We start from the raw sequence: 46713 nt of genomic DNA, 5'->3' as shown, positions 1-46713 counted from the left end.
ATTAGGGATACGATGGGAATTCATGGTAATCAATAGTTTTTTAGGGGCTTGAGCACATTATCTAGATCAGAGACGCAGTCAAAACTACATCTTGTGGCCCCAAAAGCCAAAATTCGCACCAACTGTAGCGGGAGAGCGAAAATCAAATACTAAATATAGTAGCGCCTCGCGCCGCACCGCAGCGCCCATAAAATCCCAATTTTTTTCACAGATATCGCCAAAAGCCACAAAATAGCCTGCGCTCTATGAGGAAATCAGGCCTTAAGCCGCGAAAATAGCCACAAATTGCCCAAGTGATTCGCCCAAAAGAAAAGGGACGCCCATGAATTCCCATGGCGCGTCCCATACTTTCCCATCACGTCGCAGCTCAGAGCAGCTTTTGCGCCAACTCCGCATAAATCTGCGCCGCAGCGCTCTCCCCCGCCGCAATCGGCGTGCCAGCATCCCCGCCCAAGCGGGTCTCCAGATCAATCGGGATCTGCGCCAGAAGCGGTGCTCCAAGGCGCTCGGCCTCAAGCCCGACGCCGCCATGCCCGAAGAGATGCGCCTCATGCCCGCACTCAGGGCAGATATAGAGGCTCATATTCTCCACAAGCCCCATCACAGGCACCTTGAGCTTCTCAAACATATCAATCGCCTTGCGCGCATCAATCAGCGCCACATCCTGAGGCGTCGAGACAATCACTGCCCCATCCAGCACTTTTTGTTGCCCCAGCGTGAGCTGCACATCTCCCGTGCCGGGCGGCAGATCAATGATCAAGACATCAAGCTCGCCCCAGTCCACATCCGCCAGCATCTGCTGCACCGCGCCCATAAGCATCGGACCGCGCCAGACAACCGCTTGCTTCTCATCCACCATCAAACCAAGCGACATCATCTTAAGGCCATGCGCCTGCGGCGGCATGATCCGCCCGTCTGGCGACTGTCCGGGCCGGCCCGTCACGCCAAGCATTCTCGGCTGGCTCGGCCCGTAAAAATCCGCGTCCAATATCCCGACACGCTGCCCCGCCCGCGCCAGCGCCACGGCAAGATTCACACTTACAGTCGACTTGCCCACACCGCCCTTGCCCGACCCAACCGCAATCACCCGCGCCACATCTTTGGGGCGGATGTCTTTGCGCTTGGGGTCTGGGTGGCCGCCAATGCTCAGCTTGGGGGGCGCTTTCGCCGCCGCCTGCGCACCATGCGCCGTCAAGACAGCAGAAGCGCTGCTCACACCGCTCAGCGCCTGCACCATACCCACAGCCGCCGCGCGGATCGGCTCCATCTTCGCCGCCGCCTCTGGGCTTGGCGCCTCAATGACAAAGCGCACAGCTCCGTCCTCAACCGTCAGGGCGCGCACCATACCTGCGCCGACAAGGCTCTGCCCATCAGGCAGCTCCAGCCGCGCCAACTCCGCCAATACCTGTTCTTTCGTTGCCATGCGCGCGCTCCTTTATATCTCAGTCGCAGAGGTGCGTATTCTCGTCAGGAATTCAACCCCCAAAGCCGCGCCCGCCTTCCCTTACGTTAACGTCAGCTATGCACAGGCCGCAGGCAAAGTCATGCAAATGCTGCATAGCGGCATTGCCAAACTAGATCTTTTCGCATCTGCAGCATGGCCCTATATCCCCGTCAAGACAGACACACACCGACGCACACCGTCACGCACATGAATGAGTAAACACAATGAACTACGTCGTATCCACAACCTCAGGCGCCCTCAGTGACGCAATCGCAGAACTCGTCGGCAAAGCCGTGAGCCTCGCCTCAAACGCAGCTGAAACAATGACCCTCAAGCGCCAGTATCGCCAGACAGTCAGCGAGCTGTCCGGCCTCTCGGGACGCGAACTCGCCGATCTCGGCCTCAACCGCTCAAGCATCCACGCCGCAGCCTATGAGGCTGTCTACGGCTAAAAGAACATCCGGATTGTGCCGGTTCTCCTCCCTTTTCCGGCACAAGAATGCGCGGCGGACCCCCTCCTCCCTTAAGGGTCCGCCGCCTTCGTTTTCAAAAGCCCTTTTGGAAACTTAAAACGGAATATTATCCGCATCCGCCGCGCTCACAATAAAGCGCGCCACGACTTTCTTCAAACCTGCTTTGTCAAAGCTGATCTCAAGCTTGTCGCCCTCGACCCCAATGACATCGCCATAGCCAAACTTGCTGTGAAACACCCGATCCCCCTGCATAAACGAAGACACAGCCGTCGCCTCGACAATATAGCTGGCGTTGCCTTTCGCTGTTGCGGCGGGCCTCTGGCTCGCGCGCGCCTGCATCCGCTTCCAGCCGGGGGAGTTATAGACATCCGCCTCCGCCGCATCCTCCGCGAGGGTCGAGCGCAGAGCAGGCTGTGCCGCGCCATAGCCGCCGCCATAGAGCCCGGGCGGCGTCATCACATCGACATGAGCCTCAGGCAGCTCGTCAATAAAGCGGCTCGGCATCTGGCTTTGCCACTGCCCGTAGACACGGCGGTTGCCCGCAAAGGATATGGTGCAAAGCGCCTCGGCCCGTGTGATCCCGACATAGGCAAGCCGCCGCTCTTCTTCGAGGCCCTTCTGTCCGCTTTCGTCCATAGAGCGCTGCGACGGAAACAGCCCGTCTTCCCAGCCGGGCAAAAACACCACAGGAAATTCAAGCCCCTTGGCCGCATGGAGCGTCATTATGCTGATTTTCTCGTCCGCATCGGTCTTGTCATTGTCCATAATCAGGCCGACGTGCTCCAAAAACCCTTGCAGGTTTTCAAACTGCTCCAGCGCTTTGACAAGCTCCTTGAGGTTTTCCAGCCGCCCGGGCGCTTCGGGCGTCTTGTCGTTTTGCCACATCTCCGTATAGCCGCTCTCGTCCAGAATGATCTCGGCCAGCTCGACATGGCTCACCTCGGGACTGGCCTCCAAGGCCTGCCAACGCTGCAAATTGGTCAAAAAGCGCTGAAGCTCCACAGCCCCTTTGCCGCCGATCCCCTTGGCATCCAACAAAAGCTGCGCGCCGCCTGTGAGCGGCAGGAAATTGACTCGCGCTTCCATCTGGATTTTCTGCTGGGCTTTGTCGCCCAGCCCGCGCTTGGGCGTGTTTGACACCCGCTCAAACGCAAGGTCGTCCTCGGGGCTGATCACAAGGCGGAAATAGGCCATCGCATCGCGAATTTCCAACCGCTCATAAAACCGCGGCCCGCCGATCACCCGATAGGGCATCCCGATGGTTAGAAAACGGTCTTCAAACGCGCGCATCTGGTGGGAAGCACGCACAAGGATCGCCATAGCATCCAGCGATTTCGGCTCAATGCCCCGCGTGCCGCGCTGCAAGGCCTCGGCCTCCTCGCCGATCCAGCGCGCCTCCTCCTCGCCGTCCCAATGGCCAATAAGGCGGACTTTTTCGCCCTCCTCAACCTCGGTCCAAAGCTCCTTGCCAAGGCGGTTCTCATTGCCCGCAATCACACCTGCCGCCGCCGCGAGAATATGCGGTGTGCTGCGATAGTTTTGCTCAAGCCGCACAACCGCTGCGCCGGGAAAGTCTTTCTCAAAGCGCAGGATATTGCCCACTTCCGCGCCCCGCCAGCCATAGATCGACTGATCGTCATCCCCCACGCAGCAGATGTTCTTATGCCCACCCGCCAGCAGGCGCAGCCAGAGATACTGCGCCACGTTGGTGTCTTGGTATTCGTCCACCAAAACATATTTAAACCAGCGCTGATATTGCACCAGCACATCATCGTGCTTTTGGAAAATACTCACCACGTGCAACAGCAGATCGCCAAAATCGGCGGCATTTAGCTCCCGCAGGCGGGTCTGGTATTGCGCATAAAGCTGTGGCCCCATCCCGTCATAGGCACTGCCTTCCGCCGCAGGCAGGTTTTCAGGCAGCCAGGCTCGGTTCTTCCAGCCGTCAATAATCCCCGCCAGCATCCGCGCAGGCCAGCGCTTGTCATCAATGCCAGCGGCCTGCACCAGCTGCTTGAGCAAGCGCAGCTGATCGTCGGTGTCCAGAATGGTAAAATTGCTCTTAAGGCCGACAAGCTCGGCATGACGGCGCAGGATTTTCACGCAAATAGAGTGAAACGTCCCAAGCCAAGACATCCCCTCGACAGATTGTCCAAGCAAGCGCGCCACGCGCTCTTTCATTTCCCGCGCGGCCTTATTGGTAAAGGTCACAGCCAAGATTTCATTGGGCCGCGCGCGCCCCGTGTTGAGCAGATGCACAATCCGCGTGGTCAAAGCCTTGGTCTTGCCGGTGCCCGCCCCCGCAAGCATGAGAACTGGCCCGTCCAGCTGCTCCACAGCCGCCCGCTGGGCTGGGTTAAGGTCGTCCAGATACGGCGCGCCGCGCGCCATCAAGGCTTTTTCAGAAAGAGATACCACAGGTCTGTCACTTCTTTTATTGCTCGGCTCAGGCCCCACCCCTACCAAATCTGCCTCCCAAGTCAAAGCAATGTTCGCCCTCTGTTCCGACCAATCTTTAAAAAATGCGCCCCAAACCGCCATTTAAGCGCCCAAAGCCGCGCTCCATAAGTTTACCCTTGAAACACGAGGCCCAAGCGGTGACATAGAGACCACCCAACCCAGAGGAACCCATGGCCCTTCCCGTCCGCGACCAGCTCAAATATTGGGGTATTTTCACCCTCGTCTTCTGTTTGGCGCTCTGGTTTCTGGGCGACGTGATCCTGCCCTTCGTGCTCGGTGGGGCGATTGCCTATTTTCTCGACCCTGTTGCCGACAAGCTCGAAAAGATGGGGCTGTCACGCGCCATCGCCACCACAGTGATCACACTGGGCGCGGTGCTGATCTTTGTCATCCTCGCGCTGCTGGTGGTGCCTGTGATGGTCGAACAGGCCGTTTCACTCTTTAACACGGCCCCCAGCCTCTTTGCCGATTTGCAGCATTTCCTCACCGAGCGCTTCCCCTCGCTGATGGACAGCGACAGCACCCTGCGCACCTCGCTGATCGCTGTCGGCGAAACCGTGAAAGAACGCGGCGGCGAGCTTTTGCAAAGCGTGCTCTCCTCGGCCATGTCGATCATCAATCTGGTGATGCTGCTCGTGATCGTGCCTGTCGTGGCCTTTTATCTTCTGTTTGACTGGGACCGTATGGTCGCGGCGATTGATGATATCCTGCCGCGCGACCACGCCCCCGTGATCCGCGCGCTCGCCTCTGATGTCGATCGCACCATGGCAAGCTTTATTCGCGGGATGGGCACGGTCTGCCTGATCCTTGGCTCTTATTATGCGCTGGCGCTGATGCTTGTCGGGCTGCAATTCGGCCTGATCGTCGGCTTTGTTGCGGGGCTTTTGACGTTTATTCCCTACCTAGGTGCCATTCTGGGCGGCGTGCTGGCGATCGGGCTTGCGCTCTTCCAGTTCTGGGGCGACTGGCTCTCGCTCGGGCTGGTTGCGCTGGTCTTTGTGATCGGTCAGGTCATCGAGGGCAATGTGCTGACGCCAAAACTGGTCGGCAAATCCATCGGGCTGCACCCCGTCTGGCTGATCTTTGCCCTGTCGGTCTTTGGCACGCTGTTCGGCTTTGTCGGGATGCTTGTCGCGGTGCCTGTCGCCGCCGCTCTCGGTGTTCTGGCGCGCTTTGTGCTTGTCAGCTATAAAGAGAGCAAGCTCTACCAAGGCCTTGAGGGCAAAGATAGCGCGCGCTCCCAAGCCGCCCTGCGCGCCGCCGAGCAGGCCACCACACGAGATGAAGACAAGATCTGATGGCACGCCAACTCACCTTTGATCTCCCGGCGCGGCAAGCTCTGGGGCGGGACGACTTTTTTGTCTCCCCGAGCAATGCCAGCGCTGTGGCCATGGTTGAAAGCTGGCAGAGCTGGCCTGCGCGCAAACTCTTGCTGATCGGTCCCGAAGGGGCTGGCAAGACCCACCTCGCCCATGTCTGGGCGGCCCTCTCGGGGGCAACACTGGTAAACGCGCGCGATCTGCGCGAGGCCGACATTCCCAAGCTGGCGCGCGGCGCTGTGGCGGTCGAGAACATCCCCGAAATCGCAGACCAGCCCGCAGCCCAAAACGCGCTCTTTCATCTGCACAATCTGGCACTGGCCGAAGGCCAGAGCCTGTTGTTCACAGGCACAGGCGAGGCCCGCACATGGGGGCTGACCCTGCCCGACCTGATGAGCCGTATGCAAGGCACCTCCGCCGTGGCGCTCGGCGCGCCTGACGATGATCTGCTCGCGGCTGTTTTGATGAAGCTCTTTGCCGACCGACAGCTCAGCCCGCGCCCTGACGTTCTCGCTTACCTGACCAAACATATGGAACGCAGTTTTGCCGCCGCCCGCGTTCTTGTAGAAGAGATTGACGCGCTTGCGCTGCGCGAAGGCCGTGATGTGAGCCGCAAGCTGGCCGCCGAAGTGCTGGACCGGCAGGCAGAGCTTTTTTAAAGTCGAACTGTGCTGCGCACAGTCCGACCCCGCGAGGGGGCGCTGCCCCCTCGCACTCCCCCGGGATATTTCAAGCAAAAAGAAAGGGCAGTGGACATTGCTTGATGCTGCGCGCATTATCCTGAAAGCATCGTAAAATCTTTACAATTGAAGCTTATAGCGCCCTCATGACACACGCCGATTTTCTTTCTGCCCCGTTTCCCCTGCCGCAAGAGCTGGAGGGCGACCTCACCGGCCCCGCGCGTTTTATGAACCGCGAGTTGAGCTGGCTTGGGTTTAACTGGCGGGTTCTGGAGGAGGCCGAGAACCCGCGCGTGCCGCTTTTGGAGCGGCTCAGGTTTGTGTCGATTTCGGCCACCAACCTAGATGAATTCTATACCGTGCGCGTGGCCGGCCTGCGCGAAATGGTCAATGAGGGCGTCTCAACCCCTGCCATTGACGGGCTGACCTCTGCCGAGCAGCTCGTTCTGATCAATGACAACGCCCGCGAGCTTCTGGCCCGCCAGCAAGAGATCTTTGCCACGCTCACCGAAGAGATGGCCAAAGAAGGGATATTTATCTGCACCCGCGCCGAACTGACGGCGGCGGATAAGGCCCTCTTACATGAGGTGTTTCTGGAGCAGGTCTTCCCCGTGCTCTCGCCTCTGGCGATTGATCCGGCCCACCCGTTCCCGTTCATTCCAAACACTGGCCACGCGCTGGCGCTGGAGCTTGAGAGCACCCGTGAGAAGCGCAAGCTGCAAGCGCTGCTGCCTATTCCGGCCCAGATTGCCCGCTTTGTGGCTCTGCCTGCCGCCGAGGGGCAGGTCCGGTTTTTGCCGCTCGAAGAGCTGCTGCTTGAGCATCTGCCAAGCCTTTTTCCCGGCTTTCACCTGAAGGGCGCCTGCGGGTTCAGGGTTTTGCGCGACAGCGATCTTGAGGTCGAGGACGAAGCCGAAGACCTCGTGCGCGAATTTGAAACCGCGCTCAAGCGCCGCCGTAGGGGCGAAGTTGTCCGCCTCACCGTCTCGGCGGACGCGCCCGCGCGCCTGCTCAAGATGATCCAGCGCGAGCTGCACGTCTGCGAGACCGAAACGGTCGAAATCAGTGGCACGCTCGGCCTCTCCGATCTCTCCGAGCTGGTGCTCGAGGAACGGCCTGATCTCTTGTGGCCGAGCTTTTCCCCCCGCATCCCCGAACGGGTCACCGACCACGAGGGCGATATCTTCGCAGCGATCCGTCAGAAGGATATGCTGCTGCACCACCCCTATGAAACCTTCGACATGGTCGTGCGCTTTTTGCAGCAGGCCGCGCGCGACCCCGATGTTGTCGCGATCAAACAAACGCTCTATCGCACCTCGCGCGACAGCCCCATTGTCGAGGCGCTCTGCGAAGCCGCCGAAGAGGGCAAATCCGTGACTGCCCTTGTCGAGCTGAAGGCGCGCTTTGACGAGGCCGCCAACATCCGTCAGTCCCGCCGCCTTGAGCGGGCGGGCGCCCATGTGGTCTACGGGTTTCTCAACCTCAAAACCCATGCCAAAATCTCCACCGTGGTGCGCCGCGAAGGCGCAAAGCTTGTGACCTATACCCACTACGGCACAGGCAATTACCACCCGATCACCGCGCGGATCTATACAGACCTGTCGCTCTTTACCTGCGACGCTGCCTTGGGGCGTGACGCCACCAAAGTCTTCAACTACCTCTCGGGATATGTGGAGCCCGACAAGCTCGAAAACCTCGCCATTTCGCCGCTCTCGCTCAAGCAACGCCTGCTTGACATGATCCAAGCCGAGGCCGAGCACGCCCGCGCAGGCCGCCCTGCCCAGATCTGGGCCAAAATGAACTCGCTGATCGAGCCAGAAGTCATCGACGCGCTCTATGCCGCCTCCCAAGCGGGTGTTGAAATCAGCCTCGTCATCCGCGGCATCTGCGGCCTCCGCCCGGGCGTCAAAGGCCTCTCCGAAACCATCCGCGTCAAGTCGATTGTCGGGCGCTTCCTTGAGCATTCGCGCATTGTCTGCTTTGGCAACGGGAGCGGATTGCCTCACAAAAAGGCGCGGGTCTTTATCTCCTCTGCCGACTGGATGGGCCGCAACCTCTCGCGCCGTGTGGAAACACTGGTGGAGATCAACAACCCCACGGTCAAGGCCCAGATCACCAGCCAGATCATGGCCGCCAATATGGCCGACACAGCCCAAAGCTGGGTTATGGACGCCTCGGGCCGCTTTGTGCGCAAGGAGCTGCCCGAAGGGACATTTTCCTTCAATTGCCACCGCTTCTTTATGGAGAACCCCTCCCTCTCGGGGCGCGGCTCTGCTGGGGCCTCAGATGTGCCCAAGCTCACCCACACAGAAGACTGAGCACGCCAGCCTCCCCTAGGCTGCGCATTTACGGCGCCGCTGCCAAAGCAGACAGCCCGCCTGACAACAAAGACCCCGCCACACTGTCAGGGAAGCCTTGCGCTCTAAAGCCGCCTGTCGGGATAGCCGATGTTTTTCTTGCTGTGCTCAGCCATCATCCCCCCTTGCGCCCTGATCAAAGCTTAACACGTGGTAAACCCTGCGTTTCAGGTGATTTACCAATTTTCGCTGGTTTTGCCGGTGCACGCATGGTGCACGGGGTGTGCACGCTTATCACCCCCCTGTTTTGGCCCCTGCCAAAAAGGGTAAATGTCTTCAACGCCTGCTTTACCTTATGTTAATGCCTTTCGCCCTGTTGACGCATTCGCCTCTGCGCGCCATAACAGGCCCAACCCGCTTCAGGAGCGCTGAGAATGAGCGAAAATCAAGCAAATTCAAGCGATTGGGGGCTTTTTGGCCGCCCGCTCTTTCAAGACCCGAAAGCAAGGGCTTTGTCACGTGTCGGCGTGGTCGATGTCGGGTCAAACTCGGTGCGCCTTGTGGTCTTTGACGGCGCAGCGCGCAGCCCCGCCTATTTCTTCAACGAAAAGGTCATGTGCGGCCTCGGCGAAGGCATAGGCGAAACAGGCCGCCTCAACCCCTCAGGGCGCACCCGTGCCCTCAGCGCCATCCGCCGCTTTCAACGCCTCGCCATTGGCATGAACACAGGCCCCCTCACAGCCGTCGCAACAGCCGCTGTGCGCGAGGCCGAAGACGGCCAAGAGTTCCGCGATCTGGTCGAAAGCGAAACAGGGTTACAGCTGCACGTGATCGACGGGAAAGAAGAGGCGCGCCTGTCTGCACAGGGTGTTCTGCTCGGCTGGCCCGGATCTTACGGGCTGGTCTGCGATATTGGCGGCTCGTCTATGGAGCTGGCCGAAGTGGCCGACGGCGTCGTTGGCAAGCGGGTCAGTTCCTCGCTTGGCCCCCAGCGTCTGATGAGCGTGAAAGGCGGCAAGAAGGCCCGCAAAGAGATTATCCGCAGCACGATCCAGAGCCTGCACGCAGAGCTTGGTCCGCAACACAACCGCCTGTTTCTCGTCGGCGGCTCGTGGCGGGCGATTGCCCGCATTGATATGGAGCGCCGCGGCTACCCCTTACACGTGCTTCATGAATACCGCATGAGCCGCAAAGCCGTCAGCGCGACCGCCGATTATATTGCCCAAAATGATGAAGAAACGATTCGCGCCAAAACGGGTATCTCTTCTAGCCGCATGAAGCTCGTCCCGATCGCTTCAGAAGTTCTTAAGGAAATCGTCCGAGACTTCAGACCTCACGATATTGCCATCAGCTCCTACGGCATACGCGAAGGAATGCTTTATGAACAAATGCCGCAAAAATTGCGCGACCGCGACCCGCTCATCGAGGCCTGCCGCTTTGCCGAGGCCAAAGACGCCCGTCTGCCGGGATTCGGCCGCACACTCTACGAGTTTATCCAGCCTGTGTTCAAATCCGCACCCCCCGAGCACCTCAAGCTCATCAAGGCCGCCTGCCTTTTGCATGACGTGAGCTGGCGGGCGCACCCTGATTACCGCGCCGAAACCTGCTTCAATCTCGCCACACAGGCCAATCTCGGCGGCATCCGCCACAACGAGCGCATTTTTCTCGGCCTTGCCCTGCTCTATCGCTACTCAAACTCCGCCCTCACAGCCGCCCGCGCAGAATCTATCGCAGGGCTGATCTCTCCAGAAGAGCAAAGAGTCGCAGAAACAGTTGGCAAAGCCATGCGCTTCGGGGCCATGCTCTGGCTTCAAAAAGATGCCCAGATCGGCCAGATGCGGCTCTACCCGAAAAAGCGTGTGCTTGAGTTGTCCCTCAGCCAAGACGCTGTGCCGCTCTTTGGCGAAGTCGCCGAAGCTCGGTTCAACTCTCTGGCTGCCGCCCTGCCCGCGACACCAAATATTATTTTAAATCAATAACTTAACGATCAATTTTGCGCCAATATTCAGCCGCAAAACAGGCGTGTCACCCCGCCCTGAGACAGGTTTTTAGAGCGTGCCTGCCATCTGCGCAGACCGCCAGCCCAACACCTGCGGCCAATGACTCAATTTTGTCTTATTTTTTTCCTATAGGATGAACGGTCACCCTCTCCCCACACCACTTTAGGGAGTCCCTCATATCGGACACTCAAGCCGACCTTTAGGAAAACAGTGTTATGTATCGTGTTTTTATTTTTCTCAGTTTCGTTTTTCTGGCCGCACCGCTGCACGCTGGCCCAGACAGGGTTTCGGTCCTGCTCGGCTCAAAACACATCGGCGCCACGGGCTTTAACGAGGTCAACCCGGGCCTTTTCCTCACATGGGAGCGCGAGCACAGCGCCTTCAGTCTGGGCGCGTTTTACAACAGCTACAAACGCGTTTCGCTCGCCGCAACAAGCTATCGGCCCCTCAAAACATGGGAAAACGGCGACGCAGGCCTGTTTGCGGGCCTCGCCCTCTACCCCGTCAACGGCCAGAACTTCAAAACCCATCTCGCAGGGAACGTGGTGTTTATCGGCGGCCTCCAAGCCCGCCACCGCAACCTTTTCATACAGCTGGTCCCCATGAATGCAGGCAGCGCAGACGGCCTGCTCTCCTTCGGAGTCACATTTGAAGCGCCCTAAAACTCGATATCCAAAGTGACAGGGAAGTGATCTGACGCCAGCAGCAAAGCCTCCCGCAGCTCAGGACTGCGCCAGCACTCAGGGTCGTCAAACGGATGCCAGATCCGCCAGACAGGCGCTTTGTCGACAAGGTCGGGCGAGATCATGATATAATCCAGCAAGGCTTGCAGATAGCGCTTGTGCTCATGGATATAAAACCGCGCCGTGGTCGGTGTGGCGCCCAAGCGGCGCTGCAAGCCAAGCCGCGCGTGCGGATCATAAAGACAGCGCTCCCCGTCCTCCCCCATAACGATCTCAACCGAGGAGCGCCCGAAGAGATCTTCATACTGATCCAGCCCGGGACCATCATTGAGATCGCCGAGCAGCATCACAGTTTCCCCTGCGCTCAAATACTCCTCAAGCCGTTTGCGCAGCCAGATTGCCTGCGCCAGCTGCTTGCGACGGTTCGCAATCGAAAGCGTCATCGCCTCGGCGTCACTGCGCGCCCCATGTGGCGCTTTTGATTTCAGATGCGCGCCAATCAGGCGCAAAACCTGCCCGCTCTTAAGCACAGCCTCAACCTCCAAGGGCGGCTTGGAAAACCTCACCAAGTCTTCCTTGGCATCGACATCCAGATCAATCCGGAATGTGCTGTCAAACCGTGGCGACAGCTCAGAGCCTCTATGGTCCGCCCCTTCGCCCAGAGGCGCATGGCGGGCGCGCATCACATCAGGGTCATACATCAAGGCAATCTCTTGCTGCGTCTCGTTGCCAAAGCCAAGGAGCGTAGCTCTGGCCCGCAGCTCAAACTTCTGCGCAAACTTCTCCAACGCTTTGGCTGTGCTGCGGCGGCGGTTCTCGTCCGGCGCTTCGATAACCATGATTGCATCCGCATCCAGCGCCGCAAAAACGACGCCAAGAGCGTCAATCTGCTCAGCGCGGGTCACATCATGACGCCCCGACCAGCCTTCATCTCTCAACAGCGTCCCGTCATCTTCAAACAGCTCGTTGAACCATTCGACGTTATAGGTCGCAATCCGCATCAGCCCCGCGCATCCCTGACCTCGGCCCAAGCGCGGTTGATCGCAACCATACGCTTTTCGGCCATTTTTACGGCCTCTTCCGGCAGCCCCCGCGCGACAAGCCGGTCTGGGTGGCTCTCCTGCACAAGCCGCTTCCAAGCCGCGCGCAGCTCGTCCATGCTGGCCTCAGCCGTCAGCCCCAAAACCGAATACGGGTCCGCCTCCGCGTCGGGCACAAAACGGCTTCTGATCTGGCGAAACTCGCCCTCACCAAGGCCGAAAATATCTGCCACATCTTTGAGAAACTCGTCTTCATTGGGGTGATACATCCCATCCGCAACCGCGATATGAAACAGGCCTTCCAACAAATCACCAAGCGCCTCATGCCCTGCGCCAAACATCTCGCGCACCCGCACGGCATAGTCTTCAAATCCTGCCACATCCTGACGCGCCAGATTAAACACTTTGGCCGCCCCCGCCTCATCTTCCTGCGCAATCTGAAAGACCTCGCGAAACGCCATCACCTCGTCCCGCGTCACAAGCCCGTCGGCCTTGGCCATCTTTGCACCAAGCGCAATCACAGCAATCGTAAAAGCAATCGAGCGCTCCGGCGGCGTGCGCAGCTGCGCAAAAACCGCACTGAGCGGCGCACCCTTCGCTAGCGCGGCAACAGCCGCCGTTATCTGGCTCCAAATCGACATGAGCCAAGCTTAACTTGCACAGCCAGAAGTGTCAGCGCGCAATCACAGAAATTTGTGATAAAGGTGCAGATCAAGCCATTCTGCATTCTTGCGGCCCACTTCAGGCAAAACAGCCAGCCGCACAAACCCCCTGCGCAAATGAAACGCCTGCCCCTCGGGGTTCGCCCCGCTCACCCCGCCATAGAGCGAATGCGCGCCCTCCGCGCGGGCCGCCGCCTCAAGCCCCGCCAACAGCCTGCCCCCAAGCCCACGGCCACGCGCGTTTTGCGCCAAATGAATGGTATACTCCATAGACTGCGCATAGCCTGGCCCGCCACGAAACTGAAAATAACAGGCAAACCCCAGCACTTCGCCGTCCTCCTCCGCCACAATCCAACGCTGCGGTTCGGCGCCGATCGTTGCGGCAAGCGTGCTCCTGTCTTTCTCAACAGTGGTAAATGTCGCCAGCGTGTCGCGAATGATCTGGTTCCAGATCAAAGCAATGCCCGCCGCGTCAAGAGGCTGTGCCCCGCGCAGGATCACAAGATAATCTCCCGCCCGTCTCGCGCCAGAAGCCGCGCCGACAGCTCTGGCGCATCGGCCAAGACAATCTCCACGCGCCCGTCCGCCAAAGGCCGAAGCGCTTCCTGCAAGCTCTCCGCCTCAGGATGCGCAAGCCGCAGACTTTCAAGCGAAAGACCAGAGGGGGCGAGCCGTGTCGCAGGGTGCGGCGTTGCTCCCCAGTCAATCAAACCCGGATGACACTGATCAAAGGGCAAAACACCCCCCAAAGCCTCCGCCATGTCCCAAGACAAAGCACCCCGCGTCAGGCCCACAACCCCGCCAAAGCCCGCAGGCAAGCTCCACTCCGCCAGCCCCTTAGCGCGACACACCCAAGTGATCAGCCGGGGCGCACCAGAAAACTGGTCCAGCCCGAACCAGCGCGGCCCCTTCGGGGCCTCCGCCTCAGGGTCAATCGCAATCACCTCAAGATAAAGCCCCTCTGCCAAGCCAAGAAGCGCATTATGTGTGCCATACCGCGCGTGCTGCCCGCCCGCCTCCAGCGCAACCCCCAAGCGCTCTTCGGCCCAAGCCACACCGGCCTCAAGCCTCTCTGCGGCAATCACAAGATGATCAAACTCATACATCGTCCGCCCTTTTTCTTTCTAAAAATATCCTCGGGGGGAAGCTTCAAAAGCCGGCAGGCTTGTGAAGCGCGGGGGGCAGACAGCCCCCCGCCCCGGCTTAGGCGCGCGCTGCGCGAATAAGCTTCAGGATATCCTCAGCCGCCTCGGGGATATTCGTGCCCGGCCCGAAGATCGCCTTCACACCCGCAGCCTTGAGAAAATCATAATCCTGCTGCGGAATAACGCCACCACAGATCACAATGATATCGCCCGCGTCCTTCTCTTCCAGCGCCTTGATAAGCTGTGGCGCGAGCGTTTTATGCCCCGCCGCCTGGCTCGAAATTCCGACCACGTGCACATCATTGTCAATCGCGTCTTGCGCCGCCTCATCAGGCGTTTGAAAGAGCGGGCCCACATCAACATCAAAGCCGATATCCGCAAAGGCCGTGGCAATCACTTTCGCGCCACGGTCGTGCCCGTCTTGGCCCATCTTCACAACCAGAAGACGCGGGCGGCGACCCTCTTCTTCGGCAAAAACTTCGATACTTTTCTGGATCGCCGCAAAGCCCGCATCGCCCTCATAGGCCGCGCCATAGACGCCCGCGAGTGTCTTTACTTCGGCACGGTGACGGCCAAATTCTTCTTCCATCGCCATGCTGATCTCTCCCACAGTGGCCCGCGCGCGCGCGGCTTCAACCGCGGCGTCCAAGAGGTTTCCGCCTTCTTTTGTGCGCCGTGTCAGCTCTGTCAAAGCCGCCATGCAGGCCGCCTCGTCACGGCTGGCACGAATGCTTTCAAGCCGTTTCACCTGATTTTCGCGCACAGCCACATTGTCCACATCCAGAATGTCGATCGCGTCTTCCTTGGCGAGACGGTATTTGTTCACCCCGACAATCACTTCCTGTCCACGATCAATCATAGCCTGACGGCGCGCCGCACTTTCCTCGATCCGAAGCTTGGGCATTCCACTGGCGACCGCTTTGGTCATCCCGCCCATCTCCTCGACTTCTTCCATCAAGGCCCAGGCCTTCTCGGCCAGCTCGCTTGTCAGGCTCTCGACATAGTATGAGCCGGCCAAGGGATCGACGACATTGGTGATGCCCGTCTCTTCTTGCAAAATCAGCTGGGTGTTGCGGGCAATGCGCGCGCTAAACTCGGTCGGCAAAGCAATCGCCTCATCCAGCGCATTGGTGTGCAGACTTTGTGTTCCGCCAAGCGCCGCTGCCATCGCTTCATAAGCTGTGCGAATGACGTTGTTATAGGGGTCTTGCTCCTGCAAACTTACACCCGACGTCTGGCAATGGGTCCGCAGCATCTTTGAGCGCTCGGACTTGGCGTCAAACTCTGTCATAACCTTGTGCCAAAGCAGGCGCGCCGCGCGCAGCTTGGCCGCTTCCATGAAGAAGTTCATGCCAATCGCAAAGAAAAAGCTGAGCCGCCCGGCAAATTTGTCAACGTCCATGCCCGCATTGATCGCCGCGCGCACATATTCGCGCCCGTCTGCCAGCGTATAGGCCAGCTCCTGCACAAGGTTCGCGCCCGCTTCCTGCATATGATAGCCCGAAATCGAGATCGAGTTGAACTTCGGCATCTCGTTTGAGGTATATTCAATGATGTCCGAGATGATTTTCATGCTCGGCTCGGGCGGGTAAATATAGGTGTTGCGCACCATAAATTCTTTCAGAATATCGTTCTGAATTGTCCCAGCCAGAAGCGCCTTGTCGTGGCCCTGCTCTTCGCCCGTGACAATAAAGTTCGCAAGGATCGGGATCACCGCGCCGTTCATCGTCATCGAAACAGAGACCTGATCCAGCGGAATACCATCAAACAGGATCTTCATATCCTCAACCGAGTCAATCGCCACACCGGCCTTGCCCACATCGCCCACCACGCGCGGGTGGTCACTGTCATAGCCACGGTGCGTGGCCAGATCAAACGCAACAGAAACCCCCTGTTGCCCCGCCGCCAGCGCTTTGCGGTAAAAGGCGTTGCTTTCCTCGGCGGTGGAGAAGCCCGCATATTGGCGGATGGTCCAAGGACGGCCTGCATACATGGTCGATTTTACGCCGCGCGTAAAGGGCTCATACCCCGGAATAGAGCCAAGGTGGCTCATGCCCTCAAGGTCTTCTTCAAAATAGACAGGCTTGACCTTAATGTCCTCAAGTGTCTGCCACGTCAGATCGTCAATCGTCTTGCCGCGCAGCTCTTTTTCAGCTCGCTTGGCCCATTCGTCTCGCTTGGTCATAGGTATATCCTCTTCTTGCGGCTGGGAGTGGGTTGATCCCCACGTCTTCCAGCGTTTTTCTCTCTATCAGCTTGGCAAGCCCGCTCGCGCCCGCCGCACACCAAAAAATGTCATCCGAATGGCGCTCGGCCAATGCCGCGATCTGGTCTTGTGTAAAGGGCTGCCAGCGCCCCTCGCTCTTTGGCAACCCGCCGCTCGGCACGCCCCGTTCTGCCAAACTGGCGCGCAATGCGGCAAGATCGGGCGCTTCATTCTTGCGCACCGCCGCACTGGCCCGTGGTGGCTGTTGATACGAGCCAATCAGCGCAGCCAACCGCGCATCTGGCGCGCCCGCAAAATCGGCAAACCGATGCACCTCGATCTGCGCCTCAGGCATTACAGTCGAAATATCACAGATCACATCCCGCCAACTGCGCTCTGATGTGCTGATCTCATGCCGCACCGCCTCGCTCGGCACCTCACAGCCACGCTTGACCCCATACGCCAGCGCTGATGTCCAATAGTCGGGCAGCGGGCGCAAACCGAGCAAAACCTTGTCCACAGGGCAGCCCAAAGCCTCAGCGAATCCCTGCAAGCGCGTCGCACAGTCAGGATAGAGCGCACGGTGCCGTATATTTCCCTTCACAGAGCCAAGCATATTCTCGTCACTGATCACAAGCCAGCGCACCCCCCGCGCCCCCGCCAAAGCCAATGCCGCCGCGATCCGTGGCTTGGCCGCCGCAACCGCCGCCGCGCTGACGCGCCCGCTTGGCCCGGCGTATAGCCCTTGAAACAGCCCCGCTTCGCGCAAACGCCCGGGGCCCCAAAAGCCAACACCCAATGCCCCCAGTCTGTCGGCATGGCGGCGCATATAATGTTGAAAGGTGGTCGTCGCGCTGCGCTGCGCACCCAAATGAAGGATAATCTGCATCTTGCCCTGCTCCGCTTGCCTCATATCGCTCCGTGTCAGAGCGTTATAAATACAAGGCAAACTCTGCCTGATAGGGCCTGAGGATCGCTTTAACGGTGGAAAAAATTCATCCCACCCGATGTTTTTTGTCGTAAAGGCACAAGAAGGGCTTATATCCTGCTCAGAAGGAGAGGCTATGATACGGGTCTTAAGCTTTGTAATTGCTGTCTTTTCAGCAGGACTGTCACAGGCAGAAACAGCGGCAGAAACGCTCCCCGCGGAGCTGCTTTCTGACGCAGAAACGGCAGATTTATCTTTATTTTTATGGACAAAAAGGCTCGTGATTGTCTTTTCAGACTCCGAAGCCGATCCGCGCTTTATAGAGCAAGTCGCGCTCTTGGCCGAGCGCTCAAACGAGCTTACCGAGCGCGATGTCCAGATCATTTTGGACTCAAATCCAGAGGCCAAAACAGCCCTGCGCCAAAAGTTCCGCCCGCGTGGCTTTATGCTTATGCTGGTGGGCAAAGACGGGCAGGTATATCTGCGCAAGCCGCTGCCATGGAATGTGCGCGAGATTTCCCGCTCAATCGACAAGCTGCCCCAACGCCAGCAAGAAATCCGCGATCGGCGCGACTGAGCGCCTAGACGTTGCCACGTAGAAAAAAGGCAAGCTTTTCGGGAGGATAGAGGATCATCAAAGCGTTTTCCTCTGGCAGATAGACCATCTGGGACACGGGCGAGAGCAACACCCGATGATACCCCCGCGCAATCCGCGCATCCATACAGTCGCGCGCAGGCCCGATTCCGGCCGAAATCAGCCCCAGACCGTTTGGCAAATCGCGGCTCATGATGGCTTCGGTGATCTCGTTTGGGCTCAGCCCTTCGAGCGCAAATTGAACCTGCTTTTGGTCGCGAACGCGCGCGAGCGCGCTGTCGAGTGTCTCCGCCAGCGGATAGGGTTTGCGAAACTCCCCAAGCGCCAGCGTAAACACAGCCGCCGTGCAGCTTGATTTGGAGGTGAAATGCATCACCTCCAAAATATAAAGCCGCGCGGAGAGCTGCTTTTTCAAGCTCTCCTCCGTGTCCAGCTCGCACCCCGCCAACACAGCGAGCGCTGCCAGACAGGCCATGATCCTGCGCATAGCTTATCCGCTCCCAACAAGGACAATCCTTGGTCAGGCTAGCGACAAATCCTTGCGGAAGTCTTGACGCATATGAGCGGCCTTGGCGCATGGAGTTTATTCAAACTCCATAATCACTTCATCCACCGCAAGGCTATCGCCTGGCGCGGCATTGATCTTGGCGACAACGCCCTTACGCTCGGCGCGCAGGATGTTTTCCATTTTCATGGCCTCAACGGTGCAAAGCGCCTGCCCCTCCTGCACTTCTTCGCCCTCTTCCACGTTGATTGTCACAATCAATCCAGGCATCGGGCAAAGCAGCATTTTGGACGTATCAGGCGCAACTTTCTCAGGCATCAGCTTGGCAAGTTCGGCTTGGCGCGGTGTGCGCACATGGACCTTAAGTTCAGCCCCACGGCTGCGGATCTTGAACCCGCCCGAGACTTTTCCAACCTTCAAAACAAGGCCTTCACCGCCAACATCAAGCCGCGCAAGCTGGTCGCCCGGTGTCCAGTTTGACGCCACGCGCAAAGTCGTGCCATCAGCAAAATGCACATCCGAGCCGTCACGGTCTGCCGCAATCGTCACAGGGTAGTCTTGCCCCTGAAGGCTCACAACCCACTCGGTTCCAACAACCCGCTCGTGGTTGTCCATCCGCCCGGAAACACGGGTGCGGCGGATTTCCGCAACACGGTGCATCGCGGCCGCACTCGCTGCAATCTTGCGCAGCGCCGGCTCCTCAAGCGTCACGCCTTCAAAGCCCTCAGGATATTGCTCTTCAATAAAGGCCGTTGTCATCTCGCCCTTGATAAAGACCTCATGATCCATCACCGCCGACAAGAACGGCAGGTTGTGGCCGATCCCCTCAAGCTCAAACCCGTCAAGCGCATCGCGCATATGCGCAATCGCCTCAAGGCGCGTTGGCGCCCATGTGCAGAGCTTGGCGATCATCGGATCATAAAACATACTGATCTCGCCGCCCTCATAGACGCCCGTGTCATTGCGCACCGCAAAGGCGCCTTCTGGCGCATCGCCCTGCCACTTACCGTTTTCCAAAAGCGGGCCAGAGGCCGTCTCTTCTGGCGGGCGATAGCGTGTGAGGCGGCCAATCGACGGCAAGAAGCCGCGGTAAGGATCTTCTGCATAAAGGCGGTTTTCAATCGCCCAGCCTGTCAGCGTCACATCTTCCTGTGCCATAGCAAGCTTTTCGCCATAGGCGACACGGATCATCTGCTCCACAAGGTCGACCCCTGTGATCAGCTCGGTGACAGGATGCTCGACTTGAAGCCGTGTGTTCATCTCAAGGAAGTAGAAGTTCTTGGCGCCATCCACGATAAATTCGACTGTGCCCGCACTCGCATAATCAACGGCTTTTGCCAAAGCCACTGACTGCTCGCCCATGGCCTTGCGTGTGGCCTCGTCGAGGAACGGGCTGGGCGCTTCTTCCACAACTTTCTGCTGACGACGCTGGATAGAACACTCGCGCTCGCCCAGATAAATGCCGTTGCCATGGCTGTCACAGAGCACCTGAATTTCGATATGGCGCGGCTGGGTGATGAACTTTTCAATGAAGATACGGTCATCGCCAAAGGAGTTTGCCGCTTCGTTCTTTGAGCTTTGAAAGCCCTCGCGCGCCTCACTGTCGTTCCAAGCGATCCGCATCCCTTTGCCGCCCCCCCCCGCAGAGGCCTTGATCATCACAGGATAGCCGATCTCGTTTGAAATCTTGACCGCCTCCTCGGCATCCGCAATCAGACCCATATAGCCTGGAACCGTGCTCACCTTGGCCTCTTGAGCGATTTTCTTTGAGGTGATCTTATCGCCCATCTTCTCGATGGCGCCCTTTGGCGGCCCGATAAAGGCCACGCCAGCCGCTTCGAGCGCTTCAGCGAATTTTGCGTTTTCCGACAAAAAGCCATATCCGGGGTGAACCGCTTCGGCGCCAGTCTCCTTAATCGCGCGCATCACGTTTTCGATCACAATATAGGATTGGTTCGCAGGCGGCGGACCAATATGCACAGCCTCATCCGCCATTTGCACGTGCAGCGCCTGCTTGTCCGCATCCGAGTAAATAGCGACCGTCTTGATCCCCATTTTTTTCGCTGTCTTGATCACGCGGCAAGCAATCTCGCCACGGTTTGCAATCAGGATCTTTTTAAACATGGTCTGTCCCCTCTTCGTTCAGTCGTTGGAGCCGCGCAAAGCGCTCTCCAGAATGCATAAAAAAAGCCACACCCGAGGCAGGCTCGGACATGGCTTTCACTGTGTGTCTGGCCCCCAAGGGGGCCGCCGTTACGCGATCAGCAGCGTGACGGGAATTTCTGGCAGTAGGCCACGTTGCCGACCACGCCAATGAGCGCGCCTGTGGCCAGATCGCCCTTGGTGACAGCCGCAGCGCCAACGCCTGCGCCCGCACCCATGAGCGCTTGTTCGGTGAGTGTGTCGCCACAGCCACTAAGCAGGGCTGTGATACAGAGGGCCGAAGCCCATTTGGTAACTGTTTGCATCTCTCTTTGCCTCGTTTTGGTTTATGACGAGCCGTCTCTGCGGCTCCTGTAACCCGAACGTTAGGCCTATAGCGCCGCATCGCCAAGCCAGAGGCGCGCGAATTTGCGCCACCTGTGGCAGGAAAAAAGCAGGGCGCGCAGCCTTGGGGGCAGCCGCAACGCCCTGCTGGGGAAGGGTAACGGGCAGAGCAAACGCCCTGCGCCCGAACACGGGCAACCATCACAGGGAGAGCCTTGCATGAGGCCGATTGCCGCGAAAGGGAGAGCTGCGGCACAGCCCTGTTATAGGCTGTTCCCTGCTCAAATGGAGATGTCATCGGCAAAGTCACGCCTGACCCTCCTCCACATAAGATCCGTCAAAAATGTCGGGAAACGAGGCTTCCGCCACACGCACATCAATCCGCAACAAAGCATCATAGCTGGCGGGGTCAAACGGGTCTTCTGCCGCGACAACCTCACGGCCAAACAGCCACGAGAGCCGCCCCGCATCCAGATTGCCGCGCTCAAACGGCGCATCACCAAACTGCGCCCAAAGTGCGGCCATAAAGCCCACATCCGCGCGCTTGTCGGCGGGGCGCCGGTCGCGATAGCGCTCGCGCATCGTGATCGGCGTGACCCCCTTGGGGTTTGCCCGCCGGATAACAAATTGAAAATCAGTGCCGGAAAGTCGGCCCGGGAAGCCGCGATGCTTCAACATGGCTGGCCCTCCTGTGTCAGAGTGAAACCGCCGTGAAGCATATGAGGCAGAGCGCGCCGCGCGGCACGCCCTGCAAGTATCTTATTTGTATTTGCCGGTGTAGGCTGGCTCAACCGAGATCGGCGTAGGGTCGACCACAATATATTCATCATCAGGGGCCTTGTTGCCGCCACAGGCGGACACCGTAACCACAAATCCAAGTGCGCAAAGGGCTTTAATCGTCTTAGACATATCTTACTCCAGTCTTTTTGCTCTATCACGAACGGGGCTATCTCCCCATCCTGCCTCTCATATGAGATACCCGCCCAACCAAGGACGTATGCGCGCAACATAACTGAAATCTGCCCCAAGCGATATGAAACAAGCGCAAGCGTTCCGCGCTGTGACGGGAAAGCCGCAACCGAGCCGATACATGAACTGCGACCCTCAACATATTGTGTATTCATCAATATTGCTCCCATATGCAGGCCCCGTCTTTGAGCGAATACAACTCAAAAAACTGTGTGGCCTCAGGGTCGGACTGGCCGAATTCGACCGCCCTGTCAGAATAAGAAATCACGATACGATCAATAGGCTGAGGCTGCTCAGACAGCTGCGGCAGCGCATATTGGGCGCATAAAACGCTAAAGTCCTGCACCAAGACCTCATAATCCGGCGCGCCGCCCTGCCCGATTTCAGGCACAACAAAGCGAAACCGCGCATAGGTCAGCTCACCATCAGGCTTCACCTCGACAAACGCCTCCAACAGCTGCGGCGTAAGCCCGGAGGGCAAGCTCGGCAGCTCTGCCGCAGGCAAAGGCTGGGCCACAAGACCCAGCCCCGCAAATACGAGCGCAGAAAGTGAGAGGAGCTTGCGCATCAAATGCCCTTACAGCGGAATATTGTCGTGTTTTTTCCAAGGCGTGGTGATTTTCTTGGTCCGCAAACTTGCAAAGGCACGGCTCACGCGCTTGCGTGTGCTGCGCGGCATGATCACCTCGTCAATGAAGCCACGCTCGGCCGCCACAAACGGGTTTGCAAAACGCGCCTCATAGTCAGCAGCGTGCTGCGCAATCTTCTCAGCGTCGCCCGCGTCGGCGCGGTGAATGATCTCGGTGGCGCCCTTGGCCCCCATCACAGCAATTTCGGACGTCGGCCAAGCATAGTTCAGATCGCCCTGCAGGTGCTTTGAGCTCATCACAACATAAGCGCCGCCATAGGCTTTACGCGTGATCACCGTCACTTTCGGAACAGTCGCCTCACCGTAAGCAAACAAGAGCTTCGCACCATGCTTGATCACGCCGCGATACTCCTGCCCCGTGCCAGGCAAGAAGCCCGGAACATCAACAAGCGTCAAAAGCGGAATCTCAAAGGCATCACAAAAGCGCACAAACCGCGCCGCCTTGCGAGAGCTGTCAATATCAAGACAGCCCGCCAGAACCAAAGGCTGGTTGGCCACGACACCTACAGTCTGCCCCTCAAGGCGGATGAACCCCGTGATGATATTCTTGGCAAACTCTTCCTGAATTTCATAAAAATCGCCCTCATCCGCCAGCTTCAGGATTAGCTCCTTCATGTCATAGGGCGTGTTCGGGTTCTCAGGCACGAGCGTATCAAGGCTCGTGTCTTGGCGGTCCACACTGTCAAAGAACGGGCGGACAGGCGGCTTTTCGCGGTTGGAGAGCGGCAGAAAATCGATAAGACGGCGCACTTCCGCGATGGCTTCGACATCATTCTCAAACGCACCATCCGCCACAGATGATTTCTTGGTGTGGGTTGACGCGCCACCAAGCTCCTCGGCTGTGACTTGCTCGTTGGTCACTGTCTTCACAACATCAGGCCCCGTGACAAACATATAAGAGCTGTCTTTGACCATAAAGATAAAGTCCGTCATCGCAGGCGAATAAACCGCGCCCCCCGCACATGGCCCCATGATCAAGCTGATCTGCGGCACAACGCCCGAGGCCATAATATTGCGCTTAAAGACTTCGCCGTAGCCCGCAAGGCTGTCGACGCCTTCCTGAATACGCGCTCCGCCCGAGTCATTGATCCCGATCACAGGCGCGCCGTTCTGCACGGCCATATCCATAATCTTGCAAATCTTCTCGGCATGAGTCGCCGAAACCGAGCCGCCCAAAACCGTGAAGTCCTGAGAAAAGACATAAACCATGCGGCCATTGACCGTGCCCCAGCCCGTGATGACGCCGTCACCGGCAGGCTTTTGCTGTTCCATGCCAAAGTCGGTGCAGCGGTGGGTTTTGAACATATCAAATTCTTCAAAACTGCCCTCATCCAGCAAAAGCTCGACCCGCTCGCGTGCCGTCAACTTGCCTTTGCTGTGCTGCGCAGCAATACGCTTCTCGCCGCCGCCCAATTGGGCCTGCGCGCGGTGCTCTTCGAGCTTTTGAAGAATGTCTTTCATAGGATGCCCCCCTTTGGTTTGGCCCTGTATAGGGGCACAATGGCGACACACAAAGGCCAAACGAGCAAATTTGCAAATCTTTGTCAGAATAATTTCAGCTAATTGCATAACTGCAAATTAAACATCTGACGCCCCGCCCTCACACAGTCGCCGTCCATCTTCGCCCGCTTTCAGCCCGTGTCGGTCACGCCATCTGGACATCATAATTTAACAGGCCTAGGGCTAGGCTATGCAAAAGCCTGTGCCGAGTCGCCTGTTTGATCGCGCGACACCACCCCATATCTTTACACTGGTCAGCCTTGCGGGCCTCTCTGCTCTGGCAATGAATATCTTCCTGCCCTCGCTCGGCGGCATGACAGCCTATTTTGAGACCGATTACGCTTTCATGCAGCTCTCCGTTGCGCTTTATCTGGCGATCAATGGCTTCTTGCAGCTCTTCATCGGGCCAATCTCCGACAAATACGGCCGCCGCTCGGTGATCCTCTGGGGTCTTGGCCTGTTCAATCTGGCAACGCTCGGCTGTCTGCTCGCGCCCACCGCCGAAGTCTTCATGGTGTTTCGGATGTTCCAAGCGGTGATCGCCGTTGCCATGGTGCTCGCCCGCGCCGTGGTGCGCGATATCTACCCCCAAGACCAAGCCGCCTCGATGATCGGCTATGTCGCAATGGGAATGTCTCTCGTGCCGATGATTGCCCCCGCAATCGGCGGCCTGCTCGAAGTCTGGTATGGCTGGCACGCCAGCTTTGTGATGCTGCTGGGCTTTGGCCTCCTGCTCTTTGCGATCACATGGTTTGACCTCGCCGAAACCGCCCCGCCGAGCAACAACACCCTTGGCCAACAGTTTGCAGAATACCCCGAGCTGCTCACATCGCCCCGCTTCTGGGGCTACTGCATGGCCTCAGCGCTGTCCTCGGGTGCCTTCTTCGCCTATCTCGGCGGCGCGCCCTTTGTCGGTGAACAGGTCTATGGCCTCTCCCCCGACCAGCTCGGCCTCTACTTCGCCGCGCCCGGCCTTGGCTACTTCATAGGCAACTTCATCACCGCCCGCTTTTCCGCCCGTGTCGGCGTCACCGCGATGATCTTCTGGGGCAACGTGATTTGCGCCGCCTCCCTTGCCCCCGCTCTGCTGCTCAGCCTCGCAGGCGCAGGCTCCGCCGCCGCCTTCTTCGGCTGCGTGGTCTTCCTCGGAATCGGCAACGGCATGGTCATTCCCAACGCCCAAGCCGGGATGCTCTCGGTGCGCCCCCATCTCGCAGGCACAGCCTCAGGCCTTGGCAGCGCCATCATGATCGGCGGCGGCGCCGCCCTCTCCGCCGCAGCGGGCGCCCTGCTTCACCCCGGCGCTTCAGACCTGCCGCTGATCACCCTCATGATCCTCTGCTGCGTCGCCGCCCTTGGCGTCATCCTCCTCGTCATGCGCCGCGAGCGCCGCTTGCGCCTTTAGCGCTCTGCATCCTCTTTCCCTAAATATCCCGGGGGTGTGGGGGCTGGCCCCCACTAAATCCTGTGTGTGGGGGCTGGCCCCCACTAAAACCTGTGTGTGGGGGCTGGCCCGCGCCAAACCTACGCAAGAGGGCCGCCCCCCTCAAGCCGTCGCATTTTTGCGCAGCCAAAAGCACAAACCCCGCTTGCCACAACCTCTTTGCAAAGGCACACTCCACACTTAGCGAAGTTGCAAACCAAGGGAGAAGCCCATGCCCCAGCAAAAACTCTACGCCGGCGCCAAGCTGCGCGAAACGCGCACCCGCCTTGGCCTCACCCAAAAAGACTTCTCCCAAAAGCTCGGCGTCTCCCTGCCGTATCTCAACCAGATGGAAAACAACAAACGCCCCGTCTCCACAACCGTGGTGCTCGGGCTTGCGCAGGAGTTCGGCTTTGACGTCACAGAGCTGACATCCGCTGACAGCGAGCGGCTCGTGTCAGATATGCGCGAGGCCATGGCCGATCCGATCTTTGCCGATGATCCGCCCCCCCTCGCCGATCTGCGCCTCACCGCCTCCAATGCCCCGGGGCTGGCACGGGCCTTTCTCGCCCTGCACAACGCCTACCGCCAGACCCACGAGCGCCTCGCCTCGCTTGACGAAGCCTTGGGCCGCGAAGACGCCCGCCCCCAAGCCAGCCCATGGGATGAGGTGCGCGACTTCTTCCACTATTGCGACAATTATATCGACGCAGTTGACCGCGCCGCCGAGCATTTCGCCGCCCAAAGCGAAGATATCCGCCAAACCGCCGTGCGCGCCCTGCGTGACGAAGGCATCACGGTCCACGAGCTGGACCGCGCCGAGCTGCGCAACTTTGATCGCGAAACCCGCACCCTCACGCTGTCAACCCGCGCCAGCCCCGGCACACGCAACTTTCAACTGCTGCTCCAGCTTGCTCTTCTCAAGCAAAGCAAGCTCATTGAAGCCACACTCGATCTCGCCCGTTTTCAGTCGGCTGAGGCGCGCACCATCGCCAAAATCGGCCTTGCCAATTACTTCGCGGGGGCAGCCCTCATGCCCTATACGGCCTTCCTCGCCGCCGCGCGCGAAACACGCCACGATCTTGAGAGCCTCGCGCGCCGCTTTGGTGCCTCCATCGAGCAAGTCGCGCACCGCCTCTCAACGCTCCAGCGCCCGGGCGCCAAAGGCGTGCCCTTCTTCTTCGTGCGTGTTGATCAGGCCGGCACAATCACCAAACGCCACTCCGCCACGCGGCTCCAGTTCGCCCGCTTCGGCGGTGCCTGCCCGCTCTGGAATGTGCACAGCGCCTTTGAGATGCCGGGGCGCTTCCTGCGCCAGCTCGCCGAAACCCCCGATGGCGTGCGCTATATCTCGATTGCCCGCGACGTGAGCAAAACAGGTGGCCAGTTCGGCGCGCCGACACGCCGCTTCGCCATCGCTCTTGGCTGCGAAGTGACCCACGCAGGCGATATCGTCTACGCCGACGGGTTGGATGTCAGCGAGCGCCAGAGCTTTGAGCCGATCGGCATTTCCTGCCGCATCTGCGAGCGCACGAGCTGCCACCAGCGCTCCGTGCCGCCCCTTGAGCGCCGCCTGACAATCAATCCCGACAGTCGTGGCATCCTGCCCTACGAAGTAGGCTGATCTGACCCGATACAGAAAAAGGCGGCAGATCATCTCTGCCGCCCCCTTTGCCTGACATCGCGTCCCCTTACGCGGACAGCATTTTATAAATTTCGTCTTTCAAAGCCGCCCGCGTTTTGCGCAGGGTCTCTTCGTTAAACTGATCTGTCGGGGCCACATTGGTCTCCGCACGATGCACCGCGCGGTTCACTTCGTGATACTCCTCCGCCAGCTTGGCAAAATGCGCATTGGCGGCTTTCATCTCGCTTATTTTAGCCCCAAATTCAGGGAATTCTGCGTGCAGCTCATGGGGTGTATTTGACATTTTGGTCTCCTGTTCCTGTGTCAAAGCTGACGCTAAAGCGCAGCAAAGCCGCGCACTTTGATCATGATCAACAAAAACCACTTCAGCTGTCGATTTCTGAAAAAACACCCGCCCTCAAATCGCTCAAAAACCCATCGCACTCATTTTCTTTCTCAAAATATCCTGGGGGGAAGAGGCAAGCCGCAGGCTGGCCTCTGGGGGGCAAAGCCCCCCCCTGCTCTCTCATATCTGCGCTACGTCCCTGCTAGCGCCGCGCTCGGCGCCAGCCTGCGGCAACAGCCTCCGCCTCGCTGCAAAACCAGCGCTCGCCTTTCTGTGCGCTGATGCGGGTGCGCTCGTAATGCTCTTGCCCTTGCACATGATATATCCGCACCCCCTTGGAGGAGATATTGCCCTTGATCTGACAGCCGCCCTCAGGAGCGGCTTGCGCAGGTTTCGCGCGTGCGGCCCTAAACGCCGCAGGTGCCTGAACGCGGCTTTTGTGCAGCCCGCGGCCGCTCACAACCGCGCCCTTCTCAGTAAGATCATAGATCATCGAATACTTGCGATAGGCAAACGCCATCCCCCGCTCCACAAGCCAGCCACCAAGATCGACCCCCGCCACCTCACAGCGCGCCACGCTGCGCCCGTAGCGGTCGCGATCCTCCTCAACACAGCGAGCATAGCGGCCCTGAAACGCTTGGCGAAGCGCGTCCCGCACCCAGTGGCCACAGCTCCAAATCTCGCCGTTTTCATCCTGACAGCTCTGCCCCAGCTCGGGCGCATCAATCCCGAAAAGACGCACCTTTTCCCCCGCAATCCGCAGCGTGTCGCCATCCACAACGTCTATACGCCCTGCCACACCTGCGGCCCCATAGGTTGCCACACAGCAAAACAGCAGCGCAAAGGCAGCCTGCCTCATATTAACCAATCTTAACATTTGGTTAATATGAGCGCAGATCAGATGCGCCGCAATCGCAATAGCGGCACAGCGTTAACGCTGCTCTGTCTTCCAGTCAGGGTTGATCCACGGCGCATCATTGGCCGCCGCCAAAGGCGCACGTCCAAGGATATGATCACTGGCTTTTTCCCCCGTCATGACAGAGGGGCCATTCAGGTTACCGTTTGTAATCCTTGGGAAAATCGAGCTGTCCGCCACCCGCAACCCCTCTACACCGATCACACGGCACTCAGGATCAACCACAGCCATAGGGTCGTCCTGACGGCCCATCTTGCAGGTGCCACAGGGATGATAGGCGCTCTCGGCGTGCGCGCGGATCACATCATTAAGCTCGTCATCGGTTTGCGCGCCGGCCCCCGGCAGGATCTCATGCTTCACATAAGGCGCAAAAGCTGGCTGCGCAAAGATCTCCCGCGTGAGCCGGATACAGCGCCTGAAGTCCGCCCAATCAGAGTCCAAGCTCATGTAATTAAACATAATTTTCGGATCATCCAGCGGGTCTTTGCTGCGCAATGTCACCGCCCCGCGCGACCCCGAGCGCATCGGCCCGGTATGGGCCTGAAATCCATGCCCCTCGGCCGCAGCCTGCCCGTCATAGCGCACAGCTATGGGGAGGAAGTGATACTGGATGTCGGGATACTCCACCCCCGCCTGCGAGCGGATAAAGGCACAGCTTTCAAAATTGTTAGACGCACCCAACCCCGTCTTGGTAAAAAGCCATTGCGCTCCGATCAAGGCTTTGGAGAAAAGATTCCAATGTTTATAAAGTGTTACAGGAAGCTTTGAGGCATATTGGATATACATTTCAAGGTGGTCCTGTAAGTTCTGGCCCACACCCTGCCGGTCCGCAACAAGCTCGATCCCGTGTTCGGCCAAATGGGCCGCTGGCCCGATGCCTGAAAGCATTAAGAGCTTGGGCGAGTTGAACGCACTCGCCGCAAGGATCACTTCGGCACGCGCTTCAATCACTTCGCTCTTGCCACCGCGCCTCAGCTGAACCCCCGTGGCACGCCCGTCCTTGATCACGATTTTCTCCGCAAGCCCGCGCACCAAAGTGCAATTTTCGCGCTTCAATGCGGGCTTCAGATATGCGTTCGCCGCCGACCAGCGCCGCCCCTTGTGAACCGTCTGCTCAAACGCGCCAAAGCCTTCTTGCTGTTGGCCATTATAATCGCTTGTGACAGGATAGCCCGCCTGACGCCCCGCCTCAACAAAGGCATGAAACAAAGGGTTTTTGCGTGGCCCACGGCTTACGTGAAGCGGCCCGTCTGTGCCGCGCCAAGCGGGGTCTCCGCCATGGCCGCCATCGTCCCAGCTTTCCATTCGCTTGTAATAAGGCAGCACGTCGGCATAGCCCCAGCCCTCGGCCCCACTGTCCCGCCAATGGTCAAAATCCTTCGCATGGCCGCGCACATAGACCATGCCGTTGATCGAGCTTGATCCGCCAATCACCTTGCCGCGCGGCGCAACCAGTCGTCGCCCGCCAAGGTGCGGCTCGGGCTCCGTCATATAGCCCCAGTCATAACGCTTCATATTCATAGGGTAGCTCAGCGCCGCTGGCATCTGAATAAGCGGCCCCGCGTCCGTTCCGCCATGCTCGATGACAATGACAGAACGCCCTGCCTCCGATAAACGGTAAGCCATAGCGCAGCCTGCCGAGCCGGCGCCCACAATTACATAATCTGCCTGCATTTTATTCGCCCCTTGGGAACCGTTGGTTTTCTTCAAGGACGTTCAAATCCATGTGGTTGCGCATATAGCGCTCGCTGGCCTTTTGCAGCGGTTGGTAATCCCAAGGAAAATACCCGCCCTCGCGCAACGCCTCATAAACGATCCATCGCCGCGCTTGGCTCTGGCGCACATCTGCGTCAAACTCTTCCAGATCCCAGCGCTCCGCCGCCATCATGCGAAAGCGTTCCAGCACCTCGGAATGCGCGCGCACACCGGCCAGATTGTGCCGCTCGTGCGGGTCGGCCTCCATGTCAAACAGTTGTTCAGGATCAAGCGCGCAATTGGTGTATTTCCAGCGCTCTTGGCGCAAGCACACCAGCGGCGAATAACTCGCCTCCGCGGCATATTCCATCGCCACAGGGCTTTTCCGCTCGCCCCCTTGGCCGAGCGTCACAAGGCTTTCCCCCGTGGTCCAAGGCATGACCTCAGCCATACTCACCCCTGCAAGGTCACAGAGCGTGGGGCAGACATCAATATTGCTCACAGGCGTTTTAACCAGACCCGCCTCCATCTGTGGCGCCGCAATCATCATCGGCACCCGTGCGGAGCCTTCCAGAAAACTCATCTTGAACCACAAGCCGCGCTCGCCCAGCATATCGCCGTGATCGGAGACAAACAGGATCGTCGCTTCTTGCCGTGTGGCCTCAAGCGCCTCAATGATCTCGCCAATCTTGTCATCGAGATAGGAAATATTGGCAAAATACGCGCGCCGCGAGCGGCGGATGTCGTCTTCAGTGATGTCAAACGAGCGCCAGTCATTGGCGTCAAAAATACGCTTGCTATGGGCATCGTGCTCTTCATAGTCCAGTGCCGGCACGTCAGGCAGAAGATGCGCGCAGTCCTCATACAAATCCCAATATTTCTTGCGCGCCACATAAGGGTCATGCGGGTGGGTAAAGCTCACCGTCAGACACCATGGCCGTGCATCCAGCCCGCGCCCGTAGTCATAAATCTTGCGCTTGGCGTGATAGGCGACCTCGTCGTCATATTCGAGCTGGTTGGTGATCTCGGCGACGCCCGCCCCCGTGACGCTCCCCATATTGTGATACCACCAGTCAATCCGCTCGCCAGGCTTGCGGTAGTCGGGCGTCCAGCCAAAATCAGGGGGGTAAATATCCGTGGTCATGCGCTCTTCAAAGCCGTGGAGCTGGTCTGGCCCGACAAAATGCATCTTGCCCGAGAGGCACGTCTGATAGCCCGCACGGCGCAAATGGTGCGCATAAGTGGGGATGCTTGAAGCAAACTCCGCCGCGTTGTCATAAACACCTGTAGCGCTTGGCAACTGTCCCGACATAAACGCCGCCCGCCCCGGCGCACAGAGCGGACTGGCGGTATATGCGTTTTTAAAACGGGTCGAACGCGCCGCCAGTGCCTTCAAGTTCGGCGCATGAAGCCACTCAGCTGGCCCGTCTGGAAAAAGCGTGCCGTTGAGCTGATCGACCATAATGATCAGAATATTCGGTTTGCTCATGTGTTCTCCCTCTGGCCCAGCTCGAGCTGGACATATCCCATAATCTGTTCAACAGCGCGCGCACCATTCGGCGCGCTTTCGCCCAAGGACTGGCGCAAATAAACCCCGTCAATCAACCCCGCCACACGGCTGGCAACCATCTCGGCCTGCCCTCCCACCAAAGGGCGCACCCCATGTGCCAGATTGGAGCGCAGGCGGCGGTGATAGACATTGAGCAGCCGCTTGGCCTCGGGCGAAACCTGCGCCAGAACATAAAAGTTCATCCAAGCCGCAACCGTCTCCGTGCGAAAATTGCGGCTGGAAAAAGACGCCCGCACAATAGCCTCGACCCGCTCCGCAGGCCTATCCGCCATCGCCAGCGCCCCGCGCACCTCGGCCGCATAGACGCCCATCGTGTAGCGCATCGCCGCTACAAATATCTGCTCCTTGCCGCCAAAGTAGTGATGCGCCAAGGCGCTCGACATCCCGGCCCGCCGCGCGATCTGACTAACAGTCACATCAAGCGTGCCATGCGCGCCAATTTCGGCAATAGTGGCTTTCACCAGAGCCTGTCTTCGAATAGGCTCCATTCCAAGTTTCGGCATGAGAGAGGTCCAATTCAGTTGCCTTGCCGAGACTGTTAGGTTTTTATTGACGCGTCAATCAATAAAAACGTCACCCACAGGAGTTTAGTATGAACCTGAAGTATTCCCTATCCGCACTTGCGCTCTTTGCGGCCACATCCGCCATGGCCGAAGGCCAATGTGACAAAGTCACATTCTCTGATGTCGGCTGGACCGACATCACCGCGACAACAGCCGCCACAACGGCCGTTCTGGAAGCCCTCGGCTATGAAACAGACATCAAGCTTTTATCTGTGCCCGTGACATATACAGCTATGGCCCAAGGCGATATCGACGTCTTCCTCGGCAACTGGATGCCAACCATGGAAGCCGATATTGCCCCCTACCGCGAGGCCGGCACTGTCGAGACCCTGCGCGAAAATCTGGAAGGCGCCAAATACACCCTCGCCGTGAACAAAGCCGCGATGGATATGGGCATCAAGGATTTTGCAGATATTGCCAAACATATCGATGCCCTTGAGGGCAAAATCTACGGGATCGAGCCTGGCAATGATGGCAACCGCCTGATCCAGTCGATGATTGACGACAATGCCTTCGGCCTCAAGGGCTTCGAAGTTGCCGAAAGCTCCGAGCAGGGGATGCTTTCACAAGTTGACCGTGCGAGCAAAAAAGGCGAGCCGATCATCTTCCTCGGCTGGGAGCCACACCCAATGAATGCCAACTTCGACATGGGGTACCTCACAGGCGGCGATGACTTTTTCGGCCCCGACCTTGGCGGTGCCACCGTCTATACAAACACCCGCGCAGGCTTTGCCAGCGACTGTGCCAACCTTGGCGCATTTTTGGGCAATCTCAAGTTCACCCTCGCCATGGAAAATGAGATCATGGGCGCGATCCTGAACGATGGAACCGACCCCAAGGAGGCCGCAACCGCTTGGCTCAAAGCCAACTCTGACACGGCCATGGCTTGGCTCGCAGGCGTCACCACAAAAGATGGCGGCGATGCCGAGGCCGCCCTCAAGGCCGCACTCGGCCTCTAAACCAACAATGGCGGGGCCTCAAAGCCCCGCCGCCACGCCTGAGTGCCGCGCCATATCTGCCCCCCAAAAGAAAGCATCCGATGACATCTCCATGGTTCAGTGCGCTGATCGCGAAGGACGGCAAGCTTGAGGTCGGAAAGACCATTGCCTCAGGCTTTGACTGGCTGATTGTCAACTTCGGTGCCGGCTTTGACACTTTGGAAACCGTGCTCAGCGCCTCGATTGACGGCCTTTTGAGCCTGCTTCAATTCCCACACCCCTACATCATGGTCGCGCTCTTTGCCGCGCTCACATGGGCGCTTCAGCGCACCCTCGGCCGCACCGTTCTGGTCGCGCTCTGCTTTGCCTTCGTGATCAATCAGGGCTACTGGGAAGAAACAACAGAAAGCCTCGCGCTGATCTTTTTTGCAGGGCTGTTCTGTATGGGCGTCGGCATCCCCATCGGCATATTCGCAGCCCACCGCCCCCGTGTCTACAAAGCGATCCTGCCTGTTCTGGATATGATGCAAACCATCCCGACATTCGTCTATCTCATCCCGATGATCGTCCTCTTCGGGATCGGCATGGTGCCCGGCCTCGTCGCCACCTTTATCTTCGTGCTCCCCGCCCCCATCCGCCTGACCCACCTTGGCATCTCTCGCACCCCCGTCACGTTGATCGAAGCCGCGCGCGCCTTTGGCGCCACCCCGCGCCAGCTGCTCTGGAAGGTCGAGCTTCCCTCCGCCCTGCCCCAGATTATGGCAGGCCTCAACCAGACCATCATGCTCTCGCTCTCCATGGTCGTCATCGCCGCCCTTGTGGGGGCTGATGGCCTCGGCGTCCCAGTTGTGCGCGCGCTCAACACGGTCAATGCCGGCCTCGGTTTTGAAAGCGGCCTCGTGATTGTTGCCGTTGCCATCGCCCTTGATCGAATGCTCCGCGTGGAGACCCCCGCATGACCCAGCAAACCGCCGTCAGCTTCCAAAATGTCTCAATCGTTTTTGGAGACGCCCCCAAGCAAGCGCTCCCCTTGATGGACGCAGGCCAAAGTCGCGCCCAAATTCAGGCCAGCACTGGTCAGGTGCTGGGTGTGCATGATTGCTCCCTTGATGTTGAGCAAGGCGAAATTCTGGTGCTCATGGGGCTGTCGGGCTCGGGCAAATCAACCCTCCTGCGCGCCGTCAATGGTCTCAATCCCGTGGTGCGCGGTGACGTCCAAATCAATGCAACCGCCGGCATCACCTCCGTGACAAACGCCTCTCCTAAAGCCCTACGAGAGCTGCGCCTCAGCCAGATTTCAATGGTGTTCCAAAGCTTCGGTCTGCTGCCGTGGCGCACAGTGGCCGAAAATGTCGGCCTCGGCCTTGAGCTGGGCGGTCAAACGGCCTCGGAGCGCGCCGCAACAGTCACAAAACAACTCGCCCTCGTCGGCCTCTCCGACTGGGCCAATCACAAAGTCGCCGAGCTGTCAGGCGGGATGCAACAGCGGGTCGGCCTCGCCCGCGCCTTTGCCACAGAGGCTCCGATCCTCTTGATGGACGAGCCGTTTTCAGCCCTCGACCCCCTGATCCGCACCCGCCTGCAAGACGAACTTCTGGAGCTGCAAGCGCGCCTTGGGCGCACGATTATTTTTGTCAGTCATGACCTGGATGAGGCCTTCAAAATCGGGGGCCGTATCGCCATCATGGACGGTGGCAGGATCGTCCAATGCGGTACACCCCAAGAGATATACACCCACCCCGCCAATGCCTATGTGGCCGATTTCGTCGCCCATATGAACCCGCTCGGCGTGCTCACCGCCCGCGACGTCATGGTGCCGCTCGGCGCCACCGCCACAGGTGAAATAGACGCCGCCGAAAAGCTCGCAGCCCTCATGCCACTTTTCCAAAACAGCGACACCCCCGTCAAAGTCATGCACAAAGGCAAAGCCCTCGGCGAGGTCACAAAAACCGCCCTTCTCAAGCGCCTCCTGACCCCCAAAAGCTAGAGCGCCTCGGCTCAACGACCCTGCTTTTTCTTTCTATAAATATCCCGGGGTTTGGGGCAGCGCCCCAAGGCCTGCGTGGCCTGAACGCAAACCACCCTGTGCGCAAAGCGCGCCTTGCGCTTAGAACTTGGTCGCAGGCACAGCAGGCGTGCGGATTTTACGCTTCAAGACCGCTTCCCGCATAGTGATAAACGCAATCGAGCCGATAATCACCACGCCCCCCGTGACAACCCAAGGATCAACCCCCTCACCAAAGACGACAGCCCCCAGCAAGACCGCCCAGACGAGCTGCAAAAAGCTCACAGGCTGGGTCACCGTCACAGGCGCGGCCGCAAAAGCCATCGACATGGTGTAATGCCCCGCAGTTGCCAAAGCCGCGACAGCAAACAGCACAGCCAGCTCTCCCCCAGTCGGCGTCACCCAATTGGCAAGCGCCAGCGGCGCAAGCCCGATGGTGACCGTAATCGACAGCATCGTAACCACAACCGCAGGGTTAGTTTCATCCGACATCAGCTTCGCCACCAGATAGGAGGTCGCAAAGAAAACCGCAGCAAACAGCATAGCCAAATGTCCGGTGCCCACCTCGCGAAACCCCGGGCGCAAAATAATCAAGGCACCGATCAGCGCCGCAATCACCGCCAGAATCCGCCGCAGCGCCAGCGTCTCGCCCAGAAAAAGCGCCGCGCCAAGCGTCACATAGACAGGCGTGAGATAGTTCATCGCCGTCACATCCGCGATCGGGATCCGCGCCATCGCATAAAACCAAAGCGCAACACCGCCCGTATGGGCGACCCCGCGCAGCCAGAAGAGCTTGTGCTGCCGCCGCGTGAGCGTGCTTTGGCGCATCGCATTGATCATCGGCAGCAGAAAAACCAGCCCCATCGCATAGCGCAGAAAAGCCGACTCCGCGGCTGGAATACGCGTGCCATTGTATTTGACCAGAGCCGTCACAGCGACAAACAGAAGCCCTGTGACAAACATCCAGAAAACACCCTGCACAGGCCGATGTGTCTGCGGATCATTCATCTGTTAATGAAGCCACGTTGCGCGAGAGGCTTCAAGCGCAAAAGCGAACCTAAAGCACAAGTTTCGCCGCAATCGCCCACATGGTCAGCCCGACAAAAGCATCCAGAATTTGCCACGCCCTTGGCCGTGCAAAAACCGGCGTGAGAAATTGTGCGCCGTAGCCAAGCGAAAAAAAGAAAACAAAACTCGCGCTCATCGCGCCCAGCGCAAAGCTCAACTTGTCGTCCCAACCTGCGCTGATCGAGCCAAGCAAAACAACCGTATCCAGATAGACGTGCGGATTGAGCCAGGTCAGCATAAGAACAGTCGCCAAAATAGCCTTCAGCGAGGCCTTGGCCTTGCCTTGCGTCTGCAGCGCTTCGCCACCTTGCCAAGCGGCGTGAAAGTTACGCGCCCCATACCAAAAAAGAAACGCCGCCCCGCCGTAGCGCATCACTATTTCCAGCCAAGGCACAGCCTGCGCCAGCGCCCCAAATCCGGCAACCCCCACCGCGATCAAAATCGCGTCCGAGACAGCACAGGTCAGACAGGTTGCAAACACATACTCGCGACGAATGCCCTGCCGCAAAACAAAGGCATTCTGCGCCCCGATCGCAAGAATGAGGGAAAATCCAAGGGCAAAACCCGCAAACGCTGCCTGCATCAGTCGCCCCTTATGTTGCGGCGCGCCTCACTCTTCGTTCAGCTGCGCCATCACCTCGTCAGAGGCTTCAAAATTCGTCGTCACAGTCTGCACATCGTCATCATCTTCCAGCGCGTCCACAAGCTTCATGAGCTTTTGCATATCCTCAAAGCCCATCTCGGTGCTGATGCTGGGCCGCCAGATCAACTTGGTGCTCTCACTCTCGCCAAGCTCGGCCTCAAGCGCTGTTGAAACGTCGTTCAGGTCGGTGTCCGCGCACCAGATCAAATGCCCCTCGTCCGTGCTTTCCACATCTTCAGCGCCCGCCTCGATCGCTGCCATCATAACGGTGTCCGCATCGCCAACAGAGGCGGCATAGCTCACAGCCCCTTTCCGGTCGAACATGAAGCCAACAGAGCCTGTCTCGCCAAGGTTGCCACCGCATTTGGTAAAGAGCGAGCGCACATTGCTGGCCGTGCGGTTGCGGTTGTCTGTCATCGTCTCGACAATCACAGCAACGCCATTGGGGCCATAGCCTTCATAGCGGATTTCCTCATAGGCCTCGCCTTCGCCGCCCACGGCCTTCTTGATCGCACGTTCGATATTGTCCTTGGGCATGGACTGGCCCTTGGCTTCCTTCACTGCCATGCGCAAGCGCGGGTTCTTCTCTGGGTCAGGGTCGCCCATCTTGGCGGCCACGGTGATCTCTTTTGAGAGCTTGGAAAAAAGCTTGGAGCGCAGCTTGTCCTGACGCCCTTTGCGGTGTTGAATATTTGCCCATTTGCTGTGGCCGGCCATGATAAGCTCCCGATCATGAAGACTGTTGTTTGGCCTTCTATAAGTGATGGAGGCGGTCGGGTTCAACCATTCGAGCAACAGTGCCTTTGAAATACTGCAAAAAAACGGTTTCGCACTGTGAGCTGTTTGATGCCAAGGCGCGCGTTTTCCCGTTTCCTAGACCTGCGCTGCGCGATAAGCTTTCACAATGACACAGGATCAAATCATTCTCTTCTCGCTCTTCGCGGGTGTCTTTGCGCTCCTCCTTTGGGGCCGCTGGCGCTATGACCTCGTGGCCTTCGCGGCCCTCATGCTGGGTGTCGTGCTTGGCGTGGTCGAGACCAAACACGCCTTTGACGGCTTTGGTCACCCTGCAACGCTCGTCGTCGCGCTGGTGCTGGTCGTGTCTGCGGGCCTCGTGCGCTCGGGCGCCATCTATCTCATCACCCGCACCTTGGTGGATAGCACCCGCTCGCTTGGCGCCCATATCGCGATCATGGGCACAGTCGGCGGCCTGCTCTCAGGCTTTATGAACAATGTTGCCGCCCTCGCCCTGCTTATGCCTGTCGATATCCAGACCGCGCGCAAGGCGGGCCGCGCGCCAGGCCTGTCGCTGATGCCCCTCAGCTTCGCAACCATTCTGGGCGGCATGGCCACACTGATCGGCACCCCGCCCAATATTATCATCGCCTCAATCCGCGAAGACGCCGTCGGCGCGCCGTTTTCAATGTTTGACTTTGCGCCTGTTGGCGGGCTGACGGCCATCGCAGGGCTGGTCTTTGTCGCCCTCATTGGCTGGCGGTTGATCCCCAATCGGGAGGATGCGCTCAAAGCCGTTGGTGATATGTCGCCCTTTATTGCCGAGCTGACAGTTCCCGAAGGCTCAAAACAGATCGGCAAACGGCTTGGCGAACTTGAAGAGGCCGCCGAAGCCGCAGATGTCGCCCTTCTTGGCCTCATGCGCGCAGGCAAGCGGCGCTACGGTGCGGCGCGCAACTCCCTCTTGCAAGCGGGGGATGTGCTTGTGCTTGAGGCCGCGCCCGAAGCACTGGACGAGTTCCGCGCCACCTTGGGCCTCGCCTTTGCGGAAAGCGCGCGCGAAGAGCGCGTCAAAGCAACAGGCGAAGGCCTTGATCTCATCGAAGTTGTGGTCACCTCTGAGGCGCGGATCGCTGGCAAAACAGCGCTCAGCATCGGCCTCTCGTGGCGCAAACAAACCGTGCTGATGGGCATTTCGCGTGCAGGGAAAAAGATCACCAGCCAGATCCGAAAAACCAAAGTCGCGCCAGGCGACATCCTGCTTCTGCTCGTGCCCAAAGGCACAGGCCCCGACGTGACAGACTGGCTCGGTGGCCTGCCACTGGCCGACCGTGGCCTCGCAGTCACCCAAGACAGCAAAACATGGCTCGCCATAGGGCTTTTCGTGGCCGCTGTGGCCGCCGCCTCGGTGGGGCTTGTCTATCTGCCGATCGCCCTTGGCATTGTAGTGGTGGCCTATATCCTCTTCAAGATTTTGCCGCTGAGCGAGCTTTATGACCATATCAACTGGCCGGTCGTCGTGCTGCTCGGTTCCATGATCCCGCTGGGCGCGGCCCTCGAAAACTCGGGCGGAACCGAGCTTCTAGCCGGCGCCCTTCTAAGCTTTACCGACGCCATGCCCGCCTGGGCGATCCTTACTGTGCTGATGCTCGTCACCATGACGCTCTCGGATGTGCTCAACAACACCGCCACAACGATTGTCGCGGCCCCCGTCGGCATCGAAATGGCCCGTGCGCTCGACGTCTCCCCCGACCCGTTTCTCATGGCCGTCGCCGTCGCGGCCAGCTCGGCCTTCCTCACACCCATTGGCCATAAAAACAACACCCTGATCCTTGGCCCGGGCGGGTATCGCTTTGGCGATTACTGGCGAATGGGTCTGCCTTTGGAGATCATTGTGGTGTGTGTTTCGATCCCGCTCATTCTTCTCTTCTGGCCTTTGTAAGCCTGTTTCAAATTGCGCTGCGCGCAATCTGACCCACTGGGGGCTTTGCCCCCAGACCCCCAGGATATTTAGAGAAAGAAAAAGGGCTTAGAGAGGCCAGAGAAGCGGGATCAGCGCAGAGGCCAAAAGCCCGACCGAGAGATTGAGCGGGATCCCGACGCGCATAAAATCGGTAAATTTGTAGCCCCCGGGTCCATAGACCAGCATATTGGTCTGATAGCCGATCGGCGTTGCAAAGGAGGCGCTCGCCGCCACCATCACAGCCACCACAAGAGGGCGCGCATCAATCCCAAGCGCATCCGCCACCCCAATGGCCACGGGCGTCACCACAACAGCTACCGCATTGTTGCTGACAAGCTCGGTCAACACAGAGGTGAGCAGATAAATCGCCCAGACAATCAGAAACGGCGGCAAAACCGAGAGCAGCGGCGCAATCGCTCCGACAATCAGCTCAACAGCCCCCGTCGCCTGCAAGGCCGCACCAATCGCCAACATCGCAAAAATCAGGGCCAGCAAGCGTCCGTCGACAAAGGAGAAGGCTTCATCTGCATCAATACAGCGCGACAAAAGCACAACCGCGATCGCCAGAATGGCCAGAAAAAAGATCGGTGCCACGCCAAAGCCCGCCAACGCGACAAGCGCAATCAAAACCCCGATGGCCAAAGGCGCGTGCCCTCTGCGAAAGGCTTTTGCTTGAGGTTGGTTCACTTCCACAAGGTCCATATCGGCTGCCAGACGGTGAATGTCGTCGGGTGCCCCCTCCAGCAAAAGCGTGTCCCCGACGCGCACAATCAGCTCGTCCAGCTGGCGCCCGATGTTCTGGTTGCGACGATGCACCGCCAGCGGATAGACCCCGTAGCGCCGCCGCAAGCGCATCGCTCCCAGTTGCCGCCCGACCATCTTTGCCCCAGGCGTGATGAGCACCTCGACAGTGGTCGTTTCCACAGCCGAAACCTGATCCACCCGCTTGAGCTCCTTGTTGCGTTGCAAGCTCAAAAGCTCGGTCATCTCGGTGCGCAAGACCACACGGTCTCCGACCTGCAGGCTCACGCCCGCCAGATTGCGCCTGAGCGAGGCATCCCCGCGAATAACATCAATCAGGCGCACACCATCACGCTTGAACAGCTGCACCCCGGAGACCTCACGACCAATCAGATTGCTCTCCGCCGGGATCACCGCCTCGGTGAAAAACTTCATTTTCGAGCGGTTGCTCAGCAAGCTCGCCAAGCTGTCACGATCTGGCAGAAGCAAAGGCGCAATAAAGCGCAGGTAAACCATCCCCCAGATCACCAAAGCGATCCCCAAAGGCGTCACCTCAAAAATACTGAACGCCGCGAGCCCGCCCGCACGTGCCACACCATCGACAAGCAGGTTGGTCGATGTCCCGATCAGCGTCAGGGTGCCGCCCAGAATAGCCGCATAGGACAAAGGGATCAAAAGCTTGGAGGCCGACAGCCCCATGGTTTTGGCGAGCTGCACAAAAACAGGGATCATCACGACCACAACAGGCGTGTTAGACACCACAGCCGACGCCAGAACAACAAACCCCATCAACAAGCCAATCGCCAACGCAGGGCTGGTCAGCGCAAGCTTGTCCGCAATAGAGGTAAAGGCCTCCAACGCCCCCGTGCGCACCAGAGCACCCATCACAATAAACATCGCCGCGATTGTCCAGGGCGCAGGGTTTGACAAGACCTCAAGCGCGTTTTCATAAGGCAACAGCCCCAGAACAAGCATCAAGGCCGCACCCGCAATCGCCACAACCTCGGCCGGATAGGTTTCGCGCACAAAAAGCGCAAACATCCCCAGCACGACCAAGAGCGCCAAAGCCGCCTGCACCGTTTGGCTCAGTTCAAAAAAACCCATCCACTCACGCCCCTATTCACTCGTTACCCTATTGTCGTCCCTTATGGCCTAAGCCGCAAGCTCTTCTCTGTCGCGCGGCTGCACAAGGAACATCCCCAAAAGCATCAACCCCAAAGCGCCCCAAATATAGCCGGAATAGGCCTCCCCAAGGATCAACATAGCCCAACCTACCCCAAAGATGGTGACGAGATACGAAACCTGCGCCGCAAAAACAGCGCCCGCCCGCCCCACAAGCCAGACATAGCCCGCATAAACAAACGCATGGACAATCGAGCTGAGCACAAGGGCGCCCTCGGCGGCCCCGAAGCCGTTCAACGGGCTGACCCAATGGCCAAACCCGAGCGCCAATGGCAGGCTCAAAACCGCACCAAAGACCGACGCCCCAAACAAAACCTCAATCGGATCAAGCCCCGCCGTGCCAAATTTGCCAACAAAATTGCCCTCAAGCCCGTAGAAAAACGGCGCAATCAGCGCCAGTGGTATAAAAGCCACCATAGCACTCTCAGGCAGGCTTGCCTCTGGCCCCACCAATAGCGCCACGCCGCCAAGCCCAAGACCCAGCCCCAGAAGCCGCGCGGCGCTAAAGCGGTCCTGCCCCAACGCCAAAGCAACGGGAAAGGCAAACATCGGCACCATAGCAATCACAATCGACATGACCCCTGCGGGCAAATGCGCCGCCGCACGGTAACTCGCCGTGTTCGGCAGGATCGTCCCCAGAAGCGCAATCGCGAGATAAAGCACAATCTGCCTGCGCCCCAGCGCCAGCCGCCCGCCGCGCACCAAAACAATCGCGCCGAGTAAAACCGCCCCGATCACCATCTGCCAAAAGACAAGCCCAAGCGGTTGATGCCCGCTCGACACAGCGATTTTTGACAAAGGCGAGGTGATGCCCCAACCCGCCCCCATGACAAGGAGCGCAAGCATCGGCCACCAGTTGCGGCTCAAGGCGCGCTCTCCTGAAGCCGCCCGCCAATCCGCACAGGCGTCACCTTGAGTGCCTTGCCCGTGCGGTCATCGGTCTCCACATAAACGCCAGACAGCGTGGCCTCTTCGGTCGCAGGCGTGAAACGGCTCTTGGACATCCCTGTCACAAAACGGCGCATCGGCTCGGCCTTCTCCATCCCGATCACACTGAGATAATCGCCACACATCCCCGCATCGGTCAGATAGGCCGTCCCTTTGGGCAAAATCTGCGCATCCCCCGTCGGCACGTGCGTATGAGTGCCCACAACAAGGCTCGCACGCCCGTCGCAATAATGCCCCATCGCCATCTTTTCCGAGGTGGCCTCACAGTGAATATCAACAATCGCCGCCTGCACAGCGCCACCCAGAACATGGGTCTTCAGCACTGTTTCAATCTGCCCGAACGGGTCTTCAAAAGCGCGCTTCATAAAGACCTGCCCCAAGACCTGCGCCACCAAAATCTTGCGCCCCCGCCCGTCCTGAAAGACCCGCGCCCCAGCGCCGGGTGCCCCCTTGGCAAAATTGATTGGGCGCAGGATACGCGGCTCGCGGCTGATGAATTGCAACATATCTTTTTGGTCAAACGCATGGTCGCCAAGGGTCAGGCAATCCGCACCCGCCTCCAAAAGCGCCTTGGCGTGCTCTTCGCTCAAGCCCATTCCGTTGCTGGCGTTTTCGCCATTCACCACAACAAAATCAAGCCCCCACGCCGCGCGCAAGCCCGCAAGCCTCTCGCTCACAGCACGCCGCCCTGCGCGGCCCATAACATCTCCGAGAAATAGTATTTTCATGCCAAACCCATAGGCCGCAGGGCCACCTTATGCAATCACGTATCGCGCCTTATGGCTGACTGGAAAGGCCACAGAGCGCGCAACGAAGCAGACTTTGCCAATCTCGTGATGCACAGCCTCGGCGCAGGCAAGGTCCGTGCCCGCCGCCACAGTGATACGCGGACGCAACTCCGCACTCACAAACCGCCCCGCACCGCTGGCCTCGCTCTCGCCATGCCCCACAGGGTCATCCTCATATCCAAGCACAACAACCCCCGCCTCATGCGCCAGATGCAAATACCAAAGCATATGACAGGCCGATAGCGCCGCAATCAGCATATCTTCGGGGTTGTGCAGGCGCGGATCGCCGCCCAAAAGCGGATCATTAGAGCATTTAATCACAGGCTTGCCGGGCGTGCGCACCTCCCAAGTGCGCGCATAGCCTCTATAACGCGCGTTGCCCGTGCCCTGATTGCCGGTCCAGACCACCTTGGCGTCAAAATCATGCGCATGGCTCATGCTCCAGCCCTTCCTCTTTCTCTAAATATCCCCGCCGGAGGCAGCCCTTTTGAAGGGCGCAGGGCGGGCGGGTGGGCGCGCCCTGAAAAAGGGCTTCACACGGTGATAATCCCGCGCTCCGTCACGATCATATCGAGCGCTTGGTCGGTGGCCTCAAGCGGCAGCCCCTCAGCCTCTTGCGCCGCAAAAGCAAAGCCGATCGCCAGCGTCGCCCGTTTGGCGCGCAGCCCTTCCAGCGTGCGGTCATAAAACCCGCCGCCATAGCCAAGCCGCCCGCCTTGGCGGTCAAACGCCACCAGCGGCACAATCAAAATTTCAGGCTCAAAATAATCAAGCTGCGCCGGAATCATCGCCTTGAACGGCCCCTCGACAAGCGCACAATCAGGTTCCCATCGGGCAAACTTGAGTGCCTGCCCCGCCCCCTGAATGACGGGCACTCCGACAGGCCCATGCGCCGCCGCCTCTTCCATCGCCGCCAGTGGGTCGATCTCGGTTCTGATCGGCATAAAGCCCGACAAAGCCACGCCTCGGTGCCCCGCCAAAACTTCCGAAAGATAGCCCGCCTGCGCCTTGCCTGCGATCTCAAACGCCGCCTTGCGCCGCAGAAATGCCGCCTTGCGCGCCGCCGCCTTGGCCTCACTCAAATCGCTCATATCAACACCCATGCTGCCAATCCAAGGAAGGCAAAAAACCCGACCACATCTGTCACCGTGGTCACAAACGCCCCCGAAGCAAGCGCAGGATCAACCCCCGCCTTCTCCAAAGCAACAGGGATAACCGTGCCCGCAAATCCTGCGACCACCAGATTGATCACCATCGCCGCCGCGATCACCCCCCCCAACAGGGCCGAGGAGAACCACAGCAGACACACAACCCCCATCACCAGCGCAAAGATCGCCCCGTTGACCGCGCCCACAAGCACTTCACGGCGGATCACCCGCCAGACGTTGGATCCGGTCAAATCTTTCGTGGCAATCGCGCGCACCGCCACAGTGAGGCTCTGGGTGCCCGCGTTGCCCCCCATCGAGGCCACAATCGGCATCAAAACCGCCAGCGCCACGAAGTCGCTGATCACGCCTTCAAACTGGGCAATCACAAGGCTGGCCAGAACAGCCGTGACAAGGTTCACCGCCAGCCACGGAAAGCGCCGCTTCGTCGTGCTGATCACACGGTCGGTCAGGCTTCCTTCGCCCACACCCGCGAGGCGCAAGATATCTTCTTCATGTTCCTCATCCAGAACAACCATCGCGTCATCAATCGTGATCACGCCCACAAGCCGCCCCTCATCGTCCACAACAGGCGCCGAAATCAGGTGATACTGGTTAAACGCATAGGCCACATCGCCCTCGTCCTGATCGACAGGGATAATCTGGAAGACCTCTTCGGTGAGATCGCTCAAAGGCTGCTTGCGCGGCGCGCCCATAATGCGCCCCAGCGTGACATTGCCCACAGGGTGCATCCGCGGATCGACCAGAACCACATGATAAAACTGCTCTGGAAGGTCCTCCGAGGAGCGCATGAAATCAATCACATCGCCGACGCTCCAATGCTCGGGCGCCGCAACAACCTCGCGCTGCATCATCCGGCCCGCAGATTCCTCAGGATAGCTCAGCGCCTGACGCGCCACCATCGCATCCGCATCATCCAGCGCGCTGAAAATGGCGTCCTGCTGGGGCTGCTCAAGGTCTTCCAGAAGGTCGACCACATCATCAGATTCAAGCTCGCGCACCGCCTCGGCCAGAACCTCGGGGCGCAGCGCGGCAATCACATCCTCACGGATGCTCTCGTCCAGCTCCGACAGAATTTCCCCGTCAAACTCGACCCCATAAAGCTCGATCAGCGCATAACGCTCGCCCGAGCCGATCTGTTCGAGCAAATCCGCAATATCGGCCGCGTGCATAGGCTCCATGAGCGCAATCAGCTCATCGCGCGCGCCCGCTTCCACAGCCTCCAGAACAGCGTCCACGTCACGGCGGCTTAGCTCGTATACCTCGTCGTCCGGCTCGAATGTTTCGGTCTCGAAATCGCTCAAATCAGCCCCCCGTTCACTTGCCCACAACCTAAGCACAAGCCGCCACAGGGGCAATCGGTGAATCGCGGTTTCAGCGGCCTCATGACACGGATTCTAGCCCATCATTTTTTGCGCCAGCCTGTTTTGGCGCGCAACAATGCCCCCAAGGTCAAGATGCGGCATCTGCCCGTCCTGCACAATATGGCGCCCCTCCACAAACAAATCCTTCACCCGCGTTGGCCCCGCCAGCAACAGCGCAGCAGGGTCCCAGCTGCCCGCACTCTCAATGCCGCGGGTGTCCCAAAGCGCAATGTCTGCCCGTTTTCCAACCGCGATCTGCCCACAATCGTGGCGCCCGAGCACCTCTGCGCCGCCGCGCGTGGCAATCTCAAGCGCCTCGCGCGCGCTCATCGCATCGGCGCCCTTGGCGACCCGCTGCAACAGCATCCCTTGGCGCGCTTCCGCCATCATCTGCCCCGTGTCATTGCTCGCCGAGCCATCGACCCCAAGGCCGACCTTCACCCCCGCATCGCGCATCGCCCTGACAGGGGCAATCCCTGAGCCAAGGCGGCAGTTCGAGCACGGGCAATGCGCCACGCCCGTCCCGGAACGGGCAAATAAATCAATCTCCTGACCGTCAAGCTTCACGCAATGCGCGTGCCAGACATCTGGCCCCGTCCAGCCCAGATCTTCGGCATATTGCCCGGGGCGACAGCCGAATTTCTCAAGACTATAGGCCACATCCTCGTCATTTTCCGCCAAATGGGTGTGCAGCATCACGCCCTTGTCGCGCGCCAGAATGGCAGCGTCGCGCATCAGCTCACGGCTCACCGAAAACGGCGAGCACGGCGCAACCCCGACCCGCACCATCGCCCCCTCGCGGGCATCGTTGTGCGCGTCAATCACGCGAATACAATCCTCCAGAATATCGGCTTCGCGTTCCACCAGACTGTCGGGCGGCAATCCGCCGTCACTCTCGCCAATGCTCATAGCGCCGCGCGTCGGGTGAAACCTGAGGCCAACTTCGGCTGCCGCCGCAATTGTGTCATCAAGCCGTGATCCGTTGGGATAGAG

43 protein-coding genes (1 of these 43 only partly in view) are annotated in these 46713 nt (G+C 59.1%); 13 read left to right on the top strand and 30 right to left on the bottom strand.

Annotated elements, in window-relative coordinates:
- Window positions 1–367: 367 nt before the first annotated feature.
- On the bottom strand, window positions 368–1423 hold the full coding sequence (locus ACTF58_RS07100; protein WP_438991276.1) for a P-loop NTPase: 1056 nt from the start codon (window positions 1421–1423) through the stop codon (window positions 368–370).
- A gap of 245 nt (window positions 1424–1668) precedes the next feature.
- Between ACTF58_RS07100 and ACTF58_RS07095 the strand changes: the two genes are divergently transcribed.
- A complete protein-coding gene (locus ACTF58_RS07095; protein WP_438991275.1) occupies window positions 1669–1896 on the top strand; it encodes a DUF1127 domain-containing protein in 228 nt (75 codons plus the stop codon).
- Window positions 1897–2010: 114 nt separating this feature from the next.
- Here ACTF58_RS07095 and ACTF58_RS07090 read toward each other — a convergent pair whose 3' ends face one another.
- A complete protein-coding gene (locus ACTF58_RS07090) occupies window positions 2011–4308 on the bottom strand; it encodes an ATP-dependent helicase (protein WP_438991280.1) in 2298 nt (765 codons plus the stop codon).
- 239 nt (window positions 4309–4547) lie between these two features.
- Between ACTF58_RS07090 and ACTF58_RS07085 the strand changes: the two genes are divergently transcribed.
- From ACTF58_RS07085 to ACTF58_RS07065, 5 genes are all read left to right on the top strand, one after another.
- Window positions 4548–5675 (top strand): AI-2E family transporter, encoded by a 1128-nt coding sequence (locus ACTF58_RS07085; RefSeq protein ID WP_438991274.1) that lies wholly within the window; start codon window positions 4548–4550, stop codon window positions 5673–5675.
- Window positions 5675–6355, top strand: a complete 681-nt coding sequence (locus ACTF58_RS07080) for a chromosomal replication initiator DnaA (protein ID WP_438991273.1) — start codon at window positions 5675–5677, stop codon at window positions 6353–6355. The genes ACTF58_RS07085 and ACTF58_RS07080 overlap by 1 nt, the downstream gene beginning before the upstream one ends.
- A gap of 167 nt (window positions 6356–6522) precedes the next feature.
- Complete coding sequence (locus ACTF58_RS07075; protein WP_438991272.1) at window positions 6523–8694, top strand: RNA degradosome polyphosphate kinase; 2172 nt, start codon at window positions 6523–6525, stop codon at window positions 8692–8694.
- Window positions 8695–9107: 413 nt separating this feature from the next.
- Window positions 9108–10652, top strand: a complete 1545-nt coding sequence (locus ACTF58_RS07070) for a Ppx/GppA family phosphatase (RefSeq protein ID WP_438991271.1) — start codon at window positions 9108–9110, stop codon at window positions 10650–10652.
- Window positions 10653–10888: 236 nt separating this feature from the next.
- Window positions 10889–11335, top strand: coding sequence for a hypothetical protein (locus ACTF58_RS07065; RefSeq protein ID WP_438991270.1), 447 nt, complete (start codon window positions 10889–10891; stop codon window positions 11333–11335).
- Here ACTF58_RS07065 and ACTF58_RS07060 read toward each other — a convergent pair.
- From ACTF58_RS07060 to ACTF58_RS07035, 6 genes are all read right to left on the bottom strand, one after another.
- Window positions 11332–12357, bottom strand: coding sequence for an endonuclease/exonuclease/phosphatase family protein (locus ACTF58_RS07060; RefSeq protein WP_438991269.1), 1026 nt, complete (start codon window positions 12355–12357; stop codon window positions 11332–11334). The two genes, ACTF58_RS07065 and ACTF58_RS07060, sit on opposite strands and share 4 nt — an antisense overlap.
- The gene (locus ACTF58_RS07055) at window positions 12357–13037 is read right to left on the bottom strand and encodes a TerB family tellurite resistance protein (RefSeq protein ID WP_438991268.1); all 681 of its coding nucleotides are present in this window, start codon (window positions 13035–13037) and stop codon (window positions 12357–12359) included. Before ACTF58_RS07055 ends, ACTF58_RS07060 begins: the two co-directional genes overlap by 1 nt.
- Window positions 13038–13079: 42 nt before the next feature.
- The gene (locus tag ACTF58_RS07050) at window positions 13080–13559 is read right to left on the bottom strand and encodes a GNAT family N-acetyltransferase (RefSeq protein WP_438991267.1); all 480 of its coding nucleotides are present in this window, start codon (window positions 13557–13559) and stop codon (window positions 13080–13082) included.
- On the bottom strand, window positions 13556–14164 hold the full coding sequence (locus tag ACTF58_RS07045) for a VOC family protein (protein ID WP_438991266.1): 609 nt from the start codon (window positions 14162–14164) through the stop codon (window positions 13556–13558). Before ACTF58_RS07045 ends, ACTF58_RS07050 begins: the two co-directional genes overlap by 4 nt.
- A 97-nt stretch (window positions 14165–14261) precedes the next feature.
- Entirely contained in the window at window positions 14262–16388 is a 2127-nt protein-coding gene (gene scpA, locus ACTF58_RS07040; RefSeq protein ID WP_438991265.1) for a methylmalonyl-CoA mutase, read from the bottom strand.
- Window positions 16354–17298 carry a hypothetical protein gene (locus tag ACTF58_RS07035; RefSeq protein ID WP_438991264.1) on the bottom strand — a complete coding sequence of 315 codons (945 nt, stop codon included), beginning with the start codon at window positions 17296–17298 and terminating at the stop codon, window positions 16354–16356. Before ACTF58_RS07035 ends, scpA begins: the two co-directional genes overlap by 35 nt.
- Before the next feature lie 175 nt (window positions 17299–17473).
- Here ACTF58_RS07035 and ACTF58_RS07030 point away from each other — a divergent pair, with 175 nt between their 5' ends.
- Window positions 17474–17914, top strand: a complete 441-nt coding sequence (locus ACTF58_RS07030) for a DUF4174 domain-containing protein (RefSeq protein WP_438991263.1) — start codon at window positions 17474–17476, stop codon at window positions 17912–17914.
- Between the two features lie 4 nt (window positions 17915–17918).
- On the opposite strand, the gene ACTF58_RS07025 is transcribed toward ACTF58_RS07030, so the two are convergent.
- The 7 genes from ACTF58_RS07025 to ACTF58_RS06995 form a co-directional block, all read right to left on the bottom strand.
- Window positions 17919–18419 (bottom strand): hypothetical protein, encoded by a 501-nt coding sequence (locus tag ACTF58_RS07025; RefSeq protein ID WP_438991262.1) that lies wholly within the window; start codon window positions 18417–18419, stop codon window positions 17919–17921.
- A 96-nt stretch (window positions 18420–18515) separates the two neighbouring features.
- Window positions 18516–20561: an acetyl-CoA carboxylase biotin carboxylase subunit gene (locus ACTF58_RS07020; RefSeq protein ID WP_438991261.1), complete on the bottom strand. Its 2046-nt coding sequence runs from the start codon at window positions 20559–20561 to the stop codon at window positions 18516–18518.
- 137 nt (window positions 20562–20698) lie between these two features.
- Window positions 20699–20905 carry a hypothetical protein gene (locus ACTF58_RS07015; RefSeq protein WP_438991260.1) on the bottom strand — a complete coding sequence of 69 codons (207 nt, stop codon included), beginning with the start codon at window positions 20903–20905 and terminating at the stop codon, window positions 20699–20701.
- 325 nt (window positions 20906–21230) lie between these two features.
- On the bottom strand, window positions 21231–21602 hold the full coding sequence (locus ACTF58_RS07010; protein WP_438991259.1) for a hypothetical protein: 372 nt from the start codon (window positions 21600–21602) through the stop codon (window positions 21231–21233).
- A gap of 81 nt (window positions 21603–21683) precedes the next feature.
- Window positions 21684–21833, bottom strand: a complete 150-nt coding sequence (locus tag ACTF58_RS07005) for a hypothetical protein (protein WP_438991258.1) — start codon at window positions 21831–21833, stop codon at window positions 21684–21686.
- Between the two features lie 214 nt (window positions 21834–22047).
- Window positions 22048–22461, bottom strand: a complete 414-nt coding sequence (locus tag ACTF58_RS07000) for a DUF6497 family protein (RefSeq protein WP_438991257.1) — start codon at window positions 22459–22461, stop codon at window positions 22048–22050.
- Between the two features lie 9 nt (window positions 22462–22470).
- Window positions 22471–24003: an acyl-CoA carboxylase subunit beta gene (locus ACTF58_RS06995; RefSeq protein WP_438991256.1), complete on the bottom strand. Its 1533-nt coding sequence runs from the start codon at window positions 24001–24003 to the stop codon at window positions 22471–22473.
- 229 nt (window positions 24004–24232) lie between these two features.
- On the opposite strand from ACTF58_RS06995, the gene ACTF58_RS06990 reads away from it, so the two are divergent.
- Complete coding sequence (locus ACTF58_RS06990) at window positions 24233–25447, top strand: multidrug effflux MFS transporter (RefSeq protein WP_438991255.1); 1215 nt, start codon at window positions 24233–24235, stop codon at window positions 25445–25447.
- A gap of 250 nt (window positions 25448–25697) precedes the next feature.
- Complete coding sequence (locus ACTF58_RS06985; protein ID WP_438991254.1) at window positions 25698–27089, top strand: helix-turn-helix domain-containing protein; 1392 nt, start codon at window positions 25698–25700, stop codon at window positions 27087–27089.
- Between the two features lie 67 nt (window positions 27090–27156).
- On the opposite strand, the gene ACTF58_RS06980 is transcribed toward ACTF58_RS06985, so the two are convergent.
- From ACTF58_RS06980 to betI, 5 genes are all read right to left on the bottom strand, one after another.
- Window positions 27157–27393 carry a YdcH family protein gene (locus tag ACTF58_RS06980; protein ID WP_438991253.1) on the bottom strand — a complete coding sequence of 79 codons (237 nt, stop codon included), beginning with the start codon at window positions 27391–27393 and terminating at the stop codon, window positions 27157–27159.
- 244 nt (window positions 27394–27637) lie between these two features.
- Window positions 27638–28294: a thermonuclease family protein gene (locus ACTF58_RS06975; RefSeq protein WP_438991252.1), complete on the bottom strand. Its 657-nt coding sequence runs from the start codon at window positions 28292–28294 to the stop codon at window positions 27638–27640.
- A 72-nt stretch (window positions 28295–28366) separates the two neighbouring features.
- The gene (gene betA / locus ACTF58_RS06970; RefSeq protein ID WP_438991251.1) at window positions 28367–30025 is read right to left on the bottom strand and encodes a choline dehydrogenase; all 1659 of its coding nucleotides are present in this window, start codon (window positions 30023–30025) and stop codon (window positions 28367–28369) included.
- A 1-nt stretch (window position 30026) separates the two neighbouring features.
- On the bottom strand, window positions 30027–31535 hold the full coding sequence (gene betC / locus ACTF58_RS06965) for a choline-sulfatase (RefSeq protein ID WP_438991250.1): 1509 nt from the start codon (window positions 31533–31535) through the stop codon (window positions 30027–30029).
- Complete coding sequence (gene betI, locus ACTF58_RS06960) at window positions 31532–32119, bottom strand: choline-binding transcriptional repressor BetI (protein WP_438991249.1); 588 nt, start codon at window positions 32117–32119, stop codon at window positions 31532–31534. The genes betC and betI overlap by 4 nt, the downstream gene beginning before the upstream one ends.
- 89 nt (window positions 32120–32208) lie before the next feature.
- Here betI and choX point away from each other — a divergent pair, with 89 nt between their 5' ends.
- The 3 genes from choX (at window position 32209) to choV (ending at window position 35104) form a co-directional block, all read left to right on the top strand.
- The gene (choX, locus tag ACTF58_RS06955; protein WP_438991248.1) at window positions 32209–33138 is read left to right on the top strand and encodes a choline ABC transporter substrate-binding protein; all 930 of its coding nucleotides are present in this window, start codon (window positions 32209–32211) and stop codon (window positions 33136–33138) included.
- An 80-nt stretch (window positions 33139–33218) separates the two neighbouring features.
- Window positions 33219–34076, top strand: coding sequence for a choline ABC transporter permease subunit (gene choW / locus ACTF58_RS06950; protein WP_438991247.1), 858 nt, complete (start codon window positions 33219–33221; stop codon window positions 34074–34076).
- Window positions 34073–35104, top strand: coding sequence for a choline ABC transporter ATP-binding protein (gene choV, locus ACTF58_RS06945; protein WP_438991246.1), 1032 nt, complete (start codon window positions 34073–34075; stop codon window positions 35102–35104). The genes choW and choV overlap by 4 nt, the downstream gene beginning before the upstream one ends.
- A gap of 120 nt (window positions 35105–35224) precedes the next feature.
- On the opposite strand, the gene ACTF58_RS06940 is transcribed toward choV, so the two are convergent.
- Genes ACTF58_RS06940 through ACTF58_RS06930 form a run of 3 tightly spaced genes read right to left on the bottom strand, consistent with a single transcriptional unit; the run spans window position 35225 to window position 37550 of the window.
- A complete protein-coding gene (locus ACTF58_RS06940; RefSeq protein WP_438991245.1) occupies window positions 35225–36130 on the bottom strand; it encodes a DMT family transporter in 906 nt (301 codons plus the stop codon).
- A 49-nt stretch (window positions 36131–36179) separates the two neighbouring features.
- Entirely contained in the window at window positions 36180–36773 is a 594-nt protein-coding gene (locus tag ACTF58_RS06935; RefSeq protein ID WP_438991244.1) for a LysE/ArgO family amino acid transporter, read from the bottom strand.
- Between the two features lie 27 nt (window positions 36774–36800).
- A complete protein-coding gene (locus ACTF58_RS06930) occupies window positions 36801–37550 on the bottom strand; it encodes a YebC/PmpR family DNA-binding transcriptional regulator (protein ID WP_438991243.1) in 750 nt (249 codons plus the stop codon).
- A 187-nt stretch (window positions 37551–37737) separates the two neighbouring features.
- Between ACTF58_RS06930 and ACTF58_RS06925 the strand changes: the two genes are divergently transcribed.
- Window positions 37738–39510, top strand: a complete 1773-nt coding sequence (locus tag ACTF58_RS06925) for an SLC13 family permease (RefSeq protein WP_438991242.1) — start codon at window positions 37738–37740, stop codon at window positions 39508–39510.
- Between the two features lie 87 nt (window positions 39511–39597).
- Here the strand turns inward: ACTF58_RS06925 and ACTF58_RS06920 are convergent, their stop codons facing one another.
- The 7 genes from ACTF58_RS06920 to ACTF58_RS06890 form a co-directional block, all read right to left on the bottom strand.
- Window positions 39598–41376 carry an SLC13 family permease gene (locus ACTF58_RS06920; protein WP_438991241.1) on the bottom strand — a complete coding sequence of 593 codons (1779 nt, stop codon included), beginning with the start codon at window positions 41374–41376 and terminating at the stop codon, window positions 39598–39600.
- Window positions 41377–41424: 48 nt separating this feature from the next.
- Window positions 41425–42321, bottom strand: a complete 897-nt coding sequence (locus ACTF58_RS06915; RefSeq protein ID WP_438991240.1) for a DMT family transporter — start codon at window positions 42319–42321, stop codon at window positions 41425–41427.
- The gene (locus ACTF58_RS06910; protein WP_438991239.1) at window positions 42318–43130 is read right to left on the bottom strand and encodes a TIGR00282 family metallophosphoesterase; all 813 of its coding nucleotides are present in this window, start codon (window positions 43128–43130) and stop codon (window positions 42318–42320) included. The genes ACTF58_RS06915 and ACTF58_RS06910 overlap by 4 nt, the downstream gene beginning before the upstream one ends.
- A gap of 27 nt (window positions 43131–43157) precedes the next feature.
- The gene (locus ACTF58_RS06905; RefSeq protein ID WP_438991238.1) at window positions 43158–43628 is read right to left on the bottom strand and encodes an OsmC family protein; all 471 of its coding nucleotides are present in this window, start codon (window positions 43626–43628) and stop codon (window positions 43158–43160) included.
- 95 nt (window positions 43629–43723) lie between these two features.
- On the bottom strand, window positions 43724–44281 hold the full coding sequence (locus ACTF58_RS06900; protein ID WP_438991237.1) for a 5-formyltetrahydrofolate cyclo-ligase: 558 nt from the start codon (window positions 44279–44281) through the stop codon (window positions 43724–43726).
- A complete protein-coding gene (gene mgtE / locus ACTF58_RS06895; RefSeq protein ID WP_438991236.1) occupies window positions 44278–45660 on the bottom strand; it encodes a magnesium transporter in 1383 nt (460 codons plus the stop codon). Before mgtE ends, ACTF58_RS06900 begins: the two co-directional genes overlap by 4 nt.
- 93 nt (window positions 45661–45753) lie before the next feature.
- Window positions 45754–46713, bottom strand: the 3' portion of a protein-coding gene (locus ACTF58_RS06890; protein ID WP_438991235.1) for an 8-oxoguanine deaminase. The gene runs 375 nt beyond the window's last position; only the last 960 of its 1335 coding nucleotides appear in the window; the start codon falls outside the window, past its right edge; its stop codon occupies window positions 45754–45756.

The organism is Lentibacter sp. (assembly GCF_965657785.1).
Classification (GTDB): Bacteria; Pseudomonadota; Alphaproteobacteria; order Rhodobacterales; family Rhodobacteraceae; genus Lentibacter.
The sequence above is the reverse complement of the archived record's forward strand: the minus strand, read 5'-3'. Positions and strand labels throughout refer to the sequence as shown.

Excerpts from the sequence above, each read along its gene's own strand:
- ACTF58_RS06995 (WP_438991256.1), bottom strand. The coding sequence starts at position 24,003 with ATGAAAGACATTCTTCAAAAGCTCGAAGAGCACCGCGCGCAGGCCCAA.
- betA (WP_438991251.1), bottom strand. The coding sequence starts at position 30,025 with ATGCAGGCAGATTATGTAATTGTGGGCGCCGGCTCGGCAGGCTGCGCT.
- ACTF58_RS07095 (WP_438991275.1), top strand. The coding sequence starts at position 1,669 with ATGAACTACGTCGTATCCACAACCTCAGGCGCCCTCAGTGACGCAATC.
- ACTF58_RS06990 (WP_438991255.1), top strand. The coding sequence starts at position 24,233 with ATGCAAAAGCCTGTGCCGAGTCGCCTGTTTGATCGCGCGACACCACCC.
- ACTF58_RS06905 (WP_438991238.1), bottom strand. The coding sequence starts at position 43,628 with ATGAGCCATGCGCATGATTTTGACGCCAAGGTGGTCTGGACCGGCAAT.
- ACTF58_RS06900 (WP_438991237.1), bottom strand. The coding sequence starts at position 44,281 with ATGAGCGATTTGAGTGAGGCCAAGGCGGCGGCGCGCAAGGCGGCATTT.
- ACTF58_RS06985 (WP_438991254.1), top strand. The coding sequence starts at position 25,698 with ATGCCCCAGCAAAAACTCTACGCCGGCGCCAAGCTGCGCGAAACGCGC.
- ACTF58_RS07005 (WP_438991258.1), bottom strand. The coding sequence starts at position 21,833 with ATGTCTAAGACGATTAAAGCCCTTTGCGCACTTGGATTTGTGGTTACG.
- ACTF58_RS07015 (WP_438991260.1), bottom strand. The coding sequence starts at position 20,905 with ATGCAAACAGTTACCAAATGGGCTTCGGCCCTCTGTATCACAGCCCTG.
- ACTF58_RS06920 (WP_438991241.1), bottom strand. The coding sequence starts at position 41,376 with ATGGGTTTTTTTGAACTGAGCCAAACGGTGCAGGCGGCTTTGGCGCTC.
- ACTF58_RS07025 (WP_438991262.1), bottom strand. The coding sequence starts at position 18,419 with ATGCGCAGGATCATGGCCTGTCTGGCAGCGCTCGCTGTGTTGGCGGGG.
- ACTF58_RS07035 (WP_438991264.1), bottom strand. The coding sequence starts at position 17,298 with ATGCAGATTATCCTTCATTTGGGTGCGCAGCGCAGCGCGACGACCACC.
- ACTF58_RS06910 (WP_438991239.1), bottom strand. The coding sequence starts at position 43,130 with ATGAAAATACTATTTCTCGGAGATGTTATGGGCCGCGCAGGGCGGCGT.
- choW (WP_438991247.1), top strand. The coding sequence starts at position 33,219 with ATGACATCTCCATGGTTCAGTGCGCTGATCGCGAAGGACGGCAAGCTT.
- ACTF58_RS06935 (WP_438991244.1), bottom strand. The coding sequence starts at position 36,773 with ATGCAGGCAGCGTTTGCGGGTTTTGCCCTTGGATTTTCCCTCATTCTT.
- ACTF58_RS07060 (WP_438991269.1), bottom strand. The coding sequence starts at position 12,357 with ATGCGGATTGCGACCTATAACGTCGAATGGTTCAACGAGCTGTTTGAA.
- ACTF58_RS06930 (WP_438991243.1), bottom strand. The coding sequence starts at position 37,550 with ATGGCCGGCCACAGCAAATGGGCAAATATTCAACACCGCAAAGGGCGT.
- ACTF58_RS07075 (WP_438991272.1), top strand. The coding sequence starts at position 6,523 with ATGACACACGCCGATTTTCTTTCTGCCCCGTTTCCCCTGCCGCAAGAG.
- ACTF58_RS07030 (WP_438991263.1), top strand. The coding sequence starts at position 17,474 with ATGATACGGGTCTTAAGCTTTGTAATTGCTGTCTTTTCAGCAGGACTG.
- choV (WP_438991246.1), top strand. The coding sequence starts at position 34,073 with ATGACCCAGCAAACCGCCGTCAGCTTCCAAAATGTCTCAATCGTTTTT.
- ACTF58_RS07000 (WP_438991257.1), bottom strand. The coding sequence starts at position 22,461 with ATGCGCAAGCTCCTCTCACTTTCTGCGCTCGTATTTGCGGGGCTGGGT.
- ACTF58_RS06925 (WP_438991242.1), top strand. The coding sequence starts at position 37,738 with ATGACACAGGATCAAATCATTCTCTTCTCGCTCTTCGCGGGTGTCTTT.
- scpA (WP_438991265.1), bottom strand. The coding sequence starts at position 16,388 with ATGACCAAGCGAGACGAATGGGCCAAGCGAGCTGAAAAAGAGCTGCGC.
- ACTF58_RS07085 (WP_438991274.1), top strand. The coding sequence starts at position 4,548 with ATGGCCCTTCCCGTCCGCGACCAGCTCAAATATTGGGGTATTTTCACC.
- choX (WP_438991248.1), top strand. The coding sequence starts at position 32,209 with ATGAACCTGAAGTATTCCCTATCCGCACTTGCGCTCTTTGCGGCCACA.
- ACTF58_RS07070 (WP_438991271.1), top strand. The coding sequence starts at position 9,108 with ATGAGCGAAAATCAAGCAAATTCAAGCGATTGGGGGCTTTTTGGCCGC.
- ACTF58_RS07010 (WP_438991259.1), bottom strand. The coding sequence starts at position 21,602 with ATGTTGAAGCATCGCGGCTTCCCGGGCCGACTTTCCGGCACTGATTTT.
- ACTF58_RS06975 (WP_438991252.1), bottom strand. The coding sequence starts at position 28,294 with ATGAGGCAGGCTGCCTTTGCGCTGCTGTTTTGCTGTGTGGCAACCTAT.
- ACTF58_RS06940 (WP_438991245.1), bottom strand. The coding sequence starts at position 36,130 with ATGAATGATCCGCAGACACATCGGCCTGTGCAGGGTGTTTTCTGGATG.
- ACTF58_RS07080 (WP_438991273.1), top strand. The coding sequence starts at position 5,675 with ATGGCACGCCAACTCACCTTTGATCTCCCGGCGCGGCAAGCTCTGGGG.
- betI (WP_438991249.1), bottom strand. The coding sequence starts at position 32,119 with ATGCCGAAACTTGGAATGGAGCCTATTCGAAGACAGGCTCTGGTGAAA.
- betC (WP_438991250.1), bottom strand. The coding sequence starts at position 31,535 with ATGAGCAAACCGAATATTCTGATCATTATGGTCGATCAGCTCAACGGC.
- ACTF58_RS07020 (WP_438991261.1), bottom strand. The coding sequence starts at position 20,561 with ATGTTTAAAAAGATCCTGATTGCAAACCGTGGCGAGATTGCTTGCCGC.
- ACTF58_RS07045 (WP_438991266.1), bottom strand. The coding sequence starts at position 14,164 with ATGTATGAGTTTGATCATCTTGTGATTGCCGCAGAGAGGCTTGAGGCC.
- ACTF58_RS07065 (WP_438991270.1), top strand. The coding sequence starts at position 10,889 with ATGTATCGTGTTTTTATTTTTCTCAGTTTCGTTTTTCTGGCCGCACCG.
- ACTF58_RS07090 (WP_438991280.1), bottom strand. The coding sequence starts at position 4,308 with ATGGCGCGCGGCGCGCCGTATCTGGACGACCTTAACCCAGCCCAGCGG.
- ACTF58_RS07055 (WP_438991268.1), bottom strand. The coding sequence starts at position 13,037 with ATGTCGATTTGGAGCCAGATAACGGCGGCTGTTGCCGCGCTAGCGAAG.
- ACTF58_RS07100 (WP_438991276.1), bottom strand. The coding sequence starts at position 1,423 with ATGGCAACGAAAGAACAGGTATTGGCGGAGTTGGCGCGGCTGGAGCTG.
- ACTF58_RS06980 (WP_438991253.1), bottom strand. The coding sequence starts at position 27,393 with ATGTCAAATACACCCCATGAGCTGCACGCAGAATTCCCTGAATTTGGG.